General features: G+C 71.1%; 38 protein-coding genes and 3 pseudogenes (2 of these 41 cut by a window edge). 14 read left to right on the plus strand and 27 right to left on the minus strand.

Annotated features, from left to right (window positions below; all coding sequences use genetic code 11):
• The 10 genes from QE412_RS09610 to QE412_RS09655 all read right to left on the minus strand — a co-directional run.
• Positions 1-344: the beginning of a hypothetical protein gene (locus tag QE412_RS09610; protein ID WP_307482772.1), read on the minus strand. Its footprint begins 442 nt before the window's first position; the window shows 344 of its 786 coding nt (coding positions 1-344); its start codon is at positions 342-344; the stop codon falls past the left edge of the window.
• The gene (locus QE412_RS09615) at positions 341-1,978 is read right to left on the minus strand and encodes a DUF5684 domain-containing protein (protein WP_307482775.1); all 1,638 of its coding nucleotides are present in this window, start codon (positions 1,976-1,978) and stop codon (positions 341-343) included. The genes QE412_RS09610 and QE412_RS09615 overlap by 4 nt, the downstream gene beginning before the upstream one ends.
• Positions 1,975-4,491, minus strand: a complete 2,517-nt coding sequence (locus QE412_RS09620) for a transglutaminase domain-containing protein (RefSeq protein WP_307482777.1) — start codon at positions 4,489-4,491, stop codon at positions 1,975-1,977. The genes QE412_RS09615 and QE412_RS09620 overlap by 4 nt, the downstream gene beginning before the upstream one ends.
• Positions 4,488-5,864, minus strand: a complete 1,377-nt coding sequence (locus tag QE412_RS09625) for a DUF58 domain-containing protein (RefSeq protein ID WP_307482779.1) — start codon at positions 5,862-5,864, stop codon at positions 4,488-4,490. Before QE412_RS09625 ends, QE412_RS09620 begins: the two co-directional genes overlap by 4 nt.
• A 43-nt stretch (positions 5,865-5,907) precedes the next feature.
• Positions 5,908-6,873 (minus strand): AAA family ATPase, encoded by a 966-nt coding sequence (locus QE412_RS09630; RefSeq protein WP_307482781.1) that lies wholly within the window; start codon positions 6,871-6,873, stop codon positions 5,908-5,910.
• Between the two features lie 64 nt (positions 6,874-6,937).
• Complete coding sequence (locus tag QE412_RS09635) at positions 6,938-12,910, minus strand: Ig-like domain-containing protein (protein ID WP_307482784.1); 5,973 nt, start codon at positions 12,908-12,910, stop codon at positions 6,938-6,940.
• Positions 12,910-14,043, minus strand: coding sequence for a serine/threonine-protein kinase (locus QE412_RS09640; RefSeq protein WP_307482786.1), 1,134 nt, complete (start codon positions 14,041-14,043; stop codon positions 12,910-12,912). The genes QE412_RS09635 and QE412_RS09640 overlap by 1 nt, the downstream gene beginning before the upstream one ends.
• Positions 14,044-14,158: 115 nt before the next feature.
• On the minus strand, positions 14,159-14,818 hold the full coding sequence (locus QE412_RS09645; RefSeq protein ID WP_307482788.1) for a spermidine/putrescine ABC transporter substrate-binding protein: 660 nt from the start codon (positions 14,816-14,818) through the stop codon (positions 14,159-14,161).
• An 89-nt stretch (positions 14,819-14,907) separates the two neighbouring features.
• Positions 14,908-15,408, minus strand: coding sequence for a hypothetical protein (locus QE412_RS09650; protein ID WP_307482790.1), 501 nt, complete (start codon positions 15,406-15,408; stop codon positions 14,908-14,910).
• A gap of 11 nt (positions 15,409-15,419) precedes the next feature.
• A complete protein-coding gene (locus QE412_RS09655) occupies positions 15,420-16,496 on the minus strand; it encodes an ABC transporter (protein ID WP_307482793.1) in 1,077 nt (358 codons plus the stop codon).
• A gap of 119 nt (positions 16,497-16,615) precedes the next feature.
• On the opposite strand from QE412_RS09655, the gene QE412_RS09660 reads away from it, so the two are divergent.
• On the plus strand, positions 16,616-17,236 hold the full coding sequence (locus tag QE412_RS09660; RefSeq protein WP_307482795.1) for a hypothetical protein: 621 nt from the start codon (positions 16,616-16,618) through the stop codon (positions 17,234-17,236).
• A 28-nt stretch (positions 17,237-17,264) separates the two neighbouring features.
• On the opposite strand, the gene QE412_RS09665 is transcribed toward QE412_RS09660, so the two are convergent.
• The 5 genes from QE412_RS09665 to pxpA form a co-directional block, all read right to left on the minus strand.
• Positions 17,265-17,861, minus strand: a complete 597-nt coding sequence (locus QE412_RS09665; RefSeq protein ID WP_307482798.1) for a hypothetical protein — start codon at positions 17,859-17,861, stop codon at positions 17,265-17,267.
• 169 nt (positions 17,862-18,030) lie between these two features.
• On the minus strand, positions 18,031-21,906 hold the full coding sequence (gene rpoC / locus QE412_RS09670) for a DNA-directed RNA polymerase subunit beta' (protein ID WP_307482801.1): 3,876 nt from the start codon (positions 21,904-21,906) through the stop codon (positions 18,031-18,033).
• 56 nt (positions 21,907-21,962) lie between these two features.
• Positions 21,963-25,460, minus strand: coding sequence for a DNA-directed RNA polymerase subunit beta (gene rpoB, locus QE412_RS09675; RefSeq protein ID WP_307482803.1), 3,498 nt, complete (start codon positions 25,458-25,460; stop codon positions 21,963-21,965).
• A 273-nt stretch (positions 25,461-25,733) separates the two neighbouring features.
• The gene (locus QE412_RS09680; protein WP_307482805.1) at positions 25,734-27,323 is read right to left on the minus strand and encodes a 5-oxoprolinase subunit B/C family protein; all 1,590 of its coding nucleotides are present in this window, start codon (positions 27,321-27,323) and stop codon (positions 25,734-25,736) included.
• A complete protein-coding gene (gene pxpA, locus QE412_RS09685) occupies positions 27,317-28,072 on the minus strand; it encodes a 5-oxoprolinase subunit PxpA (RefSeq protein WP_307487128.1) in 756 nt (251 codons plus the stop codon). The genes QE412_RS09680 and pxpA overlap by 7 nt, the downstream gene beginning before the upstream one ends.
• A 195-nt stretch (positions 28,073-28,267) precedes the next feature.
• Here pxpA and QE412_RS09690 point away from each other — a divergent pair, with 195 nt between their 5' ends.
• Positions 28,268-29,935, plus strand: a complete 1,668-nt coding sequence (locus tag QE412_RS09690; protein ID WP_307482807.1) for an ABC transporter ATP-binding protein — start codon at positions 28,268-28,270, stop codon at positions 29,933-29,935.
• A gap of 115 nt (positions 29,936-30,050) precedes the next feature.
• Here QE412_RS09690 and QE412_RS09695 read toward each other — a convergent pair whose 3' ends face one another.
• Positions 30,051-30,713: an arsenate reductase/protein-tyrosine-phosphatase family protein gene (locus QE412_RS09695; protein WP_307482809.1), complete on the minus strand. Its 663-nt coding sequence runs from the start codon at positions 30,711-30,713 to the stop codon at positions 30,051-30,053.
• 132 nt (positions 30,714-30,845) lie between these two features.
• Here QE412_RS09695 and QE412_RS09700 point away from each other — a divergent pair, with 132 nt between their 5' ends.
• Both QE412_RS09700 and QE412_RS09705 read left to right on the plus strand, forming a co-directional pair.
• Entirely contained in the window at positions 30,846-31,109 is a 264-nt protein-coding gene (locus QE412_RS09700; protein ID WP_307482811.1) for a DUF6458 family protein, read from the plus strand.
• Between the two features lie 5 nt (positions 31,110-31,114).
• On the plus strand, positions 31,115-32,308 hold the full coding sequence (locus QE412_RS09705) for a serine/threonine-protein kinase (RefSeq protein ID WP_307482814.1): 1,194 nt from the start codon (positions 31,115-31,117) through the stop codon (positions 32,306-32,308).
• Here the strand turns inward: QE412_RS09705 and QE412_RS09710 are convergent.
• From QE412_RS09710 to QE412_RS09720, 3 genes and pseudogenes are all read right to left on the minus strand, one after another.
• Entirely contained in the window at positions 32,250-33,209 is a 960-nt protein-coding gene (locus tag QE412_RS09710; RefSeq protein WP_373426544.1) for an ABC transporter permease, read from the minus strand. The genes QE412_RS09705 and QE412_RS09710 overlap by 59 nt on opposite strands.
• Positions 33,206-34,211, minus strand: a pseudogene (locus tag QE412_RS09715) (ABC transporter permease). The gene QE412_RS09710 and the pseudogene QE412_RS09715 overlap by 4 nt, the downstream one beginning before the upstream one ends.
• Before the next feature lie 85 nt (positions 34,212-34,296).
• Positions 34,297-35,964, minus strand: a complete 1,668-nt coding sequence (locus QE412_RS09720) for an ABC transporter substrate-binding protein (RefSeq protein WP_307482817.1) — start codon at positions 35,962-35,964, stop codon at positions 34,297-34,299.
• Between the two features lie 291 nt (positions 35,965-36,255).
• Here QE412_RS09720 and QE412_RS09725 point away from each other — a divergent pair, with 291 nt between their 5' ends.
• From QE412_RS09725 to QE412_RS09735, 3 genes are all read left to right on the plus strand, one after another.
• The gene (locus QE412_RS09725; RefSeq protein ID WP_307482820.1) at positions 36,256-37,122 is read left to right on the plus strand and encodes a spermidine synthase; all 867 of its coding nucleotides are present in this window, start codon (positions 36,256-36,258) and stop codon (positions 37,120-37,122) included.
• Between the two features lie 72 nt (positions 37,123-37,194).
• The gene (locus QE412_RS09730; protein WP_307482823.1) at positions 37,195-37,722 is read left to right on the plus strand and encodes a hypothetical protein; all 528 of its coding nucleotides are present in this window, start codon (positions 37,195-37,197) and stop codon (positions 37,720-37,722) included.
• A 29-nt stretch (positions 37,723-37,751) separates the two neighbouring features.
• Positions 37,752-38,240, plus strand: coding sequence for a SprT-like domain-containing protein (locus QE412_RS09735; RefSeq protein WP_307482826.1), 489 nt, complete (start codon positions 37,752-37,754; stop codon positions 38,238-38,240).
• 42 nt (positions 38,241-38,282) lie between these two features.
• On the opposite strand, the gene QE412_RS09740 is transcribed toward QE412_RS09735, so the two are convergent.
• Complete coding sequence (locus QE412_RS09740; protein ID WP_307482829.1) at positions 38,283-38,912, minus strand: 2-phosphosulfolactate phosphatase; 630 nt, start codon at positions 38,910-38,912, stop codon at positions 38,283-38,285.
• Between the two features lie 85 nt (positions 38,913-38,997).
• On the opposite strand from QE412_RS09740, the gene QE412_RS09745 reads away from it, so the two are divergent.
• Both QE412_RS09745 and QE412_RS09750 read left to right on the plus strand, forming a co-directional pair.
• Entirely contained in the window at positions 38,998-39,510 is a 513-nt protein-coding gene (locus tag QE412_RS09745) for a hypothetical protein (RefSeq protein ID WP_307482831.1), read from the plus strand.
• Positions 39,507-40,040 carry a GNAT family N-acetyltransferase gene (locus QE412_RS09750; protein WP_307482833.1) on the plus strand — a complete coding sequence of 178 codons (534 nt, stop codon included), beginning with the start codon at positions 39,507-39,509 and terminating at the stop codon, positions 40,038-40,040. Before QE412_RS09745 ends, QE412_RS09750 begins: the two co-directional genes overlap by 4 nt.
• 62 nt (positions 40,041-40,102) lie before the next feature.
• Here QE412_RS09750 and QE412_RS09755 read toward each other — a convergent pair whose 3' ends face one another.
• The 3 genes from QE412_RS09755 to QE412_RS09765 form a co-directional block, all read right to left on the minus strand.
• Positions 40,103-40,753: a response regulator gene (locus QE412_RS09755; RefSeq protein ID WP_307482839.1), complete on the minus strand. Its 651-nt coding sequence runs from the start codon at positions 40,751-40,753 to the stop codon at positions 40,103-40,105.
• A 79-nt stretch (positions 40,754-40,832) separates the two neighbouring features.
• A complete protein-coding gene (locus QE412_RS09760; protein WP_307482840.1) occupies positions 40,833-42,020 on the minus strand; it encodes a sensor histidine kinase in 1,188 nt (395 codons plus the stop codon).
• A 70-nt stretch (positions 42,021-42,090) separates the two neighbouring features.
• Positions 42,091-42,549 (minus strand): Lrp/AsnC family transcriptional regulator, encoded by a 459-nt coding sequence (locus QE412_RS09765; protein ID WP_373426573.1) that lies wholly within the window; start codon positions 42,547-42,549, stop codon positions 42,091-42,093.
• A 138-nt stretch (positions 42,550-42,687) separates the two neighbouring features.
• Between QE412_RS09765 and QE412_RS09770 the strand changes: the two genes are divergently transcribed.
• The gene (locus tag QE412_RS09770) at positions 42,688-44,085 is read left to right on the plus strand and encodes a DUF6421 family protein (protein ID WP_307482844.1); all 1,398 of its coding nucleotides are present in this window, start codon (positions 42,688-42,690) and stop codon (positions 44,083-44,085) included.
• Positions 44,086-44,110: 25 nt separating this feature from the next.
• Positions 44,111-44,797: an SDR family oxidoreductase gene (locus tag QE412_RS09775; RefSeq protein ID WP_307482846.1), complete on the plus strand. Its 687-nt coding sequence runs from the start codon at positions 44,111-44,113 to the stop codon at positions 44,795-44,797.
• Between the two features lie 29 nt (positions 44,798-44,826).
• Here QE412_RS09775 and QE412_RS09780 read toward each other — a convergent pair whose 3' ends face one another.
• Both QE412_RS09780 and QE412_RS09785 read right to left on the minus strand, forming a co-directional pair.
• A complete protein-coding gene (locus tag QE412_RS09780; protein WP_307482848.1) occupies positions 44,827-46,227 on the minus strand; it encodes an MFS transporter in 1,401 nt (466 codons plus the stop codon).
• Between the two features lie 82 nt (positions 46,228-46,309).
• Positions 46,310-49,504, minus strand: a complete 3,195-nt coding sequence (locus tag QE412_RS09785; RefSeq protein WP_307482850.1) for a DEAD/DEAH box helicase — start codon at positions 49,502-49,504, stop codon at positions 46,310-46,312.
• Between the two features lie 110 nt (positions 49,505-49,614).
• Here QE412_RS09785 and QE412_RS09790 point away from each other — a divergent pair.
• Positions 49,615-50,743: pseudogene (locus tag QE412_RS09790) on the plus strand (threonine aldolase family protein).
• A gap of 45 nt (positions 50,744-50,788) precedes the next feature.
• On the opposite strand, the gene QE412_RS09795 reads toward QE412_RS09790, so the two are convergent.
• Entirely contained in the window at positions 50,789-52,711 is a 1,923-nt protein-coding gene (locus tag QE412_RS09795) for a M3 family metallopeptidase (protein ID WP_307482874.1), read from the minus strand.
• A 113-nt stretch (positions 52,712-52,824) separates the two neighbouring features.
• Positions 52,825-53,439: an NUDIX hydrolase family protein gene (locus QE412_RS09800; RefSeq protein WP_307482877.1), complete on the minus strand. Its 615-nt coding sequence runs from the start codon at positions 53,437-53,439 to the stop codon at positions 52,825-52,827.
• 82 nt (positions 53,440-53,521) lie between these two features.
• Between QE412_RS09800 and QE412_RS09805 the strand changes: the two genes are divergently transcribed.
• Both QE412_RS09805 and QE412_RS09810 read left to right on the plus strand, forming a co-directional pair.
• Positions 53,522-54,178 carry an alpha/beta hydrolase gene (locus QE412_RS09805; RefSeq protein ID WP_307482880.1) on the plus strand — a complete coding sequence of 219 codons (657 nt, stop codon included), beginning with the start codon at positions 53,522-53,524 and terminating at the stop codon, positions 54,176-54,178.
• A 320-nt stretch (positions 54,179-54,498) separates the two neighbouring features.
• Positions 54,499-57,671: pseudogene (locus QE412_RS09810) on the plus strand (ATP-dependent helicase); it runs 1,505 nt beyond the window's last position.

Consider the following 57,671-nt stretch of genomic DNA (forward strand, 5'->3'; position numbering starts at 1 on the left):
GTGGCCTCGTCGAGGTCGGGGGCTGGCGTCGGCGCCGGCCGGCGACGCGTGGTCTCGTCGAGGTCGGAGGCGGGCGCGGGCTGCGGGTCGGCGCGACGGCGCGGTGCCGTGGCGAACACGTCGTCCTGGTGAGAGGCAGCAGCCGGGCCGGCTTCCGGCCCGCGCGACACGATCGTGTCGTCGTCGAGAAGGCCCGCGGTGGATCGCACGGTGTCGTCGTCGAGGCGGTCGTCAGCGACGGTGTCTTCGGCGGCAGCCTGCGGGACCGCCGGCCACGCACGGAGCCTGCCCGCCCAGAGGGTGACGTCGTCGGGCTCGTCGGAACGGTCGCCCGGGCCGCTCACACGTCTCTCCGCGACAGACGCACCTCCGCGTCACCGAGGAAGAAGCGTTCGCCGGCTTCGATCTCCTCCCCCGGGGGCGCTTCGACCTCCGTCCCCATGAGAGTGGCGAACAGCACGCCGTTCGTGGAGTCCAGATCGGTGACGTACCAGGTCTCCCCGCGTAGCTGCAGGCGCGCGTGGGTCTTGGACACGGTGCGCGTCTCGTCCGAGATGGAGACGAGCTGCGCATCGGGGTACGCCGGGTCGGATGCCGGACGACGACCGAGGATGACGATGGGCGCGGTGAGATCGATCGGCGCACCGCCCGGCGGGATCAGGGCCCACGGGATCCGCTTGCGCCGCGTCACGACGGTGCGGTCGAGCGCATCGAGGTCGTCGCTGTCGTCGTCTCGGTCGGCGGGCAGCCCCGGCTGTGCGTACAGGGCGGAGACCGACGTGCGCGCCGACCTCGGCGCTCCGGCATCCGGGGCATCGGGCACCGCGGAGACCGCCTCGGACAGCTCCGGGAACTCGTCGGGGTCGGCGGCCTCGGGCGCGCGCGGTGCCGGGACCGGCGCCGGCGCCGGACGGGTGAGCGGCGCCCCGGCGTCGACGTCCGGCGTGTCGGCGGCCGACCGCGCCGAGCGACGCGGCGGGTTCGCCCAGGGCGCGGAGCCGGCGTCATCCGCGGGAGACGGCGCGGAGGAGGCGTCGACAACGGCGTCGCCGGTCGGCGCGGGGGGCGCCCACACGGGAGACGGCGCGCCCGCCGTCGATGAGACGGGAACGTGGGGGCCGACCGCCTCGGCGTCGTCATCGACGCGGGCGGGCGAAACCGCGTGCGAGCGCGCGTCGATCGGGGTCTCGCCCGTCGCGGGGGCTTCGGCGCGCAGGGCATCGAGGACGTCGAACACCGACGTCGGAGCCGGTGGCGTCCACCCGGCGGACACCTGCGCGGGTGCGAGGGCGTCATCGGCGGGCACGCCAGCACCGCGTCGGCGCGACCCGTCCGCGTTCGAGGAGAGCAGGTCGGACGGCGCAGCCCAGTCGCTCGGCGACGGCACGGCATCTGCCAACGAACCGGACGGCGCGGCGAAAGGCAGCGCCACGGGCTCCGACATCACGGCCGGCTCGACGGGGCGCGCGGCGCCCGCACCTCGCTCGCCGTCGGTGGCCTGCTCCGGCGTCCACCCGCCGATCAGCGGCACGTACGGGCCGTCGAACTCCCGGCCGCGGCGGACGGGGACGGAGTCCTCGTCGATGCCCGAACGCGCAGACCCGCCGCCGCCATCGCCGTCCCAGCGAGCTGATCCGAAGCCCAGAATGCTGGCCCAGATCACGGGGAAGAGGGCGCCGACCACCGTCATCCCGCCGCCGGCGCCGAAGCCCACCGAGATGCGGTGGACAGACACGATGAACACGACGATGAACGCGATGCCGCCGAAGAGGGGCACGATGTTCAGCAGAACGAGCCAGGGCGAGAAGCCGCCGATCTTCAGCACCATCGCCACGTTGAGCACCGGGATCCACGCCTTCCACACGGGCTCGCCGATCTTGCGGAACAGCGCGGCCAGCGCCACCGCGAACCAGACGTACAGCAGGACGACGAGCGCGAGCGAGGTCGCACCGAGCACCAGTGTGGTGGAATCCGTCATGTCGTGTCGCGTCCCGTCGGGGCGGTGGGACGCTTCCCCCTCTCGTCGCGATGCAGGGACCCCGCGCGCGCACGGCGCGGAGTGAGGAACCGCAGGAACGATCTCAACGATACGGCCGCGCGGACGCGACGCCACCAGCCCCGCTGACGCAGGAGGACGCGTCGTTCGACCTCGACCATCCGCCAGTAGTCCGCGACCTCGTCGGCCGACACCGCGTCGGGTGCGAAGACCGCCCGGTCCGCCTCCTCGGCGAGGCGCGTCGCGGACGCGGTGCCGAAGGCCGCGGCGACGTCGTGACGAGTCGGCGCGGGAGGGAGGACGCGGCCCGCATCCACCCCGGCATCGACGTACTCGTCCCACCCGCCGGCGATCGCCGCACGCGGATCGGCGTCGCGACGGCGCCCCCGGCGACGAAGCGCCTTGGCGACGACGATCGCGAGGAAAGGACCGAACAACACGAGCAGGACGAGCACACCGATGCCGGTCACCCGGAGGACGGGCCACAACCACGCGAGGTCGAGGCCGTCATCGGTGCGTGCGTCGTCGTCGAGAGCGTTGTCCTCCTGCACGGGCGCCGGAGGAACAACCTCGTCGACGGTGTCGGGACGCACCTCCGTGACGTTTTCGGGGTCCTGCTGCTGAGTCACCTCCAGGCTCGGCGACTGCTGCCACTGCGGGGTGACGTCGATGCTCGCCCACCGGCCGTCGACGCCCTGGACCTCGGTCCACGCACTGAGGTCGCGTGCACGGCACTCCCCCGCCACGCACGTCGGCAGGTCGGGCTCGGCGGAGACGAGACGGGTGCCGACCACGACGCGGGCGGGAAACCCCAGCTCGCGGGCGATGAGGGCAACCGCCACGGCGAACTGCTCATCGTCTCCGACCGCCGCGACGAAATTGCCCGATGCCGCCGCCCGCGGGTCTTGCTCACGGTCCAGCAGGCGCTCGAACATGGTGTCGATGCGCGCCACCGAGTGTCCCGACGCGCTGGGCTGAACCTGATACCCCGGCAGGTCGGCCGCCCACGCGGGGACGGCGGACCCCGAAGCCGCAAGGCTGTGGCTGAGGTAGCCGCGCTCGCGCAGTACCTGCACGAGCGTCTGCAGAGCCGCACCGGCATCTGCTCCGACCGCGTGCTCCTGCACCCAGCGCCGCAGGTTGTCGCCGCCGTCGACACCGCCGGACACCCCGGGCGGGGTCAACGTGGTGAGATCGACGGCATCCGGTTCGACCGCATCCACCCGATACCGGTCGCCGTCGACGAGGCCGCCGCCGGCGGTCTGCACACCGGCCTCGGCATCGGCGCTGTAGTAGAACCCGTCGGCGAGCTGCGCCCGCCGGTCCCCTTCGAACGTCGCGGAGGCGAGGCTGCCCGCCGTCGGCATCCATATCCCGTTCAGATCGACGACCTCGATGTCGGCCTCGACCGGCCGGCCCGCCCCGGGATCGCGCTGCGACGGCAGACGGAGGAAACCTCCGCCTTCTTCGCCGGATGCGCGGAAGATCTCGCCGTCGTAGGTGTCGAGCGTGGCGACCCGGATCCGCTCGGGCAACGTCCCCTCCCCGCTGACGCGGAAGAGCACGTCGTCAGACCTCGCGTCGGAGAACATCGAACGGTACTGCGCGAGCGGGCTCACCGCTTCGGCGATCCGGCGGTCGGGCCCGGCCGCCGATCGCAGCACCTGCCGCTCGGCATCCCTCGACACCCACGGGACGACGGCGATCGTCGCCAACACGGCCACCGCCAGCATCGCCACGCCCAGGGCGGCGCGTCGACGATCGACGCCCGAACGGCTCGATCTCGACGGCGCCGCGGACACCTCGCTCGCCCGACGAAGGGCCCCGAGACGCTCGTCGCGAGCGCGCCACGCCAGCCACAGCACGCAGACCAGCAGGGAGGCGAGCCCCACGGCCGTCTCGACCGGGGCGACGAGCGTCACCGGACCGAGCGAGAGGGGGGCGCTGGTCGCCGTGCGGCCGAAGAAGAGACCGAAACCGACCATCGCGAGTCCGCTGATCACGGCGCCGGGGGCACGGCGATCCTCACGCCATGCGAGCGCGAGGGTCACAACGGTCCCCACCAGAAAGACGACGAGCGCGGGGACCAGCAGATTGCGGTAGGAGCCGACGGGCAGATCGACCGTCACCAGGTCTTTCCACGCCACGACGACTCCGGCGAGCGCCTCGCCGATTCCCCGCAGCGCATCCGCGGCGGAGGCGAGACGCGACGCGACGGCGAGGGGGACGGCGAGCACGACGAACGCACCCGCCACGACTGCCGCCAGCACCCATCCGCTGCCGCGCCGCCACGTGACGACAGCGACGATCACCGCCGCCACGGCCACTGCGACTCCGACCAGCAGCAGGAATGACGCCGAGGCGTAGATCGGCCACGCCGCCACCGCTGCCAACGCGACGCAGGCGGCGGTGTACAGGGATCCGGCCGCGATGCGCGGCGCGGCCGAAACGTCGCGCCGTCCTCGGGCGGCGACGCGGCGACGCCTCTCGCTCACGAGGTCGCTCCTCTCACGAGAAGACCCGCCAAATCGTCGAGGGTGCCGATCGTCAGCACGGTCAGACCCGCGATGGACTGCATCCGCGGGTGAGCCCTCTCGTCGCAGATGACGGCGGCGACGGCCGTGTCGGCGGGGAAGGCGAGCGCGGCCTGGCGCAGGCTCCCCAGCGGAACGGCCGAGCCGACGACGACGAAGGCGATCGAGAGGCGCTCGTTGGCCTCGGATGCCAGGCGGCAGACGTCTTCGACGGGCATGGTGTTGTCATGCCGCCCGAGGTCGCTGAAGCCGTCGAGCAGGGCGCGGGGCGAGATCACGGGCACGTGCCGGATGGCGCGCAGACGCCCCTTGACCACGCGAGGGATCTCGGAGCCCGTGACGATGTCGATGTCGCGCGCATCGCGCACCGCGCGCAGGGCGAGCGACGCCGCCGCCGACACGGCCAGCTCGTACTCGTCGGCGTCGGCGTACTCCCGGGTCGCCGCCGCCAGGACGACGGCCATGCGCGAGCGGCGGGACTCCTCGTACTGACGCACCATGAGCCGGCCCGTCTTCGCCGTCGACTTCCAGTGCACCTGACGCGGGGAGTCGCCCGGCACATACTCGCGGATCGCGTGGAAGGACATGTCGGCGTCCACCAGTCGACGGGTGGCATTGCCCTCGAGGTCGCGTACGAGCCCGGCGCTCGTGGAGGGGATGGCGACCGTGCGCGGGTGCACGAACACCTCGTGCACGTCGTCGAAGGAGTGCTCTCGGCGGAGCAGGCCCAGGGGGTCGCTACGGACCGTCGTGACCGGTCCGACACGGACGACCCCGCGCGGCAGGGGCGGGATCTCCAGCGGCTCGGTGGTGCTGTGACCGGGGCGCAGGAGCGGGACGCCGAACTCCACGAGACCGCGCCCGACCGGAATGTCGAGTCGGCCGGGCAGGGCGGGGCGCGCGCTCTCGTTGCGCACGACGATCTCGCCGGTCACCCCCTGCCCGGCGACCACCCGCTCGTGGACGAGCGCAAGATCGACACCGTAAGCGCGGGCTCCGAAGAGGAACGGCACGCTCATCGCCAGCAGCAGCAGCGCGGCACTGCCGGCCACCATCCACTCGACCCAGCCGAAAGCGATCCCGCACAGCAGCCCGAGCGTCGCCGCGACGACCACCACGGCCCCCGCCGGACGCACCGTACGCCCCGCCCAGCGCACCGTCGCCGTGACCGCGTCGACGGTGACGCGCCACCATTCGGCGGCCTGCACCACCGCGCGCACGATCCGGCGTTGCCGTCGCGTCGCCGTCGAGGTGATCGACGTACGCGACCCCGTGGCCATCGTGCCGACCGAGGTACGCGTCAACCTCGACTCGGTGCGCGTCACATCGGGCATGATCCGACCCCCGGGGGTGCGGATGCCGCGGAGCCCGGCACCGTCAGGCGCTTTCGCGCTGCGTCGGCGGCAGCGTGTCGAGCAGCACCTGCCCGACGACGGCCTCTTGCGTCACGCCGTCGAACTCGGCCTCGGGGTGCAGGATCAGGCGGTGCGAGAGCACCGGCACGGCGAGGGCCTTCACGTCGTCGGGCGTGGCGAACGTGCGCCCCTGCGCGGCCGCACGGGCACGGGTGGCGCGGGTGAGGGCGAGCGCCCCGCGGATGCTGACGCCCAGGCGCACCTCGTCGGCCGTGCGCGTGGCATCCACGAGCCGGGCGATGTAGTCCAGCACGAGCGGGTCGACGTACACGGATGCCGCGAGGTCTGCCATGCCGACGAGCGCCTGCGGCGTGATGATGGGGCGCAGGTCCGCGGTGGCGACAGCGGCCCCGTCGAGGATGCGGACGGTCGCGGCGTGATCCGGGTAGCCGAGCGAGGTGCGCAGGAGGAAGCGGTCGAGTTGCGCCTCGGGCAGGCGATAGGTGCCGGCCTGTTCGACCGGGTTCTGCGTCGCGAGCACGAGGAACGGCACGCCCACCTCGCGGGTGACGCCGTCGATGGTGACCCGCCCCTCTTCCATGACCTCGAGCAGGGCCGACTGGGTCTTCGGGCTCGCGCGGTTGATCTCGTCGGCGAGGACGATGTTGGCGAAGACCGGGCCGGTGTGGAACTCGAACGAGCCCGACTTCTGGTCGTAGACGGTGATGCCCGTGATGTCGCCGGGCAGCAGGTCGGGGGTGAACTGGATGCGGGTGTTCGTGCCCTGTACCGACTGGGCGACCGCGCGGGCGAGCGAGGTCTTGCCCGTGCCGGGAACGTCTTCGAGCAGCACGTGCCCGTCGCTCAGCATGGCGGTGAGCACGAGCTCGACGACGTGGCGCTTGCCGAGGACGGCACGCTCGACGTTGTCGGCGATCTGCGAGAAGGTCTGGGCGAACCAGGTGGCCTGCTCCTGGGTGATCGTCATGTCGGTGAGGTCTTCCTGTGGCGGGGTGGATCGGCGGCGCAGAGGGGATGCCAGCGGTGCCGGGTCAGTTGGACGGATCGTCGTTCGTGGGCGGCTGCGACGGCTCGTCGATCTTGCCGGGGTCGCAGCTTCCCCCGGTCTCGAGTGTGGCGGGCTCCAGACCCCAGTTGCGGGAGGACCAGTCGATCTTCACGACCACCCCCGATACGCGCACCGCACCCTTCGGCACCCTTCGCGGGTTGTCACCGGCGTCGAGGCTCTTGTCGTTCTTGTCGAAGTACCGGAGCTTGGCGTACGAGGGGGTGCCGGTACCGAGGTCGTTGCTGGTCGACCACTCGACCTCGAGATCGCGCCCGGCGACGCAGGAGCCCAGTGACGCGCCGGCCCGGACCTGATACGGGGCGCTGCCCGACGCCGGCTTCACCTCGCCGCGCTCCGAACGCGCCGGCCAGAGATCGTGCTGGAAGTACACGCCGATGTCGGGGTCTCGCCCGAAGACGTCGGTGCTGCCGTTCCAGCGGTCGTACTCGACGTGGTTGTTGCGGGGCGGTTTGCTGCCCTCTTGGATGCCGTTGCGACCGATGCGCCAGCGAGCCGTGTCGCCCTGAACGTCGGGTGTCGCCCCGACGCGGAAGGTGTACCCGGTCGGCGCGGAGGTGTCCTGCGCCGCCTGGATGCTCTGCTCGACCTGGTCCGACCCGAACGTCTTGCCCTGGAAGACCGAATCGACGCACATGCGCACCGTGTACGTCTCTCCGTCGTCGCGGTTCGGGAACTCCGCCCGGCGCTCGTCGCCGACGGTGCGGCAGGCGCCGTCGATCGCGAAGCCGAACGTCAGCGCCGAGTCGTCGCCGTCGGTCGAGGCAGAGCCTTCGGCGATGATCGTGACCTTGCCGGCGCCGCTGGGTTCCGATCGCAATGTGAGGGCGAGCTGCTGCGGCTTTCCCACACCGTGGGCGGTGAAGATCAGCGCGTCGCCGTTCTGCGAGCCGCCCAGCCCGGGCGGGACCGAGAAGCGCGAGATGGGCGTCACCGTGACCTTGGCGCCAGTATTGCTGCCGACGGTGAAGCCGCGAAGGGTAACGGCGTCCTGGTTGCGTCCGACGTCGACCCTCTTCGTCTCGCCGGCCTCGCTCTTGACCTCGAGCGTGCCGGTCTCGGCCGCGTCGATGCCGGTGATCGTCAGGTCGACGACCTTTCCGTCTCCCCCGGTCTGCACCGGCGTGAACTGCCCCGAGGACGGACGGTCCGGGGTGTCGTAGGCCCAGGCCGTGGTGCGCACGGACGCGCGGGACTCGCCCACGCTGTTCACGGCATTCACGACGTACTCGCGCTGGTCGCCGTTGGGAGCGGCGATGCTCGAGCACCCGCCGTCGGGGCCGCACTGTGCGACCACCTCGCCACGCGAACGCACGATGAACCCGCTGAGCGCCGGGTAGGCGCGACGCGCTTCACCCGGGTCGACGCGCAGGGTCAACGAGCCATCGGCGTACGCCGTCTGCCGCACGCTCGCGGGCCCTCGGGGGTAGCCGAGCAGGTCGAACACGACGCGTGCGTCGCGGGTGGCGGCGGTGGTGCGTCCCTGCGCGTCGCGAAGGGTGACGCTCGCGCCGCACGTTGCGCCGGGGGCGTCATCCGTCCACGACGCCTGGATGCTCGTCGACGACGCCACGGCGAAACTGACCCCGGCGCACGCGGCGGTCGGGCGCACACCCACGACCTCGAGCGGCGTGCGCGGCAGCGGGTTGACCTCGCCGCTGGCACCCACGACGTCGACGGTGCAGCTCGACCCCGTCGCCTGCGAGCACTGGAACGACGTGGTTCCCCCCTGGGGCAGGGTCGACGGCGCAGCGCCGACGCGCAGCACGAGGCGCGCGGGCGCGACGGCGTTGTGGCTGTTGATCGAGATGACGGCGGCGTTCTCGGTGCCCGGAACGGCGCGGTCGGTGCCGGTGACGGTGACGGTCGAGCCGTTCAGCGCCACCTCGAAGGCCGAACCCGCGTAGTCCATCGCGTAGCGGATCGCTGCCCAGTCCTCGCGGCCCAGCTGCCACGAGGTCATGTTGCGCAGGTCGAAGGTGGCGCTCTCACCGGGGCCGACGGTCAATGCCCCCGGTCGCAGCTCGGGCTGCGGGTCGCGCGCGACCACTCCGATGGGAACCGACAGCACGGTCCAATCCTGCGTTCCGGCCACGCGGACGGGCACCTGACAGGCATCGGTCCAGGGGGATCCCGTTCCGGCCTCGTAGCTCACCACGGATCCGCTGACGCTGCACCGGCCCTGCGACCGGGCGCCGGTGGCCGTGACGTCGGAGCCGACCTCGAGCGTGGCGCGCCGGGGCAGGGCTACGAGAGACGCCATGTCGAACTGCACCGAGCCGAGCTCGTCGACCCGCTGCGCGGTCCCGGGCCGCAGCGACAGGCTCAGGTCGTCGTCGCCGGGCACGCGCAGGAAGGCGTAAGTCGTGATGTCGGTGTCTCCCACACGCGCGGAGACGACGAACGGGATCACCCGCCGGGTCGCCGGGAGCTGCCCCGAGATGCGCCGCCCGTCGACCTGCACGCCCGCGGGCTGAGCCCACAGTGACACGGCGAGCGATGCGACATCGCCGCCCGCCCAGGAGGCCTTCCCGGCGATCACGTCGACGCCCGAGGTGAAGTCGTCGCGGTTCTCGACCGTCAGAACCGTGTCGGCGACCACCGGGTAGTCGGGCACGCTCTCGCGCACCACCTTCACCACGATGAGTCCGCGGCCGGTGTTGCCCGAGTCGGAGGCGACGTCGTAGAGGAACGACATCGTCGCGGGCTCATCCCCCGCCCGCAGGACCACGCCCGTGTCGGTGACCGTCTGCACGAAGCCGCTCAGACGCGCGTACTCGGCGTTGTCGCTGCCGTCCACGAGCTTCTCCGGCAGGTCGGGGCGCACGCCCGTCAGCTTCAGGCGTCCCTGGGTCGGGTCGATGTCGTTGGCGAGGGGACTGACCCGGATCGTGCTGTCGGCGCCGGCCTGCACCTGCACGTAGTCGGTGAAGGTGATGGGGCTGGGGTTGGCCTCGGCGTCGAGGACGCCGATGCGCACCGTGCCCTCGCCGGTGGCCCCGGCGGTGTCGGAGACCCGGTAGCGGAAGGAGATCTGCCCGCGGTCGCCCGGGATCGACGAGTACACGATCGATGACCCGTCGGGCGACACGGATGCCGTACCCCGGTCGGGCTGGGTCGCGATGCGATCGAGGGTGACGGCGTCGCCGTCGGGGTCGATGCCGAAGCCGCGGAAGTCGATCGTGGTGGTACCGCCGCTGAGCACCCGTCCTTCGAGGGTGTCGGGCAGTGGCGCGCGGTTCGCCTCATCGCCCAGCACCGTGATGCGCACCGTCGCCTCGTCCCACAGGGTCGGGGCGCCGGTCGTGTACACGCGGTAGGTCACCTCGTACGTACCCGGCGAGGTCGGGGCGAGATAGCGCAGCACACCGGCGGACGCGAAGGCGAGGGCGTCGCTGGCGGGCTGGGCCTGCACGCTCGAAGGATCGAGCACGGGGCGACCGCCGGCCGGGGAGATGTCGTTGTCGAGCACGGGGATGTCGACCTGGGCGCCCGCGCGCACGGTCACGGTGTCGTCGACGGCGATCGGAGCGATCTCGGGAGCCGGCGGCAGCAGGTACACCGTCGCCTCGCCCCTCACGCGCGAGCCTTCGTCGTCGGTGCCGTCGCTCACGGTGTACCCGACGGTTCCGAGAAGGCCCGCGCTGCCGTCGGCGGTGCTTCCCGACACACGCAGATCGTTCTGCCCGACGGTGTCGACGCTGAGCGATGCCCCTTCTTGGGCGACCGGCTCCACGTCGCTGAGCAGCAGGACACGGCCCGTGGGGTTCGACACGGCCGCGAACACGTCGAGGGTGGCGTCTTCTTGCGGTCGCACGAACGCGACCACCGGTGAGGTCGACAGCTGGGCGGGGGCGTCGGCGGCGAGAAGGGTGATGCGCGCGGTACCCGTGGCATCCCTCGCCCCCGCGCTGACGGTGAAGTCGACGCGGTAGACACCCGGTTGTCCGGCCGAGAAATCGAACCTGGTGCTGCCGCCCACCACCGTGGCGGCGGCCGCGGCGCCGTCGAGCACCCGCACCGACGTCAGTGTGACGTCACCGGCGGTCCCCGTCACGTGGGGGCCCACGTCGACCGTCAGCGCCGAGCCCACGGTGTCGAGTCGCGCGAACGACTGCACGGCCAGGGTGGGGTCGGGCGCGACCCGGATGACGAGGGGTTTGGTCGTCGTGGCACCGGCGGTGTCGGCCACGGTGACGTCGAGCTGGACGTTCTGCTCCCCGCCGGAACCGTCGTCGGCGTGCTGGTACACGACATCGCCGGCGGGCGTCGCCGCCACCGTGCCGACACCGCCCGGGTTCTCGACGGACAGCAGCAGCAGCGGGTCGCCGTCGGGGTCGACCCACCCCGGGAGCACCGGCACGGTGATGGTGCCGCCGCGCGCCACCTCGGGCGTGGGCCACGGCTGCAGGCACTTCTCGACACCGCACCACACGGGAGCGGCGTTGGCGGCCGCCGGTGAGACCGTCAACGTCACCGTGGTCGCGGGCGAGGTCAGCCCGTCTGCGGTGGTGCCGTCGGTGACGGCGTACGAGAACGTGGCCGACCCGCTGGCGCCGGGCGCCACGCGCACGGCGAGGCGCTGACCTGCGTCGGTGACCGTCAGGGTGCCGAAGCCGGGGTCGAGACCGGTGACGCTCTCGGGCACGATGCTCAGCACGTCCTCGTTCGGGTCGTGGTCGTTCAGCAGCACGGGCAATGTGGCGAGGCGTCCCGCCCGCACGCCGAAGGCGTCGGGCTCGGCGACGGGGGGCTTGGGGTCGAGCACGACGCTCAGCTGTTCGTCGCTCTGCTGCGCCGCCTGCTCGGTGCGGTCGTCGAGCGACCAGTTCTGGCTGGATGCCACGAGCGCACCGTCGGGGACCGTCCACACCCACCCCGAACGCGTCTCGTTCAAGATGACGGCGTGCTCGGTCGCGACGAAGACCGGTCGGCGCTGGTCGGCGAGGGTCGCGCCCCCGTAGTCGAGGTCGGTCTCGCCGCGGTCGGACCGCCACAGCGTGCCACCCGCATCGCCCGGGAGCAGCCACGCCGCGTACGTGACTCCCTGGTGGGTGAGGGGCCGCGCGGGCTGACCGATGACGGCGCCGCCCCCGCCCACCTCACGACGCGGTGCACTCCCGTCGACGGGGATGCTCCACAGCGACTGCTCGTCGGCGACGTAGACCGCCCGCGCGTCGGCATCGGCGTCGCCCACCACGAGCTGGTCGCCGGCGTCGATGTCGACGGGGTCGGCTCCGCGCACCCACACCCGTCCGGCATCCGGATCGACGAGCACCCAGGTGTCGCCGGCAGCCGAGAGCACGGGCGCGGCGACATCGACGGCGAGCTCGTCGCGCGATCGCACCTCATCGGCCTCGAGGTCGTAGCGGATGACCGATCCGTCGACGGACGAGTAGGCGAAGAGCATGCCCCGGGCATCGAGGGCGATGGCATCCGCCGTGTACGCGGGGGCCTCGTCGTCGCCGGCCGTCCCGAACGGGTCGAGCTCTGTGGAGCTCTGTCCGGCCTGACTCAGCCGGCCGACGAAGAGCGTGCCCGCATCGGTGCGGTAGACGGCGTAGTCGCCCGCTGTGACGACCGACGTGGTCCCGGGCGGAGTGTCGGGCGCGGTCTCGAGCTGCTCCTGTTGCAGGTCGACGGGCTGCGCCTCGTCGATGCGGGTCAGCTTGCTGAAACTGTCGGTGAACAGGTAGGCGCCGTCTGCGCTCTGTGCCACCTCGCTGGGGTTGCTGGCCGCGCGAACGGTGTCGAGCTCGCCCACCGACGTGTTCACGCGCGCGTAGCGCTGGCCCTCACCCGTCTGCAGCGCCCACACCGAGGTGTCGACCTCGGGCGTCTGCTGGGCGTCGAGACCGGGCCAGACGATACTGGCCGTGACGACGAGGACGACCGCAGCCAGGCTGGACGCGAGCCCGATGAGCGTGCGGCGCCTCATCAGAGGACGCCCGTCGCGAAGAGCGCGGCGACGGCGACCGCCCCCGCCGTCACCAGAGTCGCCCCGGCCAGAACCCACGGCAGCACGCGAGAGGCGGACGACGCGGGTGCGGCGATGTCGGTGTCTTCGTCGCGCGCGAGCCCGGCGACCCCGGAGGTGCCGCGGATCTTGCGCGATCTTTCGCGGGCGATCCGCGAACGTGCGGGCCCGCGCAGGGTCGCGTCGGAGAAGTCCACCGAGCGCGCCGCGGGGGTCCACTCGGCCGCCGGCACCTCCAGCGGCGTCGCGGGAAGCCCGATCTCGCTCTGCACGCGCTGCAGGGCCTCACCGAACGCGCGAGCGCTGGCGTACCGGTCGCCGGGGTTGCGCGCCATCGCCGTCGCCAGCACCTCCTGCACGGCGGCGGGGACGTCGGCGCGGGAGATCTCGGTGTAGGTGGCACGAGCGATACGGCGCCGCAGCTGCTCGCGCGAGTTCTGGCCACGCTCGCGGCGCTCGAACGGGCTGTGCCCGGCCAACAGCGAATACACGGTCGCGCCGAGACTCCAGACCTCGCTCGCGACCGTTCCCGCGGTCTGCTCGGCGACGACCTCGGGCGCGCTCCACGGTACCGACATGGCGAGCATCTCGTCGGCCCCCTGGGGGGCGAGCGACGACGAGATGCCGAAGTCGGCCAGGACGGGTGCGCCGAAGGTCGTCACGAGGATGTTGCTGGGTTTGACGTCACGGTGGATCAGTCCGGCATGGTGGGCGGACTCGAGGGCGCCCGCCATGCGCACACCGATCGAGAGCACCTCGGCGACCGGGATGCGTTCCACGCGATAGCGCTGCGCGAGCGAGCCGGGGCAGAACTCCATGACGATGTAGGGGCGGCCGTCGGCCGAGATGCCCGCCTGGTAGACCGTGACGATCGACGGGTGCGCCGAGAGGTGGGCGAGCACGTCGGCCTCGGCGTTGAACATGCGCAGCAGATCGGTGTCGCGCACGTCGCTCGGCAGCACCTTCACCGCGACGTCGCGACGGGGCATGTCCTGGCCGTAGAGGAAGACGTCGGCGAAGCCGCCCGATCCGAGCGGACGGATGTACGCCAGACCGGGCAGGATCGGCGGCGACGACGGAAGGCGCTGCGGCATCGAGCCCCCTCCCCGGACGACGTGCCCGCGACTCAGCGGGCGGACACCTGGAGCATGCTAACAAAATCGTCTCTGCGAGCCCCGGACATCTCCCCCGCGCCCGTCCTCCACAGGGTCAGGTCGACGGACCCGGTTCGCGCGGATCGAACGGGGCGTCGAGCGAACGCGTCAGATCATCGAGCAACGCCGCGATCTGCGGCTCCACGTATTCGGCCACCGCTGCCTGGACGCGCAGGCGGTGGTGCAGCAGGATCGCGCACACCTCGCGTCCGATCATGTTCGCGTAATCGTCGGCGAGGCCCACCTCCTGCCGCAGCGCCGCCTTCGCGGCATCCGAGAGCGGAGGCAGGTCGGGGATGGTGGCATCCTCCTCGGCGGCCAGTCCCGTCAGCGTGAAGAGGAAGGGCGCCCCGGGCTCGGGATCGGGGTCCAGCGGCATCCCCTCGAACTCCGGCTCGAGCCCCTCCGCGGGCCGATACGAACGCCGGCGGTTGCGTTCGGCCTGCTGGTCGAGCTCGCGCTGCAGCATGGGGAGGTTACGCGAGGTGTAGTCGGCGACCGCGTGATCGACGATGGCCTTCACCCGGGTGGACAGGCCGTGCTGCACACCGTGGGGCACGTCGGAGCCCAGACCCGCCGCCGACAGCACGGGCGATCCGAAGCAGCGGCGACACGGAGCGACCCGGCCACGGTGGCTGGCCGGCTCCCACCGGGGCAGCCAACGAAGCCAGGCGTCCACCGCCTGACCGACCTGGCTCTCGAGCGACCGCTCCACGGCCCCTACGCTAGTGCGACACGCCCGGAGAAGTCAGGATGCCGCGGTCTCCGCGCGTCGAAGACGTTCACGCCCCCGCCCGAAACCGTCTACCGGTCGGGCTCGGGGTCGCGGGTCCCCTCGCTGCCTCGTCCGCCGCCGCCAGAGCTCCTCGGGCCCCCGCGCACCAACAGCACGCCGAATGCTCCCGCGACCAGCCCCGCGGCGGCGATGACGGCGCCGGGGAAGCCGAGCGCGATGCTCTCGGCCGCAGCCAGCCCACGGGTGGGATCGGCACCGGTGACGACGGAGCCGACGACGAGCCCCACGATCTCCCCGACGAAGGCGCCGATCGCGCACGGCACCGCCGTCAGGTACCCGGGCGGTTCGGCCCTGAGGCCCCACCACAGCACCCCGGCGAACACCGATACGGCCACGACCTGACCGATCACACCGGGGATGGCGCCCAGACCGCGCACGGGGATGACATCGGCGTCGAGCACCAGGCTCACCACGCCCAGGGCCGCGATGGAGAGCGCGAGGAAGGAGACCGCGGCCAAGACGACCGCGACCGGCGGGGTCACCCCGGCCGGTCGCGGTTCGCTCGTCATGGCATCCGGTCTCAGCCGGCGAGCTGAGGACCCGCTTCCAGAGTGCGCTCGTACTCGCGCTGCGCCTCGGCGTTGAGCTCGGTGATGCGGCGGCCGCGCGCGGCGACCCACGCGCCGAACCAGATGGTCAGCTCGCGCCCGAGCACGAAGGCGACGATCGCCAGGGGGGCGAGCACGTTGTCCTGCAGCAGGTCGACGGCCTGACGGGGTGTGACCATCCAGAAGGGCGCGGCGAACAGGACGCCGAGCAGGTGCCCCAGCCACGCGACGACCCCGACGGTGAGGCCCCACACGACCCAGTGGCCCCAGCGTCCGCGGTTGATCAGGGCACCGAGGAACCAGAAGCCGAAGTAGAACGCCACCGTCGGTACCCACAGACCCCAGGTGGCCAGCGCCGCCAGCGCCGCCTGCCCCAGATCCGACGTCTGCACGTCACCGGTGAGCAGCCCCAGCCCCAGAGTCGCCGCAAGGTACAGCACGGCGAAGGCGAGGGCGGCGAGCAGGCCGATCGCTCCGGCCGCGCCGCGGTTCGCGCGGGGCCGCGGCGCCTCGGGCGCCTGCACGAAGATGGGCTGCGCCGCTCCGATCGTGCGCGTCGGCTGATCGGCGACGGAGGTCGACGCCGCGCTCGTCGCGGCACCCGCTCCCGCAGCCGCGCCGACGGCCGCACCGGCAGCGGCGGGGGAGGCAGTGGGGTGGGCGTCGTCGACGGACGAGGTCGCCCCGGCGGGACTCGTGGTCTCGGCGGTGCCCGGTTCGGGCTCGGCCGACGCCGCGTAGGCGGCCCACCGGGCGTCTTCGTCGTCGAGATCGACCGACGACGCGCCGAGCGACGACCCGCCGACCGACGCCGAGGCGTCTTGCGGCTCGACGGGTGACGCGTCGTGCACGACGGGCGCGCTGTGCGCGGCGCCGGCGTTCTCGTGCGTCTCTCGCTCGTCCCAGGCGGCCGCGGCCGCCTCGGGGGCGACCGCGTCGCGACGGGCGGCTTCTGCCTCGGCGAGGCCCTCGTGGGCTCGGCCGACGACGTCGTTCGCCTCGTCCTTGGGGTCATCGACGGGGTCGCCGTACGACTGGTGGTCGCTCATCGGTGTCTCCTCACGCGGTGCTAGCGGCGCTAGGCTATCCCGGTCCTCGCGCACCGCGGCGCAGGCATGCCGTCGTATCGCTTCTCGACCGTGTCGGCGGTGCCGTCTAGGGTGTTCCCATGCCTCGACGCCCGCTGCACCCGATCTTCGCCGCCGTGCTCGTCGGCGCCGCCGTGGTCGGATTGAGCGCATGCGCGCCCGAGACCGGCGGCCAGGCCGCTCCGACCGGTACCGAGACGGCAGCGAGCAGCACCAGCCCCACTCCCATCCCGACGATCACGCCGTCGACGAAGCCCGTGACACTGCCCACCGACTGCCGCGCCATCCTGTCGGCCGACGTTCTGGCGCAGCTCGGTTCCATTCCGCTGAACGACCCCGCGATGGGGCCGTCCGGCCTGTTCGGCGACGGCTCGCTCGTGTGCATCTGGCGGGACCCCGCCACCGACACCACCGGCCTGGTCACCCGCATCTCCCAGATGGACCGCGGCCCCGCCCTCGACATGCTCAACGACCTCGTGTCGACGCAGGGGTTCAGCTGCTACACCCCCGACGAGGGCACGCGCTGCGAGAAGACGTGGATCAACCCGACCTACCCGGTCAACGACGGCCGCACGCTCTTCTGGCGAGACGGGGTACTCATCGACACGCAGTACTCCAACCTCGCGCCCACCGGCTACACCGCGAGCATCATCGCGTCGATCTTCGGCACATCGACTCCCGCACCCACCCCCTCGGCCTGAGCCCGTCCGGCACGCTCGAGCGAGGGTCTCACCCTCCGAAGGCGTGTGAGGCCACGACCGCGGCATACCCTTCCGGCATCCACCCCGAAAGCGTCGACGACACCCAGCGGTCCCCGCGAAGATCGTGGACCTCGACGACGTCGCCCGTCTGACGCTCGCAGTGGGTCGCGTCGGCGTCCGTTTCGCAGGCGAAGCCCTGCGCGGTCAACGTGGTGCGCACGGCCGCGGCGCCCTCGGGCGCGACGGTCGAGACCGTCGTCTCGACGAACCGTCCGCCCGGACCGCGCCAGTGGCAGGTGACGACTACGGTGGGCGATGCCGCCGCGACAGCCTCGGGCGTCGACAGTGCCGCTGTGCGCCGCTGCCACAACAACGCCTCGGGCGACCACACGAGCGACGACCACAGTGACTGCGAGTACAAGTGCCGGCAGTCCGACGCCGGCTCGGCCGGGTCCGCCGCGACGGCCGCGGTGTGCGTGCTGGCCGCGCGCAGCGTGTCGCCGACGAACGTGACGGCGATCGGAACGCCCGGTGCGGCCAGAACGCCGAGAGCGGTCACGGCCGCCGCGCAGAGCAGACCGGCCGGCCATGCCAGCCACAGACTGCGCCCACCGATCCGAGCCATGCGTTCCTCCCCGACAACGGTAGGCGTATCCCCCCGCGAAACGGTGTCCTCGACACGCCGCCTTCACGAGCACGTCACACAGCTGCGACACGACGAAGGCCCCCGGCGTGAGCCGGGGGCCTTCGGGAGGATCAGGATGCCGCGCAGCGGCGCGGCATCCTGTCGCTGATCAGTTGTACGTACCGGGCGTGAAGTCGTCGGTCGAGAAGCTGTCGAAGTCGACGTAGCTCAGGTCGGCGTCGGAGTAGGCACCGTCGGACGCGAAGATGCGGTTGGGGTACCGCTCGCTCTTCGCCTCTTCCGTCGCCTCGACCGTGACGTTGCGGTACTTCGCGAGTCCGGTTCCGGCGGGGATGAGCTTTCCGATGATGACGTTCTCCTTGAGGCCGACGAGCGGGTCGCTCTTGCCCTCCATGGCCGCCTGCGTCAGGACGCGGGTGGTCTCCTGGAACGACGCGGCCGACAGCCACGACTCGGTCGCGAGCGACGCCTTGGTGATACCCATCAGCTCGGGGCGACCCGACGCGGGGCGCTTGCCCTCGCCGACCGCCTCGCGGTTGATGGTCTGGTAGCGCTTGAAGTCCACCAGCTCACCGGGCAGCAGGTCGGTGTCGCCGTGGTCGACGACGGTGACCTTGCGGAGCATCTGCCGGACGATGACCTCGATGTGCTTGTCGTGGATCGGCACACCCTGCGAGCGGTACACGCCCTGGACGCCGTTGACGAGGTACTTCTGCACCTCGCGGGCACCCTGCACGCGCATGACCTCCTTGGGGTCGAGCGTTCCGACCTGGAGGGGCTCGCCGACCTTGACGTGCTGACCGTCCTCGACGAGGAGGGTCGCACGCTTCAGGACCGGGTAGACCACCGGCTCGTCGCCGTTGTCGGGCGTGAGGATGACCTTCTTGGCCTTGTCGGTCTCGTCGATCGTGATGCGGCCGTCGGCCTCGGCGATCGGCGACGCACCCTTGGGGGTACGGGCCTCGAAGAGCTCCTGCACGCGGGGCAGACCCTGCGTGATGTCGTCGGCCGACGCGGAACCACCCGTGTGGAAGGTACGCATCGTCAGCTGGGTACCGGGCTCACCGATCGACTGGGCCGCGATGATGCCGACGGCCTCGCCGATGTCGACGATCTTGCCGGTGGCCAGCGAACGGCCGTAGCACTTCGCGCACACACCGACGGCCGAGTCGCAGGTCAGCACCGAGCGCACCTTGATGGTCTCGACGCCGCCGGCGACCAGCTTGTCGATGAGCACGTCGCCCACGTCGTCGCCGGCCTCGGCCAGCACGGTGCCCTGCGCGTCGACGACCGCCGTGGCGAGCGTGCGAGCGAACACCGAGTTCTCGACGTTGGCGTCCTTGACCAGGTTGCCGGTGGAGCCTGCCGCGGCGATCGGGAGCTCGAGGCCCTTCGACGTGCCGCAGTCCTCTTCGCGGATGATGACATCCTGCGAGACGTCGACCAGACGACGGGTCAGGTAGCCCGAGTCGGCCGTACGGAGGGCCGTGTCGGCCAGACCCTTACGGGCACCGTGCGTCGCGATGAAGTACTCGGCGACCGACAGACCCTCGCGGTACGACGAGATGATCGGACGCGGGATGATCTCACCCTTGGGGTTGTTCACCAGGCCTCGCATACCCGCGATGTTGCGGATCTGCAGCCAGTTACCACGGGCGCCCGACGACACCATGCGGTTGATGGTGTTGTCGGCGGGGAAGTTGTCCCGCATCGCCTTCTGGACCTCGTCGGTCGCCTCGGTCCAGATCTTGATGAGCTCCTGACGACGCTCGGCGTCGGTGGTGAGACCCTTCTCGTACTGCGCCTGGACCTTCGCCGCCTGCTTCTCGTAGCCCGCGACGATCTCGCCCTTGTTGGGGGGCGTGAGGATGTCGCTCAGCGCCACCGTGACACCCGAACGGGTGGCCCAGTAGAAGCCGGCGTCCTTGATGCGGTCGAGCGATGCCGCGACCTCGACCTTGGGGTACTCCTCGGCCAGCTTGTTGACGATCTGCGACAGCTTGCCCTTGTCGGCCTGCTCGCGAACGAACGGGTAGCCCTTGGGGAGCGTGTCGTTGAAGATCGCCTGGCCGAGCGAGGCGTCGACGAGACCGTGCTTGTCGTAACCTTCGGGCGCCTGGCCCTCGAGGAACGTGAGGCCGGGGATGCGGATGCGCGCCTTGGCCTGCAGGTCGAGGGTGCCCTCGTCCTTGGCCAGGATCGCCTCGCCCACCGAACCGAACGCACGGCCCTCGCCCACCGCACCCTCCTTGAGGGTGGTGAGGTGGTGCAGGCCGATGATCATGTCCTGCGAGGGCAGGGTCACCGGGCGGCCGTCCGAGGGCTTGAGGATGTTGTTCGAGGCGAGCATGAGCACGCGGGCCTCGGCCTGGGCCTCGACCGACAGCGGCAGGTGCACGGCCATCTGGTCGCCGTCGAAGTCGGCGTTGAACGCCGCGCACACGAGCGGGTGCAGCTGGATGGCCTTGCCCTCGACGAGCTGGGGCTCGAACGCCTGGATGCCGAGACGGTGCAGGGTGGGTGCACGGTTCAGCAGCACGGGGCGCTCGCGGATGATCTCTTCCAGCACGTCCCAGACCTCGGGACGGTAGCGCTCGACGGCACGCTTGGCGGCCTTGATGTTCTGCGAGTGACCGAGGTCGATCAGACGCTTGATCACGAACGGCTTGAACAGCTCGAGAGCCATCTGCTTGGGCAGACCGCACTGGTGCAGCTTCAGCTGGGGTCCGACGATGATGACCGAACGACCCGAGTAGTCGACGCGCTTTCCGAGCAGGTTCTGGCGGAAGCGACCCTGCTTTCCCTTGAGCATGTCGCTCAGGGACTTCAGGGCGCGGTTGCCGGTACCGGTGACGGGGCGACCACGACGACCGTTGTCGAACAGGGCGTCGACGGCCTCCTGCAGCATGCGCTTCTCGTTGTTGACGATGATCTCGGGGGCACCGAGGTCGATCAGTCGACGGAGGCGGTTGTTGCGGTTGATCACGCGGCGGTACAGGTCGTTCAGGTCGCTGGTGGCGAAGCGGCCACCGTCGAGCTGGACCATCGGGCGAAGCTCCGGCGGGATCACCGGAACGACGTCGAGCACCATGGAGGCCGGCGTCATGCCGGTCTGGAGGAACGAGTTGACGACCTTCAGACGCTTGATCGCGCGGATCTTGCGCTGGCCCTTGCCCTCGGAGATCTGCAGGTGGAGGCTGTCGGCCTCGGCCTGCAGGTCGAAGGTCTCGAGGCGGCGCTTGATGGACTCCGCGCCCATGTGGGCCTCGAAGTACTGACCGAAGCGGTCCTGCAGCTCGTGGAAGACGTCGTCCTCGGGCTTGAGGGCGCCCACCTCGAGCGTGCGGAAGTCCTCCCACACGCGCTCGAGCTTGGCGATCTGCTCGTCGGCGTTCTTGCGGGCCGCCGTCATGTCCTTCTCGGCGGCGTCCTTGACCTTCTTCTTCTGGTCGGCCTTGGCGCCCTCCGCCTCGAGGGCGGCGAGCTCCTCCTCGAGCTTGGCCAGGCGCGCGGCGATGCGGGCATCGCGGCGGTCGCCGAGCGTCTTCAGCTCGAGACGGATGTTGTTCTCCTGCGTGGCGAGGTCGCGGTGACGAGCATCTTCGTCGACCGAGATCACCATGTAGGCGGCGAAGTAGATGACCTTCTCGAGGTCCTTCGGCGCCATGTCGAGCAGGTAGCCCAGGCGCGAGGGCACGCCCTTGAAGTACCAGATGTGCGTGACGGGCGCGGCGAGCTCGATGTGGCCCATGCGCTCGCGACGGACCGAGCTCTTGGTGACCTCGACGCCGCAGCGCTCGCAGACGATGCCCTTGAAGCGCACCCGCTTGTACTTGCCGCAGGCGCACTCCCAGTCGCGGGAGGGTCCGAAGATCTGCTCGCCGAAGAGACCGTCCTTCTCGGGCTTCAGCGTGCGGTAGTTGATCGTCTCGGGCTTCTTGACCTCACCGAAGGACCAACGACGGATGTCGTCGGCGGTGGCCAGACCGATACGGATCTGATCGAAAGTGGTTGATTCGAGCACTGGTTCTCCTGTGTCGGAATTCTCTGAAATCTGAGCTGGGTCGCTGAGCTGGAAGCTCAGATCTCGTCGATCGACGAGGACTCGAAGCGGCTGGAGATGTTGATGCCGAGCTCCTCCGCGGCGCGGAAGGCGTCGTCATCCGTGTCGCGCAGGTTGACCGCGGTGCCGTCGGCCGAGAGGACCTCGACGTTCAGGCAGAGCGACTGCATCTCCTTCATGAGCACCTTGAAGGACTCGGGGATGCCGGGCTCCTGGATGTTCTCGCCCTTGACGATGGCCTCGTACACCTTGACGCGGCCGAGGATGTCGTCGGACTTGATCGTCAGCAGCTCCTGCAGCGCGTACGCGGCACCGTAGGCCTCGAGCGCCCACACCTCCATCTCACCGAAGCGCTGGCCACCGAACTGGGCCTTACCGCCGAGCGGCTGCTGGGTGATCATCGAGTAGGGGCCCGTCGAACGAGCGTGGATCTTGTCGTCGACCAGGTGGTGCAGCTTCAGGATGTACATGTAGCCGACCGAGATGGGCGCCGGGAACGGCTCGCCGGAGCGACCGTCGAACAGCAGCGTCTTGCCCGACGAGTCGACCAGACGGTCACCGTCGCGGTTCGGGATCGTGGAGTCGAGCAGACCCGCGATCTCGGCCTCGAACGCACCGTCGAACACCGGGGTGGCGACCTTCGTGCCGGGAGCCGCCTCGCGAGCGGCCTCGGGCAGGTGCGCGGCCCACTCCGGGGTGCCCTCGACCTGCCACCCCTGCTGGGCGATCCAGCCGAGGTGGAGCTCGAGGACCTGACCGAAGTTCATGCGGCCCGGGATACCGAGCGGGTTGAGGATGATGTCGACCGGCGTGCCGTCGGCGAGGAAGGGCATGTCCTCGATCGGGAGGATCTTGGCGATGACACCCTTGTTGCCGTGGCGGCCGGCGAGCTTGTCGCCCTCGGTGATCTTGCGCTTCTGGGCGATGTAGACCACGACGCGACGGTTGACGCCCGAGCCGAGCTCGTCGTCGCCGTCTTCGGCGTTGAACTCCTTGACGGCGATGATCGTGCCCTGCTCGCCGTGGGGCACCTTCAGCGAGGTGTCACGGACTTCGCGGCTCTTCTCGTTGAAGATCGCGCGGAGCAGGCGCTCCTCGGCCGAGAGCTCGGTCTCGCCCTTGGGCGTGACCTTGCCGACGAGAATGTCGCCGGGACGCACCTCGGCGCCGATGCGGATGATGCCGCGGTCGTCGAGGTCCTTCAGCAGGTCGGGGCTGACGTTGGGGAGGTCACGGGTGATCTCCTCCTTGCCCAGCTTGGTGTCGCGGGCGTCGACCTCGTACTCCTCGATGTGGATCGACGAGAGGGTGTCGTCCTTCACGAGGTCCTGGCTGAGGATGATCGCGTCCTCGAAGTTGTGGCCTTCCCACGTCATGAATGCCACGAGGAGGTTCTTGCCGAGCGCGAGCTCGCCGTTCTCGGTCGCGGGACCGTCGGCGATGACCTCGCCGGCCTCGATGCGCTCACCGGCCGAGACGACCACGCGCTGGTTGTACGAGGTGCCCTGGTTCGAGCGGTCGAACTTGCGCAGGAAGTAGTCCTGCGTGCCGCCCTCGTCGAGCTGGATGGTCACGACGTCGGCCGAGACCTCGAGCACCACGCCGGACTTCTCGGCGGTGACGACGTCACCCGCGTCGATGGCGGCGAAGCCCTCCATACCGGTACCGACGATCGGCGACTCGCTGCGCACGAGCGGCACGGCCTGGCGCTGCATGTTCGCACCCATGAGGGCGCGGTTGGCGTCGTCGTGCTCGAGGAACGGGATGAGCGAGGTCGCCACCGACACCATCTGGCGGGGCGAGACGTCCATGTAGCCGATCTCGTCGACGGGGAACAGGTCGACCTCGCCACCCTGGCCGCGGCGGGCGAGGATGCGGTCCTCGACGAAGTGGCCGTCGGCCTTGAGCGCGACACCGGCCTGGGCGACGATGTGGTCGCTCTCTTCGCTGGCGGTGAGGTAGTCGATCTGGTCGGTCACGCGACCGTCGACGACGCGGCGGTACGGCGTCTCGATGAAGCCGAACGCGTTGATGCGCGCGAACGAGGCGAGCGAGCCGATCAGACCGATGTTCGGGCCTTCGGGCGTCTCGATGGGGCACATGCGGCCGTAGTGCGAGGGGTGGACGTCACGGACCTCGACGCCGGCACGCTCACGCGACAGACCGCCGGGGCCCAGCGCCGACAGGCGACGCTTGTGGGTCAGACCCGCGAGCGGGTTGTTCTGGTCCATGAACTGCGAGAGCTGCGAGGTTCCGAAGAACTCCTTGATCGCGGCGACGACGGGGCGCACGTTGATCAGGGTCTGCGGGGTGATCGCCTCGATGTCCTGCGTGGTCATGCGCTCGCGGACGACGCGCTCCATGCGGGACAGACCGGTGCGCACCTGGTTCTGGATCAGCTCGCCGACCGCGCGGATGCGGCGGTTGCCGAAGTTGTCGATGTCATCGACGTCGAGACGGATCTCGGCGGGCTGCCCGTTGCGGATGCCGTCGAACGACACGTCGCCGCGGTGCAGGCGCACCATGTACTTGATCGTCGCGACGATGTCGTCGACGGTGAGCACCGAGTCGCTGAGCGGCTTGTCGAGGCCGAGCTTCTGGTTGATCTTGTAGCGACCCACCTTGGCCAGGTCGTAGCGCTTGGCGTTGAAGTAGAAGTTGTCGAGCAGCGCGCGGGCGGCCTCGGCGGCGACCTGCTCACCCGGACGGAGCTTGCGGTAGATGTCGCGGAGCGCGTCTTCCTTGGTGAGGATCGTGTCCTTCGACAGCGTCTCTTCGATCGAGTCGAAGCCGGCGAACTCGGCGAGGATGTCTTCACTGGTGAGACCGAGAGCCTTCAAGAAGACGGTGACCGACTGCTTGCGCTTGCGGTCGATGCGCACGCCCACCTGGTCGCGCTTGTCGATCTCGAACTCGAGCCACGCACCGCGCGAGGGGATGACGCGCGCCGACACGATGTCTTTGTCGGAGGTCTTGTCAGGCGTCTTGTCGAAGTAGACACCGGGCGAACGCACGAGCTGCGACACCACGACACGCTCGGTGCCGTTGATGATGAACGTGCCCTTGTCGGTCTGGAGCGGGAAGTCGCCCATGAAGACCGTCTGCGTCTTGATCTCACCGGTCTGGTGGTTCATGAACTCGGCCTCGACGTACAGCGGCGCGGCGTAGGTCTTGCCGCGCTCCTTGCACTCTTCGATCGAGTACTTCTCGGGCTCGAGGTAGGGGTTCGTGAACGAGAGCTGCATGGTCTCGCTGAGGTCTTCGATCGGCGAGATCTCCTCGAAGATCTCCTCCAGACCGCTGATCTCGGGCACGTCGGTACGACCGGCGGCCTGGGCCTCGGCGACACGCGCCTTCCAGGCCTCGTTGCCGACGAGCCAGTCGAACGACTCGGTCTGCAGGGCGAGCAGATCGGGAACGGTCAGCTTGTCGGAGATCTTGGCGAACGAGAGGCGGGATGCTCCGCGTCCGCTCTTGGGGGTGGTGGTGGTGGATGCGTTGCTCGCAGCAGCCAAGGGAATAACCTCCAGAAGCCCGGGCGAGGGGCTCGTGATTCCTTGTCGTCAGGTGGAGTGCGTTCCTGCCCCGAAAACCTGCTCGTCGCACGCCGCGGTGAAGCGGGGACGAACAGGCTCAGCCGACCACCATATGAGGGCAGGGGGAATCGAGGAGCGCAAAGTCCAAGCATACGCGGGAGGACGCGCCGTGTCCAGTCGAATTCTTGACGACCCTGCCCACCTGCGGTATAAACGCGCACGCCCGTTCGATCTTCCCCGCGACGCCCCCGCTCACGCGCGTCGGAACCGCACCCGATCACCCGGCCGCACCTGCGCCAACGCATCGAGCGCGGCATCCGTCACCACGCCGATCACGGGGTATCCCCCGGTCACGGGCCCGTCCGCGAGCAGCACGACCGGGCGCCCGTGCGGCGGCACCTGGATCGCCCCCGGACGCATGCCCTCGCTGGGCAGCTCCGCGTCGCGCGCACGGCTCAGTTCGGGTCCGTCCAACCGGATGCCGACACGATCGGCGTGCGGCGACACCGTCCACTCCGCGTCGATCAGCGCCGACAGCGCCGCGGGGTGAAACCAATCGGCACGGGGTCCGGGGGCGACGCGCACGTCGATCAGCCCGGGCGGCACCGTCCACGGGAAGGCGTCGACCACGGGAATCGGGAATGGCGCGATCCCGGCCGACACGAGGTCTCCGGCGCCGATCCTCGCGGGGCCCAGCCCGGCGAGCACATCACTCGCGCGGGAACCGAACGCCGCGGGCACGACGACCCCGCCGCGGACGGACACGTACACGCGCAGCCCCGCACGCACGGAGCCGATCGAGAGTTCCTCGCCCGCGGGGATGAGGACCGCAGCGTAGGCGTCTCGGGCCCGACCGGCGACGCGCAGGTCGACGAGGGCGCCGCTCACGCACACCCACGTGTCGGCCTCGGCCCGGGCGCGGAAGCCGCCGAGGGCGATCTCGAGCCCCGCCGCCGCCTCGTCGTTGCCGATCAGACGGTTGGCGATGCGCAGAGCGGTGCGATCGAGGGCGCCCGATCGCGCGACACCGAGGGACGCGCGATCGGGTCGGCCGAGGTCCTGCACAGTGGTGAAGCCACCGGCGGAGAGCACCCGTAGAGCGGGGGCGCCGGGGGCGGTCTCCGCCGGGCGGGCGGCGGAGGGGGCCACGCTCGACGTCGGGGCGGCGTCCGCCGCCGCCGCCTCGACCCGTTCGCGCTCCGCCACGAACCTCACGCGCGAGCGCGGACGCAGGAGCACCGGGCTCTCGGCATCCGGGTCGAACAGCACGGCGTCGGTCGTGCCGATCAGGCGCCAGCCGCCGGGGGTCTCTCGCGGGTACGCCCCGCTGAATTCGCCCGCCAGCCCGACCGCCCCCGCGGGCACGCGCGTGCGGGGTTCGGGCAACCGCGGGACGTCGAGGCCCCAATCGTCGCTGACGAGGTATGCGAACCCGGGGGCGAAGCCGGTGAACGCCACCGTCCACGCCGCACCGGCGTGTCGGGCGACGAGGGTCGCAACCGGGATGCCGAGCATCTCGGCCGTGGAATCGAGGTCCACGCCGTCGTATCGGACGGGCACCTCGACGAGGGGGCCGGGGGTGACGGCATCCGGGGCGGATCGCGCAGCGGCGAGGATCCAGTCGCACACCGCCGACGCCGAGACCCGCCGCGGGTCGAAGCCGACGAGCACGGTGCGGGCGGCGGGGACGAGATCGTCGATCCCCGCGGGAGGGGCGTCGGCGAGTGCGGCATGAAGCGCGAGCACGGCGGAGAGGTCGGCGACCTCGGCGAGAACGGCCCGATCCCCCATCGGCAGCAGCGTCACGCGCGGGCCCACGACGGCGGGGCGGGGCGTCACCACGGTGCCCGGACCTCGATGCCCGCGGCGCCCAGCGCGCAGCGCACCGCGCGCGCCATGGCGACGGCCGCGGGCGTGTCGCCGTGCAGGCACAGCGAGGCGGCTTCGACGGCGATGCGCGAGCCGTCGACGGCGTCGACCTCGCCGTCGCGCACCAGACGCAGGGCCCGATCGGCGACGCGGGCGGGCTCCTCGACGAGCGCGCCCGGCTCGCCGCGCGCGACGAGTCCCCCGTCGGGCGTGTATCCGCGGTCGAGGAACGCCTCGTGCACGAAGGGGAGTCCCGCCGCGGCCGCAGCCTCGGCGATGGCGCCGGGAAGGCCGAGCACGGGAAGGGCACGGCCGAGTCGCTCCGAGAGGTCGGCGACCGCGGCGGCGACGGCCCGCGCCTGTGCGGCGTCGTCGCGGACCGCGTGGTACAGCGCGCCGTGGGGTTTGACGTAGCGCACCTCGGCGCCCGCCGCGACGAGGGCGCCGAGCTGAGCGGAGACACTGGCGCGCAGGTCGGCCGGCGCGGGATCGCGGCGGACCCGGCCGAAGTTCTCGCGGTCGTCGTAGGAAGGGTGAGCGCCGATGGCCACGCCGAACCGGGCGGCGCGGTGGACGCAGGCCCGCATCGACTCGGCATCGCCCGCGTGCCCGCCGCACGCGACGTTGGCGCTGGAGATGACGGCGAACATCGCCTCGTCGTCGGCGGTGGGGATTCCGTCGACGGTCTCGCCGAGGTCGGCGTTGAGGTCCACGCGCATGATGCCCACGGTAGCGCCGCCCGGCGGCACGCCGCGGTGCCGCGGTGCACGACTCCTGCAGAACGGGCAGTACCGGGCCCCCTCACCCGGCGCATGAGCCGCCCCGCAGGAGTCGTGCGCGGCGATCGGGCGTTACGGGGGTGTGACGATCCGGCGGGAGGGGTGGGCAACGGCACCGCCGCGGGCGAGGATGGGGGGATGACCTCCGATGTCGCCGGTCCCCCCGCTCCGGCATCCCCCTCCCCCCTGCTCTCCGTCCGCGACCTCGCGGTCGACTTCGCCACCATGGACGGTCCCGTGCGTGCCGTCGACGGGGTGAATCTCGACATCCACGCGGGTGAGACCATCGCCATCGTCGGCGAGTCCGGCTCCGGCAAGTCGACGACCGCCATGGCGATCATCGGCCTGCTGGCATCCGGTGGCCGCGTCGCGCGCGGGCAGATCCTGCTCGACGGCGACGACCTCACCGCCTTCAGCGAGGCCCGGATGCGACAGGTGCGCGGCCGCCAGATCGGCCTCGTGCCCCAGGATCCGATGTCGAACCTCAACCCGGTCGCGAAGATCGGCACGCAGGTCGCCGAGACGCTGCTGGCGCACGGGCTCGCCGAACGCTCCGACGTGAAGGGCAAGGTCGTCGAGGCGCTCGAGGCCGCCGGGCTCCCGGATGCCGAGAAGCGGGCGACGCAGTACCCGCACGAGTTCTCCGGCGGTATGCGCCAGCGCGCCCTCATCGCCATCGGCCTCGCGTGCCGACCGCGCCTGCTGATCGCCGACGAGCCCACGAGCGCCCTCGACGTCACCGTGCAGCAGACGATCCTCGACCAGATCGACAAGCAGACGGACGAGCTGGGAGCTGCGGTCCTGCTCATCACCCACGACCTGGGTCTCGCCGCCGAACGCGCGTCGCGGGTGGTCGTGATGCACCGCGGACGGGTGGTCGAGCAGGGCCCCGCGCGGCAGATCCTCGAGAACCCGCAGCACGCGTACACGAAGTCGCTCGTCGCCGCGGCGCCGTCGGTCGCGGCCGTGCGCCTTCGTCCGGAGGACTTCCGCGGCGAGCGCACCGCCGAGGCGGTGCGCGACAACATCGTGGAGATCACGGGCCTGACCAAGGTCTACCCGGTGCGCGGACGCGGCGACGACTTCCGCGCTGTCGATGACGTGTCGCTGTCGATCCCGCGCGGCCAGACCGTCGCCATCGTGGGCGAGTCGGGCTCGGGCAAGACCACCACCGCCCGCATGCTGCTGAAGGCCGTCGAGCCGACCAGCGGCTCGATCACCTTCGACGGGCAGGACGTCGCCGCACTGAAGGGCGACGCGCTCCGGCGGTTCCGCCAGAAGGTGCAGCCGATCTTCCAAGACCCGTACTCGAGCCTGAACCCCATGTTCACGATCGAGCGGATCGTCGAGGAGCCCCTCAGCTTCTACAAGCGCGGGTCGAAGGCCGAGCGCTCGAAGCGGGTGCGCAAGCTCATGGATGACGTGGCTCTGCCGGCATCCATGCTCCGCCGGTACCCGTCCGAGCTGTCGGGCGGACAGCGGCAGCGTGTGGCGATCGCGCGGGCCCTCGCCCTCTCGCCGGAGCTCATCGTGTGCGACGAGCCGGTGTCGGCGCTCGACGTGCTCGTGCAGGCACAGATCCTCGACCTGCTCGGCGACCTGCAGCGCGAGTACGGCCTGAGCTACCTGTTCATCTCGCACGACCTCGCGGTGGTGCGCCTGATCAGCGACTACGTCTGCGTCATGAAGGACGGGCGGCTCGTCGAGGCGGCATCCAGCGAAGAGGTGTTCACCAACCCGCGCGATCCGTACACGCGGCGCCTGCTGGCCTCGATCCCGGGCAACGAGCTGGGGCTGACCGGCTGAGAGCGGGCCGCGAGCAGCACGCCCCCGCGTCGGAGAACAGGGGATGCCACGAGAACAGGGGGATCCGCGCGGGAGCGGCCTGTTCTCGACGAATCCCCTGTTTTCGTGACGCCCGTCAGGCGGCGACGAGGCGCATCGCGACGAACTGCACGCGACGACGCAGCTCGTCGACGGTGTCGTCGAAGGCGGCGGGGGTGGCCGCGACGGCCGGGTCGCGGATCGACCAGTGCACATCGTCGATGCCGCCGAGCTTCTCGTGCGCGCGGTCGCACACGGTGATGAGGTAATCGCCGGGTCGGGCGACCGCCTGCAGCGGGCGCGGGCGCGCGTCGGACGCCAGCACGATTCCATGCCTCTCGGCGGCGGCGACGGCGCCGGGGTTCACCTGTGCGCCGGGGTCGATCCCGGCGGAGACCGCCTCGATGGCGCTCGCGGCGTTCCACAGGGCCTCCGCCAGCTGGGAGCGGGCGGAGTTCGCCGTGCAGATGAACACCACCCGTCCGCGCACGCGGACCGGCTCGGGTGCGAGCGTGTCGAAGACCTCGGGGACCAGTCGCACGTAGCTGCGTCGGCCATCGGACTCCGACCTGCTCTTGCGCACGACCCCGCGATCCACCAGGACGCCGAGATGGAAGGCGACGAGATTGGATGCCATCCCCAGGGCGCGGGAGATCTCACTGGGGGCGAGATCGCCGTGGGCGAGCAGGTCGACGATGCGTAGGCGACCGGGATCGGCGAGCGCGGCGAAGGCGTCGGCACGCCGTTGCAGCTGGCCCATTACCACTCCCGAGGACTCGACGCCAGGCGCCGACGCTCACGAATTTTCCTCAATATCGTTTGAGGCAAAGACGGAGGTCACCCGCGCGGTGAGGTCAGCCTAATGCGCGAGGTCACCGGATCGGAGGAACCCGTGGGAATCGGAAGCGGCATCGCCCTGTTCGTCATCGGCGCCATCCTGGCGTTCGCGGTCGACATCGACCTCGGCGGGACTGTCGATCTCGCTCTCATCGGCTACATCCTCATGGTCGCCGGCGCCGTGGTGTTCGTCTTGAGCCTCGTCCTGATGCTGCGTCGCCGCTCGACCGTCTCCACGACTCGCACCGTCGTCGACCCGGCGAGCGGCGAAAGCGTGACGAGCCGCCGCGTCAGCGACAGCGGCGACCCGATCGCCTGAGACCGATGAGCTACGCTCCGGCCCTCGTGGCGCCGCAGACCGGTGATGTGCTCGACGCGCGTTACCGGCTCGCCGAACGCCTCGGTGCGGGTGCCATGGGGCGCGTCTACCGCGCACGCGACGAGGTGCTGCGACGCGACGTCGCGGTGAAGGTGTACGACGCCGAGCCGCGCGACGACCTCGATCCGGGGCGGCGAGCCGCCGAAGCACGGGCGCTCGCGAGCCTCGATCACCCCTCGCTCGTCACCCTCTATGACGCCCGCGTCACCGGCGACGGCCCCGCCTATCTCGTGATGGAACTCGTCCCCGGACGCACCCTGCAGCACCGCATCGAGACGGGACCGATGTCGTCCGCCGAGGTGGCGGCGATCGTGCACGACCTCGCCGACGCCCTCGCCACCGTCCACGCAGCAGGCATCGTGCATCGCGACATCAAGCCCTCGAACGTCCTGCTGCGCACACCGCTGCGTCGGTCCGACCCCCCGACCGCGGTCCTCGCCGACTTCGGCGTCGCGCATCTGCTCGACGCTCCCCGCCTGACCGCCCCGGGCATGATCATCGGAACCGCCGCCTACCTGGCCCCCGAGCAGGTGCGCGGCGAAGCGCCGCAGGCCGCCTCCGACGTCTACGCGCTCGGGCTGCTCACGATCGAGATGCTCACGCGCCTGCACCCCTTCCACGGCGCGACGATCGAGGAGACGGTGCTGGCGCGCCTTCACCGTCAGCCCGTCGTCCCCGGCGACCACGGGTACCCGTGGAAGTCGCTGCTGACCGCGATGACCTCGCCCGAACCGCGCGAGCGACCGACAGCAGACGAGGTGGCCGCCCGGGCGGCGACTATCGGGGCCACCTCCGCGGTGCGCCCCTCGCCTCGCCGCGAGGCGCGGGCGCGAATGCTCGCGGAGGCCACCGCCACCGCTCCCACGCTCACGCTGGCAGACCTGGCCGAAGCGAACGACGCGGCAGAAGACGCCCCCGAGGGGGCTGTCGCCACGCGCCGCGGTCGTCCGCGCGGCGGACGGCCAGGCGCCCACGGGCGACCGACCGGCGCCGCGGCGATGCTGACCGGCATCCACGCTCTCCTGGCCCTGTTCGGGGACAAGCCGACGACGATCGGGGGTGACGCGTCCGAGGCGGCACCTATCGCGCGCGCGTCCGCGGGTCCATCGCCTCGCGCAGCGACTCCCCCAGCAGCGTGAAGCCCAGCGCGGTGACCGCGATGCAGATGCCGGGGAGGAAGGCCAGCCACGGCGCGATCGCGAGCTCGGCCTGCGCGTAGGTCAGCATGCGGCCCCACTCCGCGGTCTGCGGAAGGCCGCCGCCGAGGCCCAGGAACGACAGTGCCGCGGCGTCGATCACGGCGGTCGCCAGCGTGAGCGTTCCCTGCACGATCACCGGCCCCACGCTGTTGGGCAGCACGTGGGTCATGGTGATCGAGCGGCGGCTGAGGCCCAGCGTCTGCGCCGACAGCACGTAGTCGGCCCCGCGCTGCTGCAGCATCGAGGCCCGCAAGAGGCGTGCGAACACCGGCACCTGCGAGGCGCCGATGGCGATCATGATCGCGAGCTGGCTCTGCCCGAGGATCGCGGCGATCGACACGGCGAGCAGCAGGTTCGGCACCGACAGCAGGATGTCGACGAAGCGCATGACGAGCGCGTCGACCCAGCCGCCGAACATCCCGGCCAGCAGGCCCAGCAGCATGCCGCCGATGAGGCCGAGAGCGGTGGAGATCACGCCGATCTGCAGCGACGCCTGCGCGCCCCAGATGAGCTTGGACAGCACGTCGCCGCCGAAGCGGTCCAGGCCCAGCGGGAACTCGGCCATCTCGCCCGGCCCGGGGATGTCGGTGGGCGTGATGAAGCGCTGGCCGGGCAGCGACTCGGCCGGGTAGGGCGCGAGGAGAGGTGCGAGGGCCGCGACGAGCAGGAACGCGAGCACGATGATCGCGCCGATCCAGGCGACCGGGCTGCGCCGCAGTCGCTGGAAGACGTCGTGCCAGAACCCGCCGCGCGCCTGGGCGGCGAGCAACTGCGCGTCGACCACGGCGTTGTCGTCCACGGGGCCGCCGCTGGGGGCGGGAGGGAGGATCGAAGAGCTCACTGGACTCTCACTCTCGGGTCGATGACGCTGTACGACAGGTCGACCAGCAGGTTGATGAGGGCGTACGCGATCGCGATGAAGATGATGAAGCCCTGCAGCACGGGGAAGTCGCGCGTGAAGATCGCCCGCGCGAGGAACTGCCCGATGCCGGGGAAGGCGAACACCGTCTCGGTCAGCACGGCGCCGGAGATGAGCAGACCCGCCTGCAGACCCACGGTCGTGACCACCGGCAGCATGGCGTTGCGCAGGATGAAGCGATTGCGCAGCGTCCCGGTCCCGATCCCCTTCGCCCTTCCCGTGCGCACGTAGTCGGCATTCTGCACCTCGAGCACCGAGGCGCGGGTGATGCGCACGATGATCGCGAGCGGGATCGTGCCGAGAGCGAGGGCCGGCAGGATCAGGTGCAGGATGGCATCCCACGACGCGTCGAACTCGCCCGTGATCAGGCCGTCGAAGACGTAGAGGTTCGTGTAGTGGGTGGCGTCGATTCGGGGGTCCTGTCGCCCGTCGGAGGGCAGCCAGCCCAACTGCACGGCGAAGACGTACTTGAGGATGAACGCCAGGAAGAAGACCGGGATCGTGATGCCGATGAGGCTCAGCACGACGGCGGTGTGATCCCACACTTTCCCGTGCCGGCGCGCTGCCCAATAGCCGAGCGGGATGCCGATGCCCACCGCCACGATGAGCGCGGCGATGGAGAGCTCGAGGGTCGCGGGGAATCGGCGCACGAACTCCTCCAGCACGGGTCGGCCCGTCTGGATCGAGGAGCCGAAGTCACCGGTGAGCAGCCGGCCGAGCCAGGTGAAGTACTGCACGTAGAGCGGTTCGTTGAAGCCGTAGAGCTCGTTGATGCGCGCGACGGCCTCCGGCGTCGCACGCTCACCCAGCAGCGCGACGGCGGGGCCGCCCGGCAGAGCGCGCACCCAGGCGAAGAGGAGGACGGACAGACCGAAGAGGGTCGGGATGAGCAGGAGCAGACCGCCTGCCGATGGTGCGGAGCACGGGTTCTCACAGGGTGTCGGGAGCGGGGGACGCGGGACACCGCGGGTTCTGCCGCCTCGACGGCGCAGAACCCGCGGCATCCGGATCACTCGCTGAGCGTGATCTCGTTGTAGACCTCGTCCTGCACGGGGCTGGCGGGGTAGGAGGTCACGCGGGGCGCGAACGCCAGCGTCGGCACCGGGTTGGCGAGCGGGACGCCGGGCAAGAACGTCGCGATCTGCTCGTTCACCGCCTGATAGGCCGGGTCCTGCTCGGCTTCTGTCGCGAGCCCGCGTGCCGAGGTGAGGGCCGAGAACAGCTCGGCGTTGTCGAAGCCCCACTCGTTGGAGGCGGCGCCGAAGAACGTGCCCACGAAGTTGTCGGGGTCGTTGTAGTCGCCGGTCCATCCCAGCAGGTGGATGCCGTGGTCGCTGCCGCCCTGGATGAGGTCGAGGTACTCGCCCCACTCGTTCGACACCGGGTTGACGACGATCCCCACGGCCTGCAGCTGCGACTGCAGGTTGGTGAAGATCTGCTCGGGGTTCGGCATGTAGGGCCGCGAGATGTTGACCGGGTAGTTGAAGGTCAACGTGAGCGGGTTGGCCTCGGTGTAGCCCGCTTCGGCGAGGAGCGCCTTGGCGGCATCCTGATCGAAGTCGTAGGTGGTGACGCCGGAGTTGAAGCCGATGACGCTGTCGGGCATGAACTGGGATGCCACGGTCGTGCCCTCGGGAAGGACCTGGGTGACCAGCTGCTCCTTGTCGACGGCGTGGGCGATGGCCTGGCGCACGCGGATGTCGGCGAGCGCCGGGTTCGCCTGGTTCATGCCGAGGTACAGGATGTTGAACGGGTCGCGGTTGACGAGCGTGTAGCCCGCGGTCTCGAGAGCGCCGAGGTCGGCGGGGGCGACGAGGTCGTAGCCGTCGATCGAGCCGGACTCGAGCGCCTGGCGCCGGGCGGTGGTGTCGCCGATCACGCGGAAGATGACCTGCTGCACCTGACCCTGCTCGCCCCAGTAGCCGTCGTAGGCGCTGACCGTCGCCTGGGCGCCGGGCTCCCACGAGTCGAATCTGAAGGGACCGGTCCCGGTGGGGTGCGCCTGGGCGTACTCGCTGAGGGTCGGTGCCTCGGAGGTGCCGCCGACCTCGTCGGCGGAGTACTCCTGCAGGGCGGTGGGGCTCTGGATCGCGAACGCCGGGAGCGAGAGCGCCGGGATGAAGCCGGCGAAGGGCTCGGTGAGGGTGATCGTGACCTCGGTGGGGCTCGCCGCCTCGCAGCCGCCGTAGATCGAGGTGCCGGTGTCGGCGTAGCCGCGCATGATCTTGCCCCAGTAGTAGGACAGGCTCTCGGACTGCGCGATGCCGGTGAAATCGTTCTGCCGGTCGAAGGTGAAGCAGACGGCGTCGGCGTTGAACTCCGTGCCGTCGTGGAAGGTCACGCCGTCTTTGAGCTGGAAGGTGTACGACAGGCCGTCGGCGGACTGCTCCCAGCTCTCGGCGAGCAGGGGCGCGGGGTCGGCCGTGCCGGGCGCCACGCCGACGAGACCCTCGAAGATCTGCCGCGAGATGCGGAACGACTCGCCGTCGCTCGCGAAGGCGGGGTCGAGGCTGGACGGGTCGCCGGACGCGCCGAAGACGAAGGTGGAGTCGACGTCACCGCCGGCGTCGCCGCCGCCGTTGTCGTCGCGCTGACTCGTGCAGCCCGACAGGGCGAGCGCACCGATGGCGATGGTCGCACCGGCCGCGAGCACGCGGGAACGGAGATTTCCGAGCATTTTCGTTTGTGCCTTCCGGGGGGAGGAAAGGAGCAGAACCGACGGCGCTGTCACGACGTCGTGCCGCGCTCCGCTTGCTGTGTTCTGACGACCGTACAGGGCGGGTGGCATCTCGCCCATTGCCCGTGTGTATCGATCGTGTTTCGGCCGCTCGGCATGCTGCTCGCTCGGGCGCACCCTCGGCGCGCATTCCGCTCACACCGCGACCACCGGGATCAACACCCTGCGCGATGCAACGCGCGATTCCTCGACGGGCCACGGGAGCGGAGGGCAGGGCCTACCGTGGGAGTCATGGCCCGCATGCGCATCGAACCCGACGACGCCCCCACCGCGCGATTGTCGGACGGCTCGACCGCGCGGGTGGCGCCGTCGGGCTTCGTCTCCGGCTTCGAGCTCGTCGTCGACGGCACGCCGCAGTCGCACGTCGACCTCGACGACCCCACGCATCTGCACTTCGAGTACGTCGCACGCATGGGTGCGGTGATCGATCGCCTGAGGATGCCGGGACAGCCCCTCACCGCGGTTCACCTGGGCGCGGGAGCGCTGACGCTCCCCCGCTACGTCGAGGCGACGCGGCCGGGGTCGCGTCAACAGGTCGTCGAGCTGGAACCGGCGCTGTGGGATCTCGTCCGCGAGAACCTCCCCCTCCCCCGTGGTGCGGCGGTGCGGGTGCGCATCGGTGACGCCCGGGCCGGACTCTCGCGCCTGCCCGCGGGCCTGAACGGTGCCGTCGACCTGCTGGTGAGCGATGTCTACTCGGGTGCGCAGACGCCGGCGCATCTGACCACGGTGGAGTTCTACCGCGAGGCCGCACGACTGCTCGCGCCCGACGGCGTGCTGCTGGTGAACGTGTCGGACGGCCCGGGCCTCGCCTTCGCCCGGCGCCAGGTGGCCACGGTGCGCGAGGTGCTGCCCGAGGTCATCGTGCTCGCCGAGGTGCAGGTGCTCAAGGGACGCCGCTTCGGCAATCTCGTGGTCGCCGCCTCGGCCGCGCCCCTCCCGGTCGCATGGCTCCCGCGTCTCATGGCGGCCGGCCCGCACCCGGCCAAAGTCGCGCAGGGCGCTGAGATCGAGGAGTTCATGCGGGGAGCGCGAGCCGTCACGGACGCCGACGCGACGCCGTCGCCGAAGCCCTCGGCATCCATCTTCGAGCGCTGACCGCGTGGCGCGTACGCTCTCGGCGGCGGGGCGACGCAGACTGGAAGCCCTGCCCGACCGAGAGGAGCGACGGTGAGCTATATCCACGGGTACGACCCCGACACGTTGCGCGAGATCACCGACTCTCGTGAGTGCGCGGAGCGGCTCGAGGAGATCGGCTCGCAGCGGAGCCTGCACGCCCTGCTCGAGCGCGTGTGGCTGCTGAAGGTGCTCGACCGTTTCGACGAGGCCCTCGCCATCTCCGACCAGTCGGTGCGGGTCGCCCGCATGGCCGGCACTCGCCGCGATCTGCTGCGCGCGCGCATCCTGCACGCCACGATCCTGCAGTGCCGCGGGGCCTACGCCGCCGCCGAGCAGGAGCTGACGATGTGCGCCGACGAGGCCGAGGGCCAGGGCTGGGCTGGCATCGCCGCCTTCGCCCTGCAGCACCGCGGCAAGGTGCACTACGACGAGGGCGACTACGAAGCCGCCCGCCGCGACTTCAAGCAAGCGCTGTTCCTGCGCCAGAACGCGGGCGCGACCGACGCGCAGCTCGAGTCGACGCTGCTGGCCATCGACGCGGCCGACCGGCGCCGCGCGCGCGAGGTCGTCGCGAGCTGAATGTCGTAGGCCTCGCTTAGTCTCCCGCCATGTCCGATCTGCAGCGCGTCCGCGTCTGGGCCGAGGCGTTGATCGCCCTGCACCTCGACGCGTCCTGGACCTTCGCGTTCGACAACGCCAAACGTCGCGCCGGCCTCTGCGACTACGGGCGCAAACGCATCAGCGTCTCGAGGTATCTCACCGCGCGCTACGACGACGACACCAACCACCAGACCCTGCTGCACGAGATCGCCCACGCACTCGCCGGCGCCGCGGCGGGGCACGGACCGGCCTGGAAGCGCACGGCGCAAGAGCTCGGCTACGTCGGCGGCACGACGCACGCGGGCGAGACGGCTACCGAGCTCGCCCCCTGGGTCGGCACCTGCCCCGCCGGGCACGTCGCCTACCGGCACCGCAAGGCCACGCGTCCGACCTCGTGCGCGAAGTGCGCTCCCACGTTCGACCCGCGTTTCGCCCTGTCGTGGGTGCGGCGCGAGATCTCACCCGCTGCCAGGCTCGCGGCCTCGACGCCGCGCTGACCACGACCCGCCGCACCGACGGCGCGCCCCCGACCCGAGGGGTCAGACCGCGACGAAAGCCCCGTCCCGCAGCACCGGGACCACCGACGCCGCATCGCGCGCCGCCGCCGCCAGCACGGCGTCGCGACCCACGTCCGCGGCGAGCGCGCGGCCCGTCCCACTGGCGGTGAGCAGGTGGCGCACGGCACCGGAGAGGGCGCGGAAGCCTTCGCCCGCGACGGCGGCGTCGGGCGAGGCATGGTCGATGCCCAGGTCGCCCAGCCCGGCGATGACGGCACCGGCGCCGAGCAGGTCTTCCACGGCGAAGCGCAGGGTCGCGGCATCGCCGTCGTCGAGGTACCCCGCGGCGACGAGGGCGATGCTCGTGCGCTCTCCGCGCGAGCGCTGCAGCTCGAGCACGTGCGCGGCGACGGCCGCGGCGTTGCGCAGGCCACCCACGACGACGTGCGCACCGGTGTCGGCGGCCGCACGGGCCAGGACGACGGCCGCGTCGTCGTCGTCGGCCACGTCGAGCGACGCGCCCGCCTCGACGGCGTCGATCGCGTGGGCCGAGAGGCCGAGCGTCTGGACCACGACCACCACGTGCGCGGGCGTGAGCCGGGCCAGACCCGCGGCACCCCAGTCCAGACGTACCTGGTAGTCGGACTGGGCGAGGGCGGGGTCGTTCGGCATCCTCCGAGCCTATGACCCGGCCTCATCCCCCGCGTGTTCGTCAAGCGATACACGCGATGACGAGCGCGTCGGGCACGATCGTTGCATGCGGATCCTGCTGAAGTTCGTCATCGACTGCGACGCGGATGCCGCGTGGCGTGCGCTGCACTCTCCGCGCGCGGTCGCGGAACTGTACGGCCCCCTCCTCGCGGTCGATGCGCTCGGAACGACGCCCACGTTGTTCGAGTCCGGCGACGACGTGCCCGTGCAGATGAGCGTCGCGGGTATCGTGCCGGTCGGACGTCAACTGATCTCGGTGTCCGATCGCGACACCCGCGACGGCGACGGCCGGGTACGCGTGTTCCGCGATTGGGGCGTACCGCTGACGGGCCCCCTGGCCGTCCTCGACGTCTGGGACCATCAGATGGCCGTATCGGCGGCACCCGGCGACCCCGCCCGCACGCTGTGGCGCGAGCGTCTGACCATCGGCGGCGCCGCCGCTCCCGTGCTATGGCCGGGCCTGTGGGCCATGTGGCAGTGGCGCGCGGGCCGCATCCGCGCTCTCGCCCCGACCTGGGCCCACGACCCCGAGCCCGCGGCATCGCCCTCCTCGCTATGACCGGAGTGCACGTGCGTGCCGCGGTATCGGACGACGGGGGCGATATCGCGCGCGTGCACGCGCAGAGCTGGAACGAGGCGCACCGCGGCCACGTGCCCGATGCGCTCAGCGATCTGGTCGATGTCGAGCTGTCGGCGAATCGGTGGCGTGCCCGCCTGTCGGGCGAGGCGCTCGACGACGGGCAGCCGTTGGGGCCGGCGTGGGTGGCCGTCGTCGAGGAGCGCATCGTCGGCTTCGCCTCGGCCGGTCCGAGCCGCGACGACGACGTCGCGGACGGGGCGCGCGAGCTGTACGCCCTGTACGTCCTCGCGGAGCACTATGGAACCGGGGCGGGCGCCGCGCTGCTCGACGCGGCGCTGGGCGGGGGCGGTGGCACCGCCTGGGTGCTGCGCGACAACCCTCGCGCGCACGCCTTCTACGCCAAACACGGGTTCTCACCCGACGGCTCGACGCGGCGCGACGACCGCTTCGGCGAGCCGGTGCACGAGGTACGCCTGGTCCGCGGTGGCGACGCCGCCGCACGGCCGTGAGGGCACCGCAGCCGACGAGGGTGTTCGCCGCGGCCGGTGCGGGTGAGACGGCCCCCTCGGGCTCAGACCAGGCCGTGCCGGTGGGCGAAGACGACGAGCTGCACGCGGTCCCGCAGCGCGAGCTTGGTCAGCACTCGGCTGATGTGCGTCTTCACCGTCGCCTCGGACAGGAACTCCTTCTCGGCGATCTCGGCGTTGCTCAACCCGGTGGCGGCGAGCGCGAAGATCTCCCGCTCGCGGTCGGTCAGCGAGCGGTAGCTGTCGGGGACCGGCTCGACCCCGCCTCCGTCGGCGATGTGGGCGAACAGCTCGCGCGTCGCTTCGGCGGCGATGACGGCGGAGCCCGCGTGCACGGTGCGCACCGCCGAGAGCAGGAACTCGGGTTCGGAGTCCTTCAGGAGGAAGCCGCTCGCGCCCCGCTGGATGGCCCGCGCCGCCGCCTCGTCGAGGTCGAACGTGGTGAGCACCACCACGCGCGGCGCGTCGGGCTCGCGGAGGATCTCAGCCGTCGCCGTCAGGCCGTCCATCACGGGCATGCGCACGTCCATGAGCACGAGGTCGGGCCGCGTCGCGCGAACCACCTCGATACCCTCACGCCCGTCGGAGGCCTCGCCCACCACCACCAGGTCGGGCTGCGAGTCGATCACCATGCGGATACCCGCGCGGAACAGGGCTTGATCGTCGACGAGGACGATGCGGACGGGGGTGCTCACGCTGACGGCTCCTTCCCCAGGTCACGGGGGATCCGGCATCCACTCTGCCCGTCACCACGCACCGGGGCGAATCGCGCGCTCACGCCGGACGCCCGATCGGCAGGGCCGCCCGCACGACGAACTCCCCGTACTCGGGTTCGGCCGACAGCCGCCCGCCGACCAGCTGCGCCCGCTCGCGCATGCCGATCAGACCGTGACCGGCCGTCGCCGCGACGGGGGCGGATGCCGTGGCACGGGCGTTTCGGACCGAGAGCTCGACCCGGTCGGGCCACCAGCCCAGGTGTACGCGCACGCGGGGATCGCCCCCGTGCCGCAGGGCGTTCGTCAGCGCCTCCTGCAGGATGCGGTAGACGGCGAGCTGGATGGCGGCCGGGGGCTCGCCCGGCGGAGTCGGATCGACCTCGACGGCGACGTCGAGACCGGCGGCCCGCATGCGGGCGAAGAGCGTGTCGATGTCGGCGAGGGTGGGCTGCGGTCCCTCGGCCTGGCTGTGCCGCAGCTGCGTCAGCAGCAGGCGCACGTCGCTCAACGCGGCGCGCGCGGTGGAGGAGATCGTCGACAGCGCCGCCGCCGTCGCCTGCGGGTCGGCGGCGGCGACGTATCGCGCGCCATCGGCCTGCGCGATGACCACGGCGAGGGAGTGGGCGACCACGTCGTGCATGTCGCGCGCGATGCGCACGCGCTGCTGCTCGGCGATGGTCTCGGCCTCGGCCGCCCGCTGCGCGCGGCTGTTGGCCGCCGCCCGGGTGGCGGTGCGCACGAGAGCTCCCGACACCCACGCGAGCATGAGCGCGAAGCCCGAGGCCAGCAGCAGTGCGCCCGCGGCGAACCAGTCGCTCGCCGTCAGGGGCTCGGTGAGTCCCCGGCCGATGAGATACACCGGCACGACGACCGCACCGGCGATGGCCGAGGCGAAGCCCACCCAGAACACGCGGCGGGTGCCGTAGGCGGCCGTGGTGTACAGCACGGCGAAGATCGCGAGATCGGTGGGCGACGGCTGGCGCCCGAAGGCCATCTGCAGCACCGCACCCACCCACGCCAGGATGAGCGCGATCGCCGGTTGCAGCCGGCGCATCGCGACGGCGGCGGTCAGGGCGACGGCGACCAGGACCGCCCCCACGCCGTTCGCCGCGCCGACGTCGGCGCCGATGAGGGCACCGGACCGGCTGCCGGCAAGCTCGACGGCGACGGCCAGCAGACCGAATACCGCGGCGATGCCGAAGTCGGTGAGGAGTTGGTAGCGCTGGAGCGGGCGGAGAGGGAGCATCGCGGCCACGCTACGCGCCGCGGTGGGGGCTCGGCATCCGCCGGGCGATGTATCTCGCTCGGGAGGGTGACTATCCCGGGAAATCCGCCGGCTCGATGGGGCGGGCCTCGAAGAAGGTCTGCAGCACCACGGTCGTCCGCGTGTTCACCTGCGCGGCGGCCCGGATGTCGCGGATGAGGGACTCCAGATCGCGCGGGGTCGGTACGCGCACGAAGAGCATGTACGCCGCTTCTCCCGCGATCGAGTGGCACGCCTCGATGGCCGTAAGGTGCGCGAGCAGCTCGGGGGCGTTGTCGGGCTGGGCGGGGTCGAGCGGGGTGATCTCGACGAAGGCCGCGAGCGGGCGCCCGAGGGCCTCGGCGTCGAGCACCGGACGATACCCGCGAACGATGCCACGGGCCTCGAGGCGGCGCAGGCGCGACTGCACGGCCGAGACCGACAGCCCCACCCGCTCGGACAGGTGCGCCAGCGTGGCGCGCGCGTCGAGCGAGATCTCACGGACGATCGCCGCGTCGACGGAGTCCTCCAGGCGCGCGGGGCGAGCGGGGGCCTCTGTCATGGGCTCGACAGTATCAGGGCGGCGAGGGACGCCTCTGGCGTGACCCGTAAGTTTTCCACTACTATGCCGTTCTAGCAGTAATATTTACAGTTCCGATCGGAGGATGCCATGACAATCGCGACGCCCGCCCGTTCCGCGCCCGATTCGCTCGGTGACGTCACCGTCGACACGATCGAGCATTCCCCCGCGTGGACGCAGCTGAAGAGCGCGGCCACCGCCCTGCAGGACCTGCAGGCCGGCGACGGATCCATCGCCGACACGGCCGCCGCGAGCCCCCTCCTCGACGATGTCGTCGAGGCGATCGAGACGCTCGCCCCCCTCTTCCCCCACGACGCGGCCTACCTGCGCGCGTCGATCGCCGACTTCCGGCGCTGGCGCGAGCAGGGGCTCGGTGTGCCCGACTTCCTCGACTCACTCGTGGCGTTCCAACCGCAGGAGCACCGCGTGGACGGCATCCGTCACCTGGTCGTGTTCCCCATGTACACCCAGAACGGCTCACCCGACCGGCACGTCGAAGCGCTGCTCGTCGAAGCGATCTGGCCCGAGTTCATCGCACGACTCGAGACCGAGTACACCAACCGCCTCTTCGTCTCGCTGCGCCTGATCGACTTCACCCCCGGTTACGACACGAACTCCGCCGTGCTGTTCCCCGAGACCGTCGCGATGCGCGAGATCCCGACGTTCACGTGGGGCGCGATCTTCCAGGACCGCGAGGCCGCCCGCTACCGCCGCGTCACCCGCGCCGCCGCCGACATCACCAAGCTCGAGATGCCGGCCACCGCCGCCCGTCTGCTCGATGACCAGGAGCTCGCCGAGCAGACCTTCGTCATGTGGGACCTGATCCACGACCGCACCCACATGCGCGGCGATCTGCCCTTCGATCCGTTCATGATCAAGCAGCGGATGCCGTTCTTCCTCTACTCGCTGGAGGAGCTGCGGTGCGACCTCACCGCGTTTCGAGAGTGCGTTTCGCTGCAGACCCGCCTGTCGGCCCGCGACGATCTGGATGCCGCGGAGCACGCGATGCGCGAACACGCCGAGCTCGTGCAGTACGCCGTGATCTTCGACCGCATCTTCCGCTTCGCCATCACGGGCTCGCGCGTGCGCAACTACGACGGACTCGGCGGTCAGCTGCTGTTCGCCTGGCTGCACCAGCGCCGCGTGCTGCACTGGACCGACACCTCCCTCGCGTTCGACTGGGACGAGGTTCCCGCCGCGGTCGTCGCCCTCGCCGACGCGATCGACGAGCTCTATTGGCGCTCGATCGACCGCCCGAAGACCGCCCATTGGCTCGCCGCCTACGACCTCGTACGGTCCGTCGTGACTCCGCACCCCGCCTCCGCGTGGGCGCGAGGCCTGTCGGACGAGGTGCTCGCCGGACTGCCGAAGGGGTACACCGACGCCGTGCTCGACGACGAGTTCCCCCTGTCGATGTTCTTCGAGGCGCTCGAGAAGAAGATGCGCCCGGTGATCGCGTCGACCGCGGGTATCCGCGGGGCCGACTGAGCGCGAGACGGCATCGGGCGACGCGATGACCGTCGACGACGGCGTCCGGGGGCGGCGCGTGCTGTTGGCCGGTGGCACGAGCACCGCCGGACGAACCTGCGCGCGCGCCCTCGTGGATGCGGGAGCACGGGTGATCGTCGTCGGCACCGACGCCGCACGGTTGTCGGCGATCGCCGCGGAGGTCCCGGGCGTCGCGACCGAGCGGTGCGATCTGACCGACGCCGACGCCGTCGACGCGCTCCACGGCCGCGTGCTCGCCGCGCACGGCCGTGTCGACGGCATCCTGCACCTCGTCGGCGGATGGCGCGGCGGTGGCGGGCTCGCCGGGCAGGGCGACGACGACTTCGCTTTTCTGCTGCGCTCGCTCACCGCTCTGCGACACGTCAGCCGGACCTTCGACGCCGACCTGCGGGCCTCCGACGCCGGACGCCTCGCGATCGTGTCATCGACCGCGGTCGACCGACCCCTCGCGGGTGGGGCGAACTACGCTGCCGTGAAAGCCGCGTCGGAGACCTGGGTGCGCGCCGTCGCCCAGGGATACGCGAAACACGCGCGAGACGCTGGGCGCGAGCCGACAGCGGCCGCAGTCGTCTTTCGCGTGAAGAGCCTCGAGGGTCTCGAGCGAGCCCTCGCCACATCGTTCGTCGCTCTCTGGGACGACGAGGCGGTCGCCTGGAACGATACGGTCATCGGCATCGATCAGCCGGTCTGAACGCGCCGGGCCCGACAAGGGCGCGCGTCTCACTCGACGTCGGCGGTGCGAGCGGCATCGCCGACGTCGTCGGTGACCTCGGCGGTGCCGTACTGCCGCGAGAGGATGCGATACGAGCGGGTGAGGAACGCGAGCGAGGCGGCCACCACCATGAACAGGCCGGCGAAGAAGAAGACGAGCGCGATGCCGCGTGATTCCCCGTCGCCGAGCAGCGCGCCCCACGTCGCCCGGCCGTCGGCGCCCTCCATGTACGGAATGATCGCGAAGTCGGCGAGCGGGGCGATGAGGAACGACGTGATCGGAGCCGCCGCCGACTCGAACGCGGCGGCGAAGCCGAACACCCGCCCCTGCGTGGCGTAGGGCACGACCTTCTGGATGACGGTCTGCTCGGCCGCCTCGACCGGCGGGATGAGCGCCATGTAGATCCAGATGCCCACCACGTACAGCCACCACCAGTCGCGCAGGGTGAAGACCGCCCCGAGCGCTCCCATCGCGATGACGAGCCAGAGCATCGTGCGGATCGGGTTCTTCCCGAGACCGAACTTCGCCACGAGACCGCCTCCGATGATGAAGCCGGTCGCGGTGACGCCGAGGACGACGCCCCACACCTTCACGTCGAACATCTCGAGGCCGTAGGGGTCCATCAGGGCCATGTAGACGCCGCCGATGAGGTTGTTGAACGTCGAGAACACGATGAGGGCGAACAGACCGGGAGCAGCGCGGACGGCGCGCATCGCCCCCCGCAGGTCGACCAGGGGTGCGGGCTCGGCGTCGGCAGCCGGACGCTCTTCGGGGATGCGGATGGTCGACAGGTGCACCAAGGCCGCGAGGGTGAGTGCGATGGCGATCGCGAGCGTCCATCCCATGCCGAGGAAGCCGACCGACAGACCGCTGAAGACACTCGTCACGACGAAGGCGAGGCCCTGTACGGTTCCCACCAGTCCGTTCGCGTTCGCGTGCCGCTCAGCAGGAACCAGCAGCGTGACGGTGGTCGAGAGCGCGATGTTGCGCATGTTCTCGACGACCGCGCCCGCCAGGATGACACCCCCGAAGAGCCAGAACCACGGTGCGCCCAGATCGAGGAGGGCGGCTTCGGGCAAGGCCAGCCACAATCCGCCCGCGACCAGGAACGCCGCCAGGGTGACGAGGCCGGAGAAGAGCATGACCCGGTGCTTGCGATGGCGGTCGACGATCGAGCCGAAAACCATCGCGAACACCGCAAGGAGCAGCATGTACGCGCCGCCCACGATGCCCGTCGCCAGCACGGAACGCGTCTCGAGATACACCCAGAACGTCAGGGCGAACCAGAGAAAGCTCGTGGTGACGTTGGCCACGGCCGTGTTCACCAGCACCGCGAGGAACGTTCGACGACCGGAAGGCGCCGCGAGCGACGACCGGAGGGAGGCGGGTGGAGACTGCGGATCGGACATGCGCGTCACGCTAGACCCCACCTCCGACATCGACCAGACCCGCGCGAGAAGCCCCCGCCGCGCGAGGCGAGACACCCCGAGATCAGTCGAGCAGGCTGCGAATGTCGTCGGCGGTCAGACGCGGGCCGCCGGCGAACGCGGCGCCGCTCTCGTCGGCGCCGCCGTCGAGCACGCGGGAGAACAGCTCGGCCTTCGCCTCGCGCAGCGCGACCACCTTCTGCTCCACGGTGTCCACCGCCACGAGCCGGTAGACGACGACGGGTCGCGTCTGCCCGATACGGTGCGCACGGTCGATCGCCTGGTCTTCGACCGCCGGGTTCCACCACGGATCGAGCAGGACGACATAGTCGGCTTCGACGAGGTTCAGCCCCACGCCGCCGGCCTTGAGCGACACGAAGAACACCGGGTCGTCGCCCGTGCGGAACCGGTCGATCTCGATCTGACGGTTGGTCGTGGTGCCATCGAGGTACCCGGAGGCGAGCCCGGCGTCGGTGCACCGCTGGCGTGCCGCGCGCAGGAACCGCGTGAACTGACTGAGCACGAGCACGCGGTGCCCCTCGGCGGCGGCCTCGACGAGGAGTTCCTCGAGCGCGTCGAGCTTCGCCGACGGCGCTTCTGCTTCGTCGACCAGGGCCGGATCGAGCGCCAACTGCCGCAGCATGGTCAACGAACGGAAGATCGCGAAGCTGTTCCCTTCGGCGTCGTCGAGCAGCCCGAGCAATCGCTGCCGCTCCCGGTGGAACCGACGTTCGTAGAGCGCGCGATGAGCAGGGTGCAGCGCGACCTCGACGACCGTCTCCTGCTTGGGCGGGAGCTCCGCCGCCACGAGGTCTTTCGTGCGGCGCAGGAGGAACGGGCGGATCCTGCGGCGAAGCAGGTCGAGACGCGACGCGTCGGCGCGCTTCTCGATCGGCGTGCGGTAGAGCTCGGTGAACGATTCGCGGGTTCCCAGGAGCCCGGGCGCCACGAGGGAGACGAGCGCCCACAGCTCGAGGAGGTTGTTCTCCATCGGCGTCCCCGTGATGACGAGGGTGAAGGGCACCGACAGTGCACGGGCGGCCCGATAGCCGCGCGACGCGGGGTTTTTGATCTGCTGCGCCTCATCGAGCACGAGCCCGGACCATTCGGTGTGGGCGTAGTGCTCCTGCTCGAGACGGAAGAGCGCGTAGCTGGTGACCACGACGTGCGCACCGGCGGTCGCCTCGGCGATGCTCGTCGCACGACGCGCTCGCGTGGCCGAGATCACACGCACGTCGAGACCGGGGGCGAAAGCGGCGCACTCGCGGGCCCAGTTGCCGACCACGCTGGTGGGGGCGACGATGAGGAAGGGCGCCATGCCGGCGTCTTCTTCGCGAGCGGCCTGAATCATGGCGATCGTCTGCACCGTCTTGCCCAGGCCCATGTCGTCGGCGAGGATGCCCCCCAGTCGCTGCGCACGCAGGAAGTGCAGCCAATCGAGTCCTTTGCGCTGATAGTCGCGGAGAGTGGCGCGCAGCCCGGCCGGCGGGACGACCGGAGTCACGGCGGCCTCGTCGGTCAGTCCGCGCACGCGCAGCCACCACTCGGCCTCGTTCGCGGCCAACACGCCGAGCTCGGCCAGATCATCCCAGAGGCCGACGTTGTAGCGGTTGAGCCGCAGTTCGTTGATCGGACGATCGGCCAGCGCCCGCGCCTCGTCGATGACACGGCGCAACCGGTCGAACTCCGGGTCGTCGAGACGCACGTAGGTCCCGTCTCCGAGGAACAGCACCCGGTCTCCCCGGGTGAGGGCGGTGTACAGATCGGCGAAGTCGACCTCGACCTCGCCCACGCGCACCCGCGTGTGGAGGTCGAACCAGTCACTGCCGTCGTCGTCGCCCGTGCTGACCTCGACGACCGCTCGCTCCGGCGACGCCCGGTAGGCCGGAGCGTCGCCGGTGACCTGCACGCGGATGTGCTCCAGCGCGCGCAATCGTGGCAGGGTCTCGGCAGTGAAGATCGCCGCCTCGGCGGGCGTCAGCGCCCGCGGCGGGGTGGCGCCCGCGGCGAGAGGAGGGGGCAGGTCCACGCCCGCCTCGGCGCAGACGCGGGCGGCCTCCGCGACGATCGCGCGCTCGTGCTCACCGTCGCGGCGGCCCCGCGTCGACGAACGATCCCACCGCGTCGCCACGGTCGTCGTCGCATCGCGGTGCTCGACGAGCAGCTCGAGAACGCAGACGGGCGCCGCGGGAAGAGCGACGCTGCCGCGGGGCGACACCACCGGCGCCTCGAGTTGGAGGCGGGGGACGTACTCGCGAAGAAAGGTGTCGGAACCGCCGCCGTCGATGGTGAGGGCGCTGGTGCGCGCGAGCAGCCCGCGCACTGCTCCCGTCACCGGCACCGCCAACCTCGCCAGGGTGATGCACTCGTCGTCGCCGTCGCGATCGGCGACGTAGGCGACGGCCACGGCGGGGTCTCCGACGACCCAAGACGACAGGGCGGCGACGTCGGGGGCGACGCCCTCGACGACCCCGCGCACGTGCAACGCCTCGCCGCGGCGATCCACGGCGACCGCCGCCGGTAACGGCTCATCGAGGATGCGCACAGGGTGGTGGGCGCCCGCGGCCGAGACGAGTGGCACCCCGGCGGCGACGAGGGTGTCGAGCTGCAACCAGAGGGCGTGCGACGGCACGGCGGCCAGCGGCATCCACTCGTCGGACAGATACGCGCCGGGTCCGGAGCGGCCGATGCGCCCGAGACTGTCGAGTGCGGCTCGCGCACGGGGATCGGCGGGGATCGCCGCCACCGCCGGCCATCCGGCGCGCCCTTTGATCCACGTACCGCGGGTTCCGCGCATGCCGGGACGCGCGGTGAGCGTCAGCGCGGTGCTGCGGCCGTGACCGCCGCCCCGACGGATCGCGAGGAAGAGGCAGAGATCGACGGGGGGCTCGTCGTCCAGCGCCGGGGCGATCGCCAACAGCTCGTCGAGGGAGCGCTGCCACTGCGGGCGGGGCGGGCGCCCCGACGAGATGATGCGGTCGAACAGCACCAGGGCGGCCGCGCACGCGTGCTCGCACTCGGGGCCGCGCCCGCAGGAGCACCAGCCCGACAGGCGGGACAGGTCGGCGGGCACCCGCAGCTCGAGGTGCTCGTACCCCGCCGCCCCGAACGATTGCGCCGACACCACCAGCACCCCGCCGATGGACTTCACCTCGCCGACCTCGACCGAACCGTAGACGAGGAGCCGGTCGGCCCGTGCCATCGCCGCGGGCGAGAACATCTCGCCGGCGATGCTGAGCGCCTCGGGATCCATCTGCATCCCCTCATTCTCGCCGGGGCGTGGGACACGCCTGCCCGCGAGAGAGCGAACCGTGGAGAAACAGTAGATTCGGCTCGGTGGGGAGGAACAAGAAAAGTTACGCTGGAACCGTGACTTCCCTTCACGACACCTCGGTCCGCGGCTTCGCCTCCGACAATTACTCCGGTATCCACCCCGACGTCCTCGCCGCGATCTCTGCGGCGAACGAGGGGCACCAGGTCGCCTATGGCGAAGACGTCTACACCGCCCGCCTGCAGGAGCAGTTCGTCGAACTGCTCGGTGAGGGCGTCGAGGCGTACCCCGTGTTCAACGGCACCGGCGCGAACGTCGTCGGGCTGCAGTCGATGCTCCCCCGTTGGGGCGCCGTGATCTCGGCATCGACGGCGCACATCAACGTCGACGAGGGAGGCGCGCCCGAGCGCGTCGGCGGCATCAAATTGCTCACCGTGCCCACCGACGACGGCAAGCTCACCCCCGAGCTCGTCGACCGCGAGGCGTGGGGATGGGGTGACGAGCACCGCGCCCAGCCGCTGGTCGTGTCGATCACCCAGTCGACCGAGCTCGGCACGCTGTACTCGGTGGACGAGATCCGTGCCCTCGCCGATCACGCCCACGGGCACGGCATGCGTCTGCACATGGACGGCGCGCGTATCTCGAACGCGGCGGCCGCGCTCGATGTGCCGCTGCGCGCTTTCACGCGCGATGCGGGCGTCGACGTGCTGAGCTTCGGCGGCACGAAGAACGGCGCCATGATCGGCGAAGCCATCGTCGTGCTCGACCCCTCGGCATCCACGGGTCTCACCTACCTGCGCAAGCTCGACATGCAGCTCTCGAGCAAGATGCGCTTCGTTTCGGCGCAGCTCGTCGCCCTGCTCGAGAACGAGCTCTGGTTGCGCAACGCGCGCCACTCGAACGCGATGGCGCAGCGTCTGCGCGCCGGTGTCGAGGCGGGGCTCGCCGACGGATCCATCCAGGGCGTCGAGTTCACCCAGCCGACCCAGGCCAACGGCGTCTTCGCGACGCTGCCCGCCGGCGTCGCCGACCGCTTGCGCCAGAGCTTCCGCTTCTACGACTGGGGCCCCGCAGACGGAGGCTCGGATCAGCGCGAGAGCGATGATCCGAATGGCGGTGGGGACGACGAGCTGCGCCGCGAAGTGCGATGGATGTGTTCGTTCGACACCACGCGAAGACGACATCGACGCCTTCGTCGCGGCGATCGCCCGCGAGACGACGGCCTGACACCTCCCCGGGGGGCCGCGGCAGCCGATTCGGGATAGCGCCGTTTCAGGATCCGGCGAGCCAGTCGCGGTACGCGTCGAACGTGCTCTCGCGCCCGAGGAAGGCCTCGACCAGATCACGCGCGTCGCGTGTTCCCCCGGGCTCGAGGATCTCGCGCCGGTAGCGCAGCGCGATCTCGGGGTCGAACAGGTCGTCGCCGAAGGCCGAGAGCAGGTCGCGGGCGATCACGAGACTCCACTGGTACGTGTAGTAGCAGGCTCCGTACCCCGTGAGGTGGCCGAAGCCGGCGTACGAGTGGGAGCCGCCGAGCGGTGCGATCGGGCTCGCGGCGCGGTAGTACCCCTCTACCGCGGGGCGCAGGTCGGTCGGGCGATCGACGTGCAGGCGGTACGAGGTCGTCGCGTGTCCGAGCTGACGGGTGACCTCGAGCGCGCGACCGAAGGCGTCGGCGGTGCGCATGCGCGCGACGAGGTCGGCCGGGATGGGCTCGCCCGCGTCGTCGACGGCGAAGGATGCCAGCACCTCGGCGTCCCACGCCCATTCCTCCAGCAGCTGGCTCGGGGCCTCGACGAAGTCCCACTCGGTCGCGATGCCGGTGAAAGCGGCCCACCGCTGCCGCCCGCCGAGGATGTCGTGCACGAGGTGGCCGAACTCGTGGAAGAAGGTGACGACCTCGTCGTGCTCGAGGAGTCCACGAGAGAAGTTGCACAAGAGGACTCCCTCGGGCAGGGAGTGCCCGGCGATGCCGGGGACCAGCCCGAAGCAGGCGGCGTGGTTGTACTTGCCGTCGCGCGGGTGCAGATCGAGGTGGATGCGGCCGAGGCGCTCGCCGGCACGCACCACGTCGTACGTGCGCACGTCGTCGTGCCAGGAGGGCGTGTCGACGGGGACGTACGCGACCTCGAGTAGACGCGCGGTCGTGGCGAGCACGCCCTCGAGCACGCGATCGAAGCGGAAGTACGAGCGAACGAGCTGGGCGTCGACGCCGTACTCCTCGCGCTTGAGGGCGCCCAGCAGATACCAGAAGTCGGCGATCGTGACGGTATCGGCGCCGGGCTCGTCGCGGCGGAGTCTCTCGAGCACGCGATCGTACTCGCGCGCGGCGGCGGGGGCGGCCGCCTCGGCCACCCGGATCAGGAATGCATCGACCGCGGCGCTGGAGCCGGTCATGCGCGTCTCGGTCTCGTAGTCGGCCCAGTCGCCGTAGCCCAGGAGCGCCGCCCGCTCGGCGCGGACCGCCAGCAGCTCCTTCAGAACGGGCTCGTTCTCGGGCCACGCGAGGTCGTTGTAGGCGCCGACGAGGGCGTGCCGCACGGACCGCTCGCGCGCGTATTCCCGAACTGGCATGAGGTCGGTGTACTCGGTGGTGAGCGTCACCAGACCGGCGTCGTCGGCCGGGTGGGCGTCGAGGAAGTCGGTCGGCAGACCGTCCAGCGACGCGGCGGCGACGCGGATCTCGCGCCGACCCTCGCGAATGTTCCGCGAGAACGCCAGCGACAACTCGGTGTCGCGCTCGGTGAGCTCCCGCACGCGTGCGCGATCGGTCTCGCCCAGATCGACGCCGCCCCGGCGGAAGTCCCGTCGGATGTGCTCGAGAAGGCGTGCCTGCGCGGCGTCGAGCCCCGCGGCATCCGCGTCGGCGAAGACACCCCAGAGGCCGCGATCGAGCAGCCGCCGGGCCTGGACGGCCTCGATCGCCTGTGCCTGCTTCTCGGCGACGGCGCGCACGTCGGCGTCGGGATGGCACTCGCTGAGCAGGTGCGAGGGCGCCGCCGCCTCGGCGAGCGCGATGTCGGCGTCGTTCCACAGGTCGAGTCGTTCGCGAACGCTCAGCGTCGTGTCGGCGACGAGCCGGGCATCGATCGCGGCGACCCGCTCGAGCCGCTCGACCGGACGGTCGACGGCGAATTCGAGCCAGCTGGCGAGATCGGTCGGGAGGATCAGGGGTTCCAGCGGGGAATGCTGCATGCTCCGACCCTAGGTACCCCCTCCGACACCGGCAACGAGACCGACGGGTCGGCGGCGCACGAGACGCCGGGTGCGCGCCCGAGAAGGGCGGGGCACGGCATCCGGACCGGATCTCAGCGCAGCGCGCCCACCGAGGCCAGACCCAGCCGGATCAGCGTGCCGCGACCGCCCTCCATCTCGTCGGAAAGGGCGTCGGATGCCGCTTCCTGGGGCGACAGCCACGTGACTTCGAGCGCGTCCTGGCGTGGTTCGCACGTGCCGGTGACGGGCACGACGTAGGCGAGCGAGACGGCGTGCTGGCGGTCGTCGTGGAACGCGCTCACTCCGGGCAACGGGAAGTACTCGGCCACGGTGAAGGGGGTCGGCTGCGGGGGGAGCAGCGGGAACGCCATGGGGCCGAGGTCGTTCTCGAGGTGGCGGAACAGCGCGTCGCGCACGGTCTCGCCGTAGCGCACGCGGCCCGAGACGAGCGTGCGCGTCATCTCGCCCAGCGGCGTCGCGCGCAGCAGGATGCCGACCTGGGTGACCGCGCCCATCCCGTCGGTGCGCACGGGCAGTGCCTCGACGTAGAGCATGGGCAGGCGCCGTCGCGCCTCGGCGAGCTCGACCTCGCTCAGCCAGCCCGGGTTGGTGTTCGGGGTCCCGGGCGCACCCGAGAAGGACGCCGACAGCGGCTCGCGCTCGTCGCCGTTGTCGCCGGGTTCGGGGTCGGGGGTACGCACGGGCATGGTCCCTGTATATCAAGCGTCGGCCCCGGATGCCGCGTGTCCGCCGCGGCGGGATGTCTGACCCCTTTGCCACAATGGCCGCATGAGCGCGCATCCCTGCCTCGATCCTTCCGTCGTGCGCTGGTCGGTGCCCGCAGCCGAACGCGGTGGCCGGCCCGTTCTGCTGCTCCTGCACGGCTACGGCTCCGACGAACACGATCTGTTCGGCCTGGTGCCGTACCTGCCCGACGGGTTCGTGATCGCGAGCGTGCGTGCTCCGCTGGCACCGCCGTGGCCCATGCCGGGCGCCTCGTGGTATCCGATCGAGGGGCTCGACGGGCGCGATCCCCGCGAGATCACGCGGGCGGCGCACGCGGTCCTCGCCTTCGTCCAGGATGCCGTCGGCCCAGCGCCGGTGGGACTGCTCGGATTCTCGCAGGGCGGCGCGGTCGCGCTGCAGACCCTGCGCGCCGATCCCGACGCGGTGTCGTTCGCGGTGGTGCTGGCCGGATACGCCCCCGGCGGGGAGATGCCGGGAGACGCCGTCCTGGCCGAGCGACGACCCCCGGTCTTCTGGGGCCGCGGTGCAGCGGACGACGTGATTCCGGCCCACGCGGTCGACCAGACCGCGCAATGGCTCCCGGGGCACAGCCGACTGAGCGGGCGGGTCTACCCCGGGTTGACCCACTCCATCTCGCAAGACGAGCTCGACGACGTCCGGGCCTTCCTCGACGCGCGTCTGGCCGAGCGCGAGGGGTGAAGACCCGCGCGCAGCGTGAACGCGGCGAGCTCGCCGAACAGCAGGGCCAAGGGGGCCGTCGATCGTGCCACCCCGGACGAGGTTCTGCGCCCCCGACCACAGGGCGGCTCCGATGACCAGGACGAGGAGCACCCAGACGGCCGCGACCGCGGCCCGCGGGGACGGCGATGGGCTGTTCAGGGGGCCACCCTCGGCACGCCGTAGCTGTGGCGCCTTCGCCCGGGGCGGAATCATGGCCGCCGTGGCGGAGAGGGAGGCGTTGCGCGACGGGCGGACGTCAACCCCGGCCCGATGTCGGAGGTCCGAGAGAAGATGTCGGCATGGCCGACGTGTTGGAGAGATTCGGTCCTGCGACGCAGGACTGGTTCCGTGGCGCGTTCTCGGCGCCGACCACCGCGCAGAAAGGCGCGTGGGAGTCGGTCTCGTCCGGTCGCAACGCCCTCGTGGTCGCGCCGACCGGCTCCGGAAAGACCCTGTCCGCCTTCCTCTTCGCCATCGACCGCATCTTCGCGCGAGAAGAACCCCGAGACCCCGGATGCCGAGACCCCGCGCCGGGGAAAGAAGGCGGCCGCGAAGACCCCGGCGAGGAACACGCGCGTCCTCTACATCTCGCCCCTGAAGGCGTTGGGCGTCGACGTGGAGCGCAACCTCCGCTCGCCACTCGTCGGCATCGGGCAGTCCGCCCGGCGCCTCGGCATCCAGGTCCCGGGGGTCACCGTCGGCGTCCGTTCGGGCGACACCAGCTCGAGCGAGCGTCGCAAGCTCGTCGCCGATCCGCCCGACATCCTCATCACGACGCCCGAGTCCCTCTATCTCATGCTCACGAGCCAGGCGGCCGAGACGCTGCGGGGCGTGCACACGGTCATCATCGACGAGGTGCATGCGGTCGCGGCGACCAAGCGCGGCGCGCACCTGGCGGTGAGTCTCGAGCGCCTCGACGCCCTTCTCGACGCACCGGCACAGCGCATCGGCCTGTCGGCGACGGTGCGGCCGATCGACGAGGTCGCGCGTTTCCTCGGTGGGGCGCAGCCCGTCGACATCGTGGCGCCGAAGGCGACGAAGGCGTTCGATCTGTCGGTCGTGGTACCCATCGAGGACATGCTCAACCCGCCCCCGCCACCGGGCTCCCCCGCTGTCGACGAGGCGGCCGACGGCGAGTGGTTCTCGGAGCGGCCCGAGAGCACCGAAATGGCGGGGTCGGTCTGGCCGCACGTCGAGGAGGCCATCGTCGACCGCATCCTGGAACGCCGATCGACGATCGTGTTCGCGAACTCTCGGCGCCTGGCCGAGCGCCTCACCGGGCGACTCAACGAGATCTACGCCGAGCGACAGGGCATCGATATCCCCGAACCGACCGTTCCCGCCGCGACGATGGCGCAGGCCGGGTCATCGGCGGGGGTGGCGGCGATCCTCGCCAAGGCCCACCACGGTTCGGTCTCGAAAGAACAGCGGGCCCAGGTCGAAGACGAGCTGAAGTCCGGCGCTCTGCGATGCGTCGTGGCGACGAGCAGCCTCGAACTGGGTATCGACATGGGCGCGGTCGATCTGGTGATCCAGGTCGAGGCGCCGCCGAGCGCGGCATCCGGACTCCAGCGCGTGGGGCGTGCCGGTCACCAGGTCGGCGAAGTGAGTCGCGCCGCGCTCTTCCCCAAGCATCGCAGCGATGTCCTGCACACGGCCGTGGTCACCGAGCGCATGCTCGCCGGGCGGATCGAGGCCATCTCGGTGCCGCAGAACCCGCTCGACATCCTCGCGCAGCAGACCGTGGCTGCGTCAGCCCTCGGCTCGATCGACGTCGAGGAGTGGTTCGACACCGTCAAGCGCAGCGCTCCGTTCCGCTCGCTCCCCCGTTCGGCGTACGAGGCCACCCTCGACCTGCTCGCGGGCCGCTACCCTTCCGACGAGTTCGCCGAGCTTCGCCCCCGCCTGGTGTGGGACCGCGACGCGGGCACGCTCACCGGCCGCCCGGGGGCCCAGCGCGTGGCCGTCACCAGCGGGGGCACCATTCCCGACCGCGGCCTGTTCGGTGTCTTCGTCGCGGGCGAGTCGCACAACGCCCGCGTCGGCGAGCTCGACGAAGAGATGGTCTACGAGTCCCGCGTCAACGACGTGTTCACCCTGGGCACGACGAGCTGGCGCATCGTCGAGATCACCCACGACCGCGTCAACGTCGTCCCCACCTTCGGCCAGCCCGGCAAGCTCCCGTTCTGGCACGGTGACGGCATCGGCCGCCCCGCCGAGCTCGGCGAAGCGCTCGGGAAGTTCTCGCGCGATCTCGCCGGCGCCGACCGCGAGAAAGCCACCGAGCGCCTGCGCGAGTCGGGGCTCGACGACAACGCCATCACCAACCTTCTTTCGTATCTCGCCGAGCAGCGCGAGGCGACCGGGAGCCTGCCGACCGACCGCACCCTCACCGTGGAGCGCAGCCGCGACGAGGTGGGCGACTGGCGCATCATCCTGCATTCCCCCTACGGCATGCAGGTGCACTCCCCGTGGGCACTGGCGGTCAACGCGCGCATCCGCGAGCGTCTCGGCGTCGAGGGGGCGGCCGTGGCAAGCGATGACGGCATCATCGCCCGGGTGCCGGATGCCGCGGCCGAACCACCCGGGGCCGACCTCTTCGTGTTCGAACCCGACGAGCTCGAGCAGATCGTCACCGACGAGGTGGGCGGCTCGGCGCTGTTCGCGTCGCGCTTCCGCGAGTGCGCGGCCCGGGCCCTGCTGCTCCCCCGCTTGAACCCCAACCGCCGCTCGCCCCTGTGGCAACAGCGCCAGCGCTCGGCGCAGCTGCTCGAGGTCGCCAAGCGCCACCCGGCGTTCCCGATCATTCTCGAGACGCTGCGCGAGGTGCTGCAAGACGTCTACGATCTGCCGGCCCTGCTGCGCGTGACCCGTCAGATCGGCGAACGGCGTATCCGCCTCGTCGAGATCACCACGTCGCAGCCCTCGCCGTACGCCCGCGATCTGCTCTTCGGCTACGTCGGCGCGTTCATGTACGAGGGCGACTCGCCGCTCGCGGAGCGTCGCGCCGCCGCTCTCTCGGTCGACCCGGCCCTGCTGAGCGAGCTGCTCGGCAAGGTCGAGATGCGCGAACTCCTCGACCCCGAGGTGATCGCACAGTTCGAGCGCGAAGCGCAGCGCCTCGACCCCGACCGTCGCGCCCGGGGCATCGAGGGCGTAGCCGACCTGCTCCGCGTCCTCGGCCCGCTCGACGCGAACGAGGTCGCGGCCCGCCTCGACGCCGAGGCCGACGACGCCCTCGCCGAGGCCGAGCGACATCTCGCCACCCTCGTCGACGACCGTCGCGCGATCCGCGTCACGATCGGCGGCGTCTCGCGGGTCGCCGGCATCGAAGACGCAGGGCGCCTTCGCGATGCGCTCGGCGCCGCCCTGCCCGTCGGCATCCCGAACGCCTTCCTCGAACCCCTGGCCGATCCGCTCGGCGACCTCGTCGCCCGGTACGCCCGCACCCACGCGCCGTTCACGACCGACG

Origin of the sequence: Microbacterium trichothecenolyticum (assembly GCF_030818955.1) — a bacterium.
Classification (GTDB): Bacteria; Actinomycetota; Actinomycetes; order Actinomycetales; family Microbacteriaceae; genus Microbacterium; species Microbacterium trichothecenolyticum_B.

Coding starts and splice junctions, on each gene's coding strand:
- QE412_RS09615 (WP_307482775.1), bottom strand. CDS start 1,978: ATGACGGATTCCACCACACTGGTGCTCGGTGCGACCTCGCTCGCGCTC.
- QE412_RS09625 (WP_307482779.1), bottom strand. CDS start 5,864: ATGCCCGATGTGACGCGCACCGAGTCGAGGTTGACGCGTACCTCGGTC.
- QE412_RS09630 (WP_307482781.1), bottom strand. CDS start 6,873: ATGACGATCACCCAGGAGCAGGCCACCTGGTTCGCCCAGACCTTCTCG.
- QE412_RS09635 (WP_307482784.1), bottom strand. CDS start 12,910: ATGAGGCGCCGCACGCTCATCGGGCTCGCGTCCAGCCTGGCTGCGGTC.
- QE412_RS09640 (WP_307482786.1), bottom strand. CDS start 14,043: ATGCCGCAGCGCCTTCCGTCGTCGCCGCCGATCCTGCCCGGTCTGGCG.
- QE412_RS09650 (WP_307482790.1), bottom strand. CDS start 15,408: ATGACGAGCGAACCGCGACCGGCCGGGGTGACCCCGCCGGTCGCGGTC.
- QE412_RS09655 (WP_307482793.1), bottom strand. CDS start 16,496: ATGAGCGACCACCAGTCGTACGGCGACCCCGTCGATGACCCCAAGGAC.
- QE412_RS09660 (WP_307482795.1), top strand. CDS start 16,616: ATGCCTCGACGCCCGCTGCACCCGATCTTCGCCGCCGTGCTCGTCGGC.
- QE412_RS09665 (WP_307482798.1), bottom strand. CDS start 17,861: ATGGCTCGGATCGGTGGGCGCAGTCTGTGGCTGGCATGGCCGGCCGGT.
- QE412_RS09690 (WP_307482807.1), top strand. CDS start 28,268: ATGACCTCCGATGTCGCCGGTCCCCCCGCTCCGGCATCCCCCTCCCCC.
- QE412_RS09695 (WP_307482809.1), bottom strand. CDS start 30,713: ATGGGCCAGCTGCAACGGCGTGCCGACGCCTTCGCCGCGCTCGCCGAT.
- QE412_RS09705 (WP_307482814.1), top strand. CDS start 31,115: ATGAGCTACGCTCCGGCCCTCGTGGCGCCGCAGACCGGTGATGTGCTC.
- QE412_RS09720 (WP_307482817.1), bottom strand. CDS start 35,964: ATGCTCGGAAATCTCCGTTCCCGCGTGCTCGCGGCCGGTGCGACCATC.
- QE412_RS09725 (WP_307482820.1), top strand. CDS start 36,256: ATGGCCCGCATGCGCATCGAACCCGACGACGCCCCCACCGCGCGATTG.
- QE412_RS09735 (WP_307482826.1), top strand. CDS start 37,752: ATGTCCGATCTGCAGCGCGTCCGCGTCTGGGCCGAGGCGTTGATCGCC.
- QE412_RS09740 (WP_307482829.1), bottom strand. CDS start 38,912: ATGCCGAACGACCCCGCCCTCGCCCAGTCCGACTACCAGGTACGTCTG.
- QE412_RS09745 (WP_307482831.1), top strand. CDS start 38,998: ATGCGGATCCTGCTGAAGTTCGTCATCGACTGCGACGCGGATGCCGCG.
- QE412_RS09750 (WP_307482833.1), top strand. CDS start 39,507: ATGACCGGAGTGCACGTGCGTGCCGCGGTATCGGACGACGGGGGCGAT.
- QE412_RS09760 (WP_307482840.1), bottom strand. CDS start 42,020: ATGCTCCCTCTCCGCCCGCTCCAGCGCTACCAACTCCTCACCGACTTC.
- QE412_RS09770 (WP_307482844.1), top strand. CDS start 42,688: ATGACAATCGCGACGCCCGCCCGTTCCGCGCCCGATTCGCTCGGTGAC.
- QE412_RS09775 (WP_307482846.1), top strand. CDS start 44,111: ATGACCGTCGACGACGGCGTCCGGGGGCGGCGCGTGCTGTTGGCCGGT.
- QE412_RS09780 (WP_307482848.1), bottom strand. CDS start 46,227: ATGTCCGATCCGCAGTCTCCACCCGCCTCCCTCCGGTCGTCGCTCGCG.
- QE412_RS09785 (WP_307482850.1), bottom strand. CDS start 49,504: ATGCAGATGGATCCCGAGGCGCTCAGCATCGCCGGCGAGATGTTCTCG.
- QE412_RS09795 (WP_307482874.1), bottom strand. CDS start 52,711: ATGCAGCATTCCCCGCTGGAACCCCTGATCCTCCCGACCGATCTCGCC.
- QE412_RS09800 (WP_307482877.1), bottom strand. CDS start 53,439: ATGCCCGTGCGTACCCCCGACCCCGAACCCGGCGACAACGGCGACGAG.
- QE412_RS09805 (WP_307482880.1), top strand. CDS start 53,522: ATGAGCGCGCATCCCTGCCTCGATCCTTCCGTCGTGCGCTGGTCGGTG.